The organism is Pseudomonas oryzihabitans, assembly GCF_007665395.1.
In the GTDB taxonomy this organism is placed as follows: Bacteria; Pseudomonadota; Gammaproteobacteria; order Pseudomonadales; family Pseudomonadaceae; genus Chryseomonas; species Chryseomonas psychrotolerans_C.
This window is the reverse complement of the sequence record NZ_VDND01000003.1, coordinates 430,822-486,189: the sequence shown is the minus strand read 5'-3', so window position 1 is coordinate 486,189 and position 55,368 is coordinate 430,822. Positions and strand designations below refer to the sequence as shown.

Here is a 55,368-nt window from a genome sequence, read left to right as displayed (position 1 = left end):
GTTGCGGCGCCAGGGCACCGATATCGCCCGCGCCCTGGCAGAGCAGGATGTCGCCGGGACGCAGCAGCGGCTTGACCAGCGGGGCGATGTTGGCGCCGCGCTCCACGTAGATGGGATCGAGCTGGCCACGCTGACGGATGCTGTGGCAGAGCTGGCGGCTGTCGGCACCGGGGATCGGCTCTTCGCCGGCCGGATAGACTTCCATCAGCAGCAGGACGTTGGCGTCGGCCAATACCTGGACGAAATCCTCGTAGAGATCGCGGGTACGGCTGAAGCGGTGTGGCTGATAGACCATCACCAGCCGGCGCTCGGGCCAGCCGCCACGCACGGCCTTGATCACCGCGGCGACTTCGCGCGGGTGGTGGCCGTAGTCGTCCACCAGCATGACGCTGCCGCCCGCGACGGGCAGTTCGCCATAGACCTGGAAGCGCCGCCCTACCCCCTGGAAGCCGGACAGGCCATTGAGGATGGCCTCGTCGCTGACACCCTCGTCGGTGGCGATGGCGATGGTGGCCAGGGCGTTAAGCACATTGTGCACACCCGGCATGTTGACCGAGACCGCCAGCGGCGCACGGCCGTCGCGCAGGACGGTGAAGTAGGTGCGCATGCCTTCCTGGCGGATGTCGACGGCGCGCACGTCGGCGTCCTCGACGGTGCCGTAGGTGACGGTGGGCCGGGCGACCTGGGGAATGATCTCGCGCACCACCGGATCGTCGACGCAGAGTACCGCCAGGCCGTAGAACGGCAGGTTGTGCAGGAAGTCGACAAAGGTACGCTTGAGCCGGTTGAAGTCACCTTCGTAGGTGCTCATGTGGTCGGCGTCGATGTTGGTGACCACGGCGACCATCGGCTGCAGGTGCAGGAAGCTGGCATCGCTCTCGTCGGCTTCGGCGACCAGGTAGCGGCTGGTGCCGAGCTGGGCGTTGGTGCCGGCGGCATTGAGGCGGCCACCGATGACGAAGGTGGGATCGAGGCCTTCGGCCGCGAACACGGAGGCGATCAGGCTGGTGGTGGTGGTCTTGCCGTGGGTACCGGCGACGGCAATGCCATGGCGATAGCGCATCAGCTCGGCGAGCATCTCGGCGCGGGGGACCACCGGGATGCGCTGCTCGAGGGCGGCGGAGACCTCGGGATTGGATCTGTTGATGGCGCTGGACACCACCAGCACATCGACCTGGTCCAGGTTCTCGGCGCGATGGCCGATGTAGATGCGTGCGCCGAACTGCTGCAGCCGCGCGGTCACCGCGGATTCCTTGAGGTCCGAGCCCGAGACTTCGTAGCCCAGGTTGAGCAGTACCTCGGCGATGCCGCACATGCCGACCCCGCCGATGCCGACGAAATGGATGCGCCGGATGCTGCGCATGCGCCGAACTTCGGCCTGGATGGCGCTTTGCGACTTAACCACGGGCAACCTCCAGGCAGGCATCGACGACCGCACCGGTAGCGTCGGGTTTGGCCAGGGCACGGCTGCGGGTGGCCATGTCGACGAGACGTTCGGGATGCATCAGGACCTCGGTAAGCTGCGCGGCGAGCTCCGCCGGGCGGGTGGAATGTTGCGGCAGTACCACCCCGGCACCGGCACGCTCCAGGAAGCGGGCATTGCTGGTCTGGTGGTCGTCGATGGCATGGGGCAAGGGAATCAGCAGCGCCGGCAGGCCAGTGGCGGTCAGCTCGGCCACGGTCAGGGCACCGGCCCGGCAGATCACCAGGTCGGCCCAGGCGTAGGCCGCGGCCATGTCGGCGATGAACGGCTGGACGTCGGCCTCCACGGCGACCTTGGCGTAGCGCTCGGCAGTCACCTCGGCATGCTGGCGACCGGCCTGGTGGCGTACCTGGGGCCGTAGCCCGGCCGGCAACTGGGCCAGGGCTTCGGGCAGCAGCTTGTTGAGCGGCTCGGCGCCCAGGCTGCCGCCCAGTACCAGCAGGTTGGCGGCGCGCTCGTCCAGGGGCGCGCGGGTCACCGGCGCGAAGAGTTCGGCGCGTACCGGATTGCCAGTGGACAGGCGCTTGGCCGAGGCCGGGAAGGTATCGGCGAAGCCTTCGCAGACGCGCGCGGCCAGGGGCACCAGCAGGCGGTTGGCGGTGCCGGCATAGGCATTCTGCTCGTGGATCACCAGCGGGATGTTGCACAGCTTGGCCGCCAGGCCGCCGGGACCGGTGACGAAGCCGCCCAGGCCCAGCACGCAGACGGGCTTGAGGCGACGCATCAGGCCCACCGCCTGCAACAGCGCCCCACTGAGTTGCAGCGGCGCCTTCACCAGCGAGCGCACGCCCTTGCCGCGCAGGCCGGAGACCTGGATGTGATGCAGGGTGATACCGGCCTTGGGTACCACGTCGTTCTCGATGCCGCGCGGAGTGCCGAGCCAATGGACGGTATAGCCGCGCGCCGCGAATTCGCGAGCGCAGGCCAGGGCCGGGAAGACATGTCCCCCGGTGCCGCCAGCCATGATGAGGACGTTAGCGGACATCGGCGAAGTCCTCCTCGGTGAATTCCATATCCTCGGTATCGACCAGGGTGCGTCGCTCCCACTCGATACGCAGCAGCAGCCCCATGCTCACGCAGCAGATCACCAGGGAGCTGCCGCCATAGCTGAGGAAGGGCAGCGTCAGGCCCTTGGTGGGCAGCAGGCCGACGTTCACCCCGATGTTGATCAGGAACTGGCCGATCCACAGCATCGACAGGCCGTAGGCCACGTAGGCCGAGAAGAACTGCTTGGACTGCTCGGCCCAGCGACCGATGAACAGGCCGCGGACGCAGACGAAGAAGAACAGGCCGACGGTGGCCATGGCGCCGATCAGCCCCAGCTCCTCGGCCAGCACGGCGAACAGGAAGTCGGTATGGGCTTCGGGCAGGTAGAACTGCTTCTGGATACTGTTGCCCAGGCCCAGGCCGGTCCAGCCGCCGCGGCCGAAGGCGATCAGCGCCTGGGTCAGCTGGTAGCCGGAGCCGAACTGGTCGGCCCAGGGATCGGTGAAGGTGATCAGCCGCTGCATCCGGTAGGACTGGGTCTGCACCAGGACGAAGACCGCCAGCACCGCCAGGGCGACCATCAGCAGGAAGCGGAACAGGCCGACGCCGCCGAGGAACAGCATGGCGCCGGCGGCGCCCATCATCACCACGGTGGCGCCGAAGTCGGGCTCGCGCAGCAGCAGCATGGCCATGGGCAGCAGGACGATGAAGGGCTTGAAGAAGCCCGCCCAGGTGTGGCGCACCTCGTGCTGGCGACGTACCAGGTAGCCGGACAGATAGAGCACCACGAAGACCTTGGCGACCTCCGAGGGCTGCACGTTGAAGAAGCCGAAGCCGATCCAGCGCAGGGAGCCGTTCACCTCGCGGCCGATGCCGGGCACCAGCACCGCCACCAGCAGCAGGAAGGCGATGATCAGCAGCGGAAAGCCGAAGCGCTGCCAGGTGGCCATGGGGATCAGCATCACCACGCCACAGGAGACGAAGCCGATGGCGAGGTAAATGAGGTGGCGGTACATGAAGTACAGCGGATTGCCGGACTGGGCGGCGGCCACTTCGGACGACGCCGAGGTCACCATTACCAGGCCGAGACCCAGCAGCAGCAGGCAACCGGCCAGCAGCGGGAAGTCCAGGTCGATGCCGTGGCGACTGGCCAGCGGCGACGGATAGGGACGCAGCAGGCTGAGGATCATGACAATGCTCCCACGGCCTGGGCGAACAACCGCCCGCGCTCTTCGAAATTGCGGAACATGTCCAGGCTGGCGCAGGCCGGCGACAGCAGCACGGCATCGCCCGGCTGCGCCAGGGCACGGCTCTCGCGCACGGCGTCTTCCAGGGTGGCGACGCGCAGCTGTTGCACGCTCGGCGGCAGGATGGCGGCGAGGCGCTCGGCATCGCGCCCCAGCAGCACCACGGCGCGACAGTGCCGCGCGATGGGCTCGCGCAGAGCGCTGAAGTCGGCGCCCTTGCCGTCGCCACCGGCGATCAGTACCAGTTGGCCGGCGATGTCGTCGCCGAGGCCCTCGACCGCGGCCAGCGCCGCGCCGACGTTGGTCGCCTTGGAATCGTTGTAGTAGCTGACGCCCGCGACCTCGCCGACCCACTGGCAGCGGTGCTCGAGCCCGGGAAAAGCACGCAGGGCCTCCAGCATGGGCTCCAGCGGCAAGCCGGCGGCCAGGCCCAGGGCCAGCGCGGCCAGGGCATTGCTGTGGTTGTGGGTGCCGCGGATCTTCAGTTCCTCGACATCCAGCAGGTTGTCGAAGGCCAGCGCCAAGTAGCGGCGGCCCTCTTCCTCGCGAATGCCGAAGGCGCGGAAATCCGGACGGCCCAGGCCGAAGGTCAGGCAGGGCACGCCCTCGCCGATCAGCGGCCGCGACAGTGCATCGTCGCGATTGACCACCACCTGGCGGGCGCCGCGGAAGATGCGGTGCTTGGCCTGGTGATAGGCCGGCATGCCGGTGTAGCGATCCATGTGGTCTTCGCTGAGGTTGAGCACCGTGGCCACCTCGGCGTTCAGCCGCTCGCAGGTTTCCAGCTGGAAGCTCGACAGTTCCAGCACATAGAGCTCGACGTCGTCGGCCAGCAGGTCCAGCGCCGGGGTACCGAGGTTGCCGCCCACGGCAACGCGCTTGCCGGCGCGCCGGGCCATGTCGCCGACCAGGGTGGTGACGGTGCTCTTGGCGTTGGAACCGGTGATGGCCACGAGCGGCGCCTTGGCATGGCGCACGAACAGGTCGATGTCGCCCGACAGCCGCACGCCGCGGGCAGCGGCCTCCCGCAGCGCCGGGGTTTCCAGCGCCAGACCGGGACTCACGTAGACTTCCGCCGCGCGGGCGAGGAAGTCGACATCCAGCTCGCCGCAGCGCACCTCGACCTCGGGATACTGGGTTCTCAGGGTCTCCAGTTCCGGCGGCTGTTCCCGCGTGTCGGCCACGGCAAAGGGCACGCCCCGGCGCGCGAGAAAGCGCACCAGCGACATGCCACTCTTGCCGAGGCCGACGACGATACGGAACTGGTCGGAAGCGATGAGCACGGCGATTACCTCAGTTTCAGGGTGGCGAGACCGAACAGCACCAGGATCACGGTGATGATCCAGAAGCGCACGATGACCCGCGGTTCGGGCCAGCCCTTCAATTCGAAATGGTGGTGGATCGGCGCCATGCGGAAGACGCGCTTGCCGGTCAGCTTGAAGGAGGCGACCTGGATGACCACCGAGAGGGTCTCCATGACGAAGACGCCACCCATGATGAACAGCACCACTTCCTGGCGGACGATCACGGCGATGGTGCCCAGGGCGGCGCCCAGCGCCAGGGCGCCGACGTCACCCATGAAGACCATGGCCGGATAGGTGTTGAACCAGAGGAAGCCCAGGCCCGCCCCGATCAGGGCGCCGCAGAAGACGATCAGCTCGCCGGACCCTTCCACATAGGGGATCAGCAGGTAGTCGGCGAATTTCACGTTGCCCGACAGGTAGCAGAAGATGCCCAGGGCGCCGCCGACCATCACGGTGGGCATGATCGCCAGGCCGTCGAGACCGTCGGTGAGGTTGACCGCGTTGCTCGAGCCGACGATGACGAAGTAGGTCAGCACAACGAAGAAAATCCCCAGCGGGATTTCGATGTTTTTCAGCAGCGGCAGGATCAGCGTGGTTTCGATCGGCGCCTTGGCCGTGACATAGAGGAAGATCGCCGCCCCCAGGCCGAATACCGATTGCCAGAAGTACTTCCAGCGACTGGGCAGGCCGCGGGAATTCTTCTCGATCACCTTGCGATAGTCGTCGACCCAGCCGATGGCGCCGAACAGGAAGGTCACCGCCAGCACGGTCCAGACGTAACGGTTGTGCAGATCGGCCCACAGCAGGGTGCTGATGCCGATGGTGGTCAGGATCAGGGCGCCGCCCATGGTGGGGGTGCCGGACTTGGACAGGTGCGACTGGGGGCCATCGTTGCGCACGGCCTGGCCGATCTGGCGGATCTGCAGGGTGCGGATCATCCAGGGGCCGAGCCACAACGACAGCAACAGGGCGGTCAGGACGCCCAGAATGCCGCGCAGGCTGAGGTATTGGAAGACGGCGAAGCCCTTGTAGAACTGTTGCAGGAACTCCGCCAACAGCAGCAGCATCAGTGTTTCTCCTCGGTGTTGATAGCGCAGAGCGCGGCGACGACCTTGTCCATCGCGGCGCTGCGGGATCCCTTGATCAGCAGGGTGGTTCCGACCCGGTCCTCGTCCGCCAGGGCCGCGATCAGGTGTTCACGATCGGCGAAATGCCGGGCCTCGGCGCCATAGGCGCGGGCCGCGTAGGCCATCGAAGGCCCGACGCTGTAGAAGGCGTCCACCTTGCCGCGGGCATGCTCGCCCACGTCGCGATGGCCCTCTTCGGTCCACTCGCCCAGCTCGGCGATGTCGCCCAGGACCACCACCCGACGGCCCGGCAGGGCGGCCAGCAGGTCGATCCCGGCCTTCACCGAGGCAGGGTTGGCGTTGTAGCTGTCGTCGATGACCTGGGCACCGCGCCGACTGGTGCGGGTCAGGGTGCGGCCCTGGACCGGTGCCGCGGCAGCGAGGCCGCGGGCGACGGTGGCCAGGTCCAGGCCCAGGCTGAGGGCTGCCGCAGCAGCGGCCAGGGCGTTGCCGACATTATGGGCACCCAGCAATTGCAGGGTGACCGGCGTCTCGCCCTGGGCGGTGTGCAGCAGGAAGCTCGGGCGGCCCTGGGCGTCCAGGGTCACCCCGCTGGCGCGGACATCGGCGCGGGCATCCAGGCCGAAGGCGACGACCCGGCGGCCTGCGGCGCGGCGCTGCCAGGTCGCGAAGGCCGCGTCGTCGCGGTTGAGCACCACGGTGCCGCCCTCGCCCACGCCTTCGATGATCTCGCCCTTGGCCTCGACGATGCGATCGACGCCGCCGAATTCGCCCACGTGGGCCTGGCCGGCGTTGGTAATGATAACGACATCCGGGCGTGTCAGGCTCACGGTATAGGCGATGTCCCCGACGTGCGAAGCGCCCAGCTCGATGACGCCATAGGCGTGCTCGGCGGCCAGTTGCAGCAGGGTCAGGGGGGCACCCAGGTCGTTGTTCAGATTGCCCTGGGTGGCCAGAGTCGTGCCGCGCTGACGCAGGATGGCGGCGAGCAATTCCTTGACCGTGGTCTTGCCGCTGGAACCGGTGACGGCGGCGACCTGGCCGTGGAAGAGGTCACGGTTGAAGGCGCCCAGGCGACCCAGCGCCAGGCGGGTATCGGCCACCACCAGCTGGGGCAGGTGCACCTCGGGGACGGCGCGCTCGACCAGGGCCGCCGCGGCGCCCTGGGCCGCGACATCGGCCAGGTAGGCATGACCATCGAAGCGCGGCCCGGTCAGGGCGACGAACAGCTGGCCGGCCACCGCCTTGCGGCTGTCGGTACCGACGCCATCGAACAGGGCGTCGGCGCCCAGCAGGTTGCCGGTCAGGGCCTCGGCCACTTCGGTGAGGGTAAAGGATCTAAGCATCGTGTCGCTCCCAGGCGGTCAGGGCCCGCTCGGCCTGGTCGAGATCGGAAAAGGCATGACGGACACCGGCGATTTCCTGGTAGGGCTCATGGCCTTTGCCGGCCAGCACGACGATGTCCTGCGGCTTGGCCTCGGCCACGGCCAGGGCGATGGCGGCTTCGCGTCGTCTGGCGAAGCGAACCCGCTCGGGATGCCGGAAGCCGGCGCGAATGTCGGCGACGATGGCGGCCGGATCCTCCGTACGGGGATTGTCGTCGGTCACCACCACTCGATCGGCCAGGCGCTCGGCGACCGCGGCCATTTCCGGACGCTTGCCCCGATCGCGATCGCCGCCGCAGCCGAACACGCAGACCATGCGTCCCTGGGCACCGACATGGGGCCGCAGAGCGGTGAGCACCTTGTCCAGGGCATCGGGGGTATGGGCGTAGTCCACCACCACCAGCGGCCGCCCGGCGCCACCTAGGCGCTGCATACGTCCGGCCGGCCCCTGCAACTGCGGCAGGATGGCGAGGATGTCGTCGAGGCGATGACCCAGACCCAGCAAGGCGCCGATGGCGGCCAACAGGTTGCTCAGGTTGAAGCGGCCAATCAGTGGGCTGCGCAGTTCGCCGGTGCCCTGGGCGGTGACCAGCCGGGCACGCACGCCGTGGTCGTCGAACTGCACGGCCTGGCAATGGAGGCTGGCCGCCGGATCGCCGAGGCTGTAGGTCAGGGTCGTGGCCGGGCTGGGGCGAGCCGCCAGCTCGCGGCCAAAGGCGTCATCCAGATTGAGGACGCGGGTGCCGAGCCCGGGCCAGGCGAACAGTTGGGCCTTGGCTTCGCCATAGGCGGCCATGGTGCCGTGAAAATCGAGGTGGTCGCGGGTCAGATTGGTGAAGACCGCGACCTTGAAGGCCAGGGCCGCCACGCGCCCCTGGGCCAGGCCATGGGAAGACACTTCCATGGCCACGCTGGCGGCGCCGCCCTCGGCCAGTTCGGCCAGGGTCGCCTGCAGCTTGAGGGCATCCGGGGTGGTGTGGCGGCCTTCGGCGAGGGCGCCATGGAAGCCGTTACCCAGGGTACCGACGATGCCGCAACGCTGGCCGAGCAGGTCGCAGCCCTGGGCGATCAGTTGGCTGACGCTGGTCTTGCCATTGGTGCCGGTCACCCCGACCAGACTCAGGCGCTGGCTGGGTTCGCCATGGAAGCGCCCGGCGATGGCGGACAACTGCCCGGCGAGGCCGCGAACGGCCACCAGGGGAATGTCCAGCGCGGGTAAGGCCGGGGCGTTGTCGGCCTCGTAGGCGATGGCCGCGGCGCCACGCTCGGCGGCGCCGGCGATATGGGCACGACCGTCGCTGTGCAGACCGGGAATGGCCAGGAACAGGAAACCGGGCTGGACCTCACGACTGTCCACGGCCAGGCCGACGATCTCGACGGCCGCCGTGGTGGTCGGCAGCAGCTCCGGCAGCAGGCGGCTCATCGATCACGCTCCCCGACCAGCAGCGGCTTGGTGGCGGCCTGGACCTGCTGCTGCACCGGCAGCGGCTGGATGTTGTCCGGCTGGATGTTCATCAGGCGCAGGGCGCCGGACATCACCCGGCTGAACACCGGTGCCGACACCACGCCACCGTAGTAGCCGCCCTTGCTCGGCCGGTCGATCACCACCACCGCGGCCAGGCGCGGGTTGCTGGTGGGGCCGAAGCCGGCGAACAGCGAGCGATAGGAATTCTCCGCGTAGCCGCGGGTACCGGTGCTGGTCTTGCGCGCGGTGCCGCTCTTGCCGGCGACGTGGTAGCCCGGCACCTGGGCACGGAAGGCCCCACCGGGGGCTTCCACGACCTGTTGCAGCATGCCTTGCAGGGTCTTGGCGACCCGCTCCTCGACCGCCTGGTCGCTGGCCGGGGCCTTGTCCAGGCGCACCATGGACAGGGGCACCGAGCGACCGTCGTTGGCCAGTACCGAGTAAGCATGGGCCAATTGCACGGCGGTCACCGCCAGGCCGTAGCCGTAGGACAGGGTCGCCGTCTCGGCCGGGCGCCAGTTGCGATGGTTGGGCAGGTTGCCGACCCGCTCGCCGGGGAAGCCCAGGCCGGTATCCTGGCCCAGCCCGACGGCGCGCATGGCGTTGTAGATGTTCTCGCCGCCGACGTCGAAGGCGATCTTGCTCATGCCGACATTGCTGGACTTGATGAGGATGCCGGTCAGGTCCAGGGCGCCATCGCTGTGGGAGACGTCCTTGATGGTATAGCGCCCGATCTGCAGCGAGCCGGGATAGACGTTGACCTTGTCGGTGGGCTTCCAGCGACCGCTGGCGAGGGCGGCGGTCATGGAGATCGGCTTCATCACCGAGCCGGGTTCCATGACGTCGATCATCGCCCGGTTGCGCATGGCGGCCGGTTCGAGGCTGCGCCTGTTGTTGGGGTTGTAGGTGGGCATGTTGACCATCGCCAGGACCTCGCCGGTCTTGACGTCGACGATGGTCAGGCTGCCCGCCTCGGCTTCGAACTGGGTCAGGGCATTGCGCAGCTCGCGGGCAGCGAGATACTGCAGGCGCAGGTCGATGGACAGCGCCAGGGTATTGCCCGGCTTGGCGTTCTTGGCGACCTGCACGTCCCGGATCAGGCGACCACGGCGATCCTTGACCACCTGGCGCCGGCCCGGCACGCCGGCCAGCCATTCGTTGAAGGCCAGCTCGATGCCTTCGCGCCCGTGATCGTCGATGTCGGTGAAGCCGACCACGTGGGCCGCCACGTCGCCTGCCGGATAGAAACGGCGAAACTCCTCGATGTCGTAGACACCGGGAATCTTGTGCGCCTTGACCTGGGTCATCACCGCCTCGCCCTGCTCGGGGGTGAGGCCACGTGCCAAGTAGAGGAATTCCTTGCCGGCATTCTGCTCGAGGCGCTTGCTCAGCTCCGCGCGCGGCTGGCCCACGGCGTCGGCCAGCAACGGCCAGCGATCCTCGGCTCCGGCCAGTTCCTTGGGGTTGACCCACAGGGTGGTGACCGGGGTGCTGACCGCCAGCGGCTCGCCGTTGCGATCGGTGATCAGGCCGCGGTGGGCCGGAATCGGAATGGTGCGCACGCTGCGGGCATCGCCCTGCCCCTTGAGGAAGGCACGGTCGATCACGTGCAGGTCGACGATGCGCCAGACGATGGTGCCGACCATGACCAGCAACAGCCCAAGGATCAGGCTGAAGCGCCAGGGCAGGCGCGCGAGGAGGCCTATCACGGATTGACCATCCGGATTTCGGCCGGATCGGGAATGCGCATCTGCAACTGGCCGCTGGCCAGGGCTTCGACGCGGCTGTGGGCGGTCCAAGTGCTCTGTTCCAGCAGCAGGCGGCCGTACTCGGCCTGGGCCTTGTCGCGGATGGCCATCTCGCCATAGAGGGTGTTGAGCAACTGGCGATTCCAGTGGGCGCTGTAGGCCACCGCCACCGCCGAGAGCAGGACGCCGGCGAAGAGCACCAGCATGACACTGCTGCCCAGGGGCAGTTTCTTGACGAACAGCCGGCTCATTTCAATTTCTCGGCAACGCGCATGACGGCGCTGCGGGCACGGGGGTTGGCGGCCAGCTCGCCTTCGCTGGCATAGACAGGTTTGCCGAGCAGGCGCAGCGAGGGTTCGAACACCGTGGCGCGGATGGGCAGGTCGCGCGGCAACTGGTCGGCCTCGCCCTTGGCCAGCCGGCGCATGAATTGCTTGACGATGCGATCTTCGAGGGAGTGGAAGCTGATCACCACCAGCCGGCCACCGACCGCCAGCTGCTCGTAGGCCGCCTGCAGGCCCTGTTCCAGGTCGCTCAGTTCGCGATTGATGTAGATGCGCAGGCCCTGGAACGCACGGGTCGCGGGATGCTTGCCCTTTTCCCAGGCCGGATTGGCCTCGGTGAGCACCTTCGCCAGGTCGGCGGTGCGCTCGAAGGGCTGGACGTCACGGCGCTGCACCACGGCACGCGCCATGCGCTTGGCGAAGCGTTCTTCGCCGAACTCCTTGAACACATGGGCGATGTCGGCCTCGGCGGCGGTGGCGATCCAGGCGGCCGCGCTCTGGCCCCGGCTCGGGTCCATGCGCATGTCCAGCGGGCCGTCCTGCATGAAGCTGAAACCGCGCTCGGGATCGTCGAGCTGGGGCGAGGACACGCCCAGGTCCAGCAGCACGCCATCGACCTGACCGGACCAGCCACGGCCGACCAGTTCATCGCCGAGCTCGGCGAAGCTGCGCTGGACGATCTCGAAGCGCGGGTCTTCCGCGGCCAGCGCCTGGCCGGCGGCGATCGCCTGGGGATCCTTGTCGAACCCCAGCAGCCGCCCTTCCCCACCCAGCAGGCGCAGCACGGCCCGGCTGTGTCCGCCGCGGCCGAAGGTGCCGTCCAGGTAACGGCCGGCAGGCTGGATCGCCAATGCCTGTACGGCCTCGTCCAGGAGAACGGAGACGTGGTGGAAGACTGGGTTCATGGTCACAGGATCAAATCGCGCATTTCATCCGGCATACCGCCGGGTTCTTTAATTGCCAGGAGATCCGCGTCGCACACGGCGCTCCAGGCGTCCTCATCCCATAACTGGAATTTGTTGAGCTGCCCGACCAGCATCACTCGGCGGTCCAGCTTGGCGTATTCACGCAGGCGCGGTGGAACCAGGAAGCGGCCACTGCCGTCGAGTTCCAGGTCCACCGCGTTACCGATCAGCAAGCGCTGCAAGCGGCGAGTTTCCTCGCGTAGCGAGGGCAACTGCCGCAGCTTGCTTTCGATGATTTCCCACTCGGGCAGGGGGTAGACGCAGAGGCAGGGATCGACCGCATCGATCGTCACGATGAGCTGGCCGGCACAACGCTCCAGCAGCTCGTCACGATACCGGCTCGGCATCGCGGCGCGCCCCTTGGCGTCGAGACTGATGGCGTTCGCTCCCCGAAACAATGTCGCGTCCTCTAATAGGCTCTTCCTGCCATTTAATCCCACTTCGTCCCACTTCGTACCACCAGGCGCCACTATATTGAGGAGGGCCACTTTCAGTCAAGGTAAGCGAAGGGGTTCCCAGGCCGCGTGGGACGGGGATTTCGAGCAAATTGCACGAGTTCACGGACAGGACGAACGACATCAATTTCCGACAAACGGAAATCAAGTCAATTGATTGGCTCAATTGATTAAAGTGATCTATGAAGAGATGCTGGGAGCCCCGAGGCAGAGCGCCTGGGAGGGAGGGGATGCGAGAGCCGACCTGTAAGCCGGGTTCTGTCGAGGACAGTCATTCCTCTGGGACAACCATCGCTGGTTGCCTCTAGCGACCTACCCGAATCCAGCGCGGGCCACGCCTATGGATTCCTATTTGGTCTTGCTCCAGGTGGGGTTTACCTAGCCACGAACTGTTGCCAGCCGTGCGGTGCGCTCTTACCGCACCTTTTCACCCTTACCGGCGCTTGCGCGCTTAGGCGGTTATTTTCTGTGGCACTTTCCGTAGGCTCACGCCTCCCAGGCGTTACCTGGCACCTCGCCCTATGGAGCCCGGACTTTCCTCCCTCGCAACCCTTGCGGATCACGACAGCGACTGCCCGGTCGGCTCTCGCGGCGCAAGGGTATAGAGACTGGGGGCGGATAACAAGGAAAGATGCCCACTAATTCGCCCTACTCGCCTTTGCGCTCCAGCGCCAGCTGATAGAGCAGATTCTTGCGCGCACCGGTGATCTGCGCCGCCAGGGCGGCGGCGCGCTTGACCGGCAGTTCCTCCAGCAGCAGATCCAGGATGCGCAGGGTCTCGCTGTCCACCTCGGCGTCCTCGGGCGCTGCCCAGCCGGCCACCAGCAGCACGCACTCGCCGCGCTGCTGATCCAGGTCCGCACGGATCCAGGCCTGCAACTCGGCGGCGGGCAGGCCGCGCAGGGTCTCGAAGGTCTTGGTCAGTTCGCGGCCCAGCACGATGTGCCGGTCGGGACCGAAGGTGGCCACCATGTCAGCGACGCACTCGTCGAGGCGATGGGGCGCCTCGTAGAAAATCAGCGTCCGTGGATCCTCGCGCAATGCGGCCAGGCGCCCCTGGCGGCCCACCGCCTTGGCTGGCAGGAAGCCTTCGAAGCTGAAGCGATCCGACGGCAGGCCGGCCGCCGACAGCGCCGCGACCAGGGCACAGGCCCCGGGCACCGGCGAAACCCTGATGCCCTGGGCGCGCGCCGCCCGGACCAGGTGGAAGCCCGGATCGGAAATCAGCGGCGTGCCCGCATCGGAGATCAGGGCGACGTCGTCGCCCGCCTGCAAGCGGGCGATGAAGCGGCCACCGGCATCCCGCTCGTTGTGATCATGGCAAGCCGCCAGGGGCGTCTCGATCCCGAAATGCCGCAGCAGGCGCGATGAGTGACGGGTGTCTTCGGCAGCGATCAGGGCCACTTCGCGCAGGACTTTCAGGGCGCGGGCGGTGATGTCGTCCAGGTTGCCGATGGGGGTGGCAACCACATAAAGAGTACCGGGCGAAATCATGATGAAACCTGACGGACTGGAAATAGCCCAACAGTGTACGCCGCTCTCGCCCTCGGCGTTCGCAGCGCCGGGGTGCTGTGAGACAATCGGGCCCTATCCAGACCTTAGCTCAGGAACCACCGCATGAAGTTCCGCCTGCGTCCGCTGCTCTGCGCCACCGCCTTCGCCCTGCTCGCCGCCTGTAGCAGCACGCCTACCACGAGCACGCTCGGGGAACTGCCCCAGCCCAGCCAGGCCAGCATCGAGCAACTGCTGAACCAGGCCGGCTCCAGCCAGTCCGAGCAGGCCAACCTGCTGCGCCTGACCGCCGCCGACAAGGCCTATGCCCAGCAGAATTCCCGTGAGGCGCGGCAGATCCTGGGCTCCATCAACCTGGAAGGTCTCAAGCCCGCGCAGCAGATGTTCGCCCAGACCCTGCTGGCCCAGCTCGACCTGCTCGACAAGCAACCGGCGCAGGCGCTCAAGCGCTTCGATCATCCGAGCTTCGCCCAGCTCGGCGAACTGCCGGCGCAGCAGCAGATCCGCAGCGGCCTGACCAAGGCCGATGCCCAGGCGGCCAATGGCCAGCCGCTCGCCGCCGCCCAGGAACGCATCTTCATCGGCCCGCTGCTCGACGGCGACTCCGCCCATGACAACCGCGAGCAGATCTGGCAACTGGTAACTAGCCTGCCGGATGCGCAGCTGCGGCAGAGCGTGAAGGACGCCGACCTCAACGGCTGGCTGGCCCTGGCGGCCATCACCCGCGGCAACCTGGCGCTGGATCAGCAGCTGGCCGCCATCGAGGACTGGCAGAAGCAGCATCCTGGCCATCCGGCGGCGCGGCAGTTGCCCGATGATCTGGAGCGCCTGAAGACCCTGGCGCGCGAACCGCTCAACCGCGTCGCCCTGCTGCTGCCCCTGCAGGGCCAACTCGCCGGCGTCTCCCGCGCGCTGCAGGACGGCTTCATGGCCGCCCGCTACGAAGCCCTGGCCGCCAACCAGCCCGCCCCGACCGTGACGGTCTACGACAGTACCCAGATGGGTTCGCTGGACGCCTTCTACCGCCAGGCCCAGGCTGCCGGCATCCAGCTGGTGGTCGGCCCGCTGGAAAAGAACCTGGTCAAGCAACTGGGCGATCGCCCGCAGCTGCCGATCAATACCCTGGCGCTGAACTACGGGGACAGCCAGGGCGCCCAGCCGCCGCAACTCTTCCAGTTCGGCCTGGCCGCCGAGGACGAAGCCCGCGAAGCCGCTCGCCGGGCCTGGGCCGACGGCAAGCGCAGCGCCGGCGCCATGGTGCCCCAGGGCGACTGGGGTAGCCGAGTACTGGCGGCCTTCCAGAGCGAATGGCAGCAACTCGGCGGGCGGATCGTCGCGGCCGAGCGGATCGGCCAACCGGTGGAGATCGCCAATCGCATCACTAGCCTGCTGCAGATGCGCCAGGGCATGGACTTCATCTTCCTCGCCGCGACGCCGGCCCAGGCGCGCCAGATCAAGCCGATCCTGGTCTACCAGAACGCCCGCGACCTGCCGGTATATGCCACCTCCAACCTCAACAGCGGGGTCAACGAGCCGGGCGTCAACCAGGACCTGAACGGCATCCTGTTCTGCGAAACCCCCTGGCTGCTCGACCCCAGCAATCCGCTGCGCGCCAAGATCACCGGCCAGTGGCCCCAGGCGGGCACCAGCATCGGCCGCCTCTACGCCATGGGCGCCGACGCCTACCTGCTGGCGCTGCACCTGCAGCAGCTGAAGGCACTGCCCAACTCCGAGCTGCCCGGCCTGTCCGGCAATCTGAGCGTGGCGCCGGACCAGCGCGTGGTGCGCCACCTGCCCTGGGCGGAATTCCGTAACGGCGTGGCCCAGCCGCTGCCGGCCAACAATGCACCGCTGCCCGCCACCAGCGTGCCAGCTTCGCTCAGCACGCCGTGAAGCAGCCCCCGCACCTGCAACGTGGCCAGCAAGCCGAGGATCGTGCCCTGCAGTACCTGCAGACGCGCGGTCTGCGGCTGATCGCGCGCAACTGGCGCTGGCGGGGTGGCGAGCTCGATCTGGTCATGCTCGACGGCGATACAGTAGTATTCGTCGAGGTGCGCGCCCGCCGGCATACCGCCTGGGGCGGCGCCGCGGAAAGCATAGATGCCCGCAAGCGGCAGCGGCTGGTCAACAGCGCCGCCCTCTTTCTGCAATCCGAAGCGCGCTGGGCCAAGCGGCCCTGTCGTTTCGACGTGATCGCGATCGGCCCCGGGGCCGACGCGTCCCCTCAGGCACTCGAATGGATCCCCCAAGCCTTCGAGGCCTGAGGCCCTCCACTGCACAGGTCAAAGATATCGCGATGGACACCCACGCCCGCATCCAGAAACTCTTCCGGGACAGCATCGAAACCAAGCGTCAGGCGATGGAAGTCCTGATTCCCCATATCGATCTGGCCAGCCAGGTCATGGTTGCGGCCCTGCTCAACGAAGGCAAGATCCTCACCTGCGGCAATGGCGGCTCCGCCGGCGATGCCCAGCATTTCTCCTCGGAGCTGCTGAACCGCTTCGAGCGCGAACGCCCCAGCCTGCCGGCGCTGGCGCTGACCACCGACACCTCGACGCTGACCTCCATCGCCAACGACTACAGCTACAACGAGGTGTTCTCCAAGCAGATCCGCGCCCTGGGTCAGCCGGGCGACATCCTCCTGGCCATCTCCACCAGCGGCAACTCGGCCAACGTGATCCAGGCGATCCAGGCCGCCCATGACCGCGAGATGACCGTGGTCGCCCTCACCGGTCGCGACGGCGGCGGCATGGCCTCGCTGCTGCTGCCCGAAGACGTCGAGATCCGCGTGCCGGCCAAGGTCACCGCCCGCATCCAGGAAGTGCACCTGCTGGTGATCCACTGCCTGTGCGACCAGATCGATCAGCAACTGTTTGGAAGCGAAGAATGAAGAAGGCTCCCCTCCTCGCCATCCTGGCACTGTCCTTCGCCGTGGCTGGCTGCAGCAACGTGGTCACCGCCAGCCGCGACAAGCCCATCGACGACAACCGCGGCACCCGCACCCTGGGCAGCACCGTGGACGATGCCTTGATCGAGACCAAGGCCGCGGTGAACATCTCCAAGGCCAATACCGATCTCGCCAGCTCGCACATCGTGGTGGTGAGCTACAACGGCGTGGTGCTGATCGCCGGCCAGACCCCAAGGGCCGACCTCAAGGCCCAGGCCGAACAGGCCGTGCGCAGCGTGCAGCGGGTCAAGACGGTGCATAACGAATTGCAGGTAACCGGCAACTCCTCGTTGCTGGCGCGGAGCAACGACTCCTGGCTGACCACCCGCATTAAGACCCAGATGTTCGCCGACCAGGACATCCCCGGCTCGCGCATCAAGGTGGTCACCGAAAACGGCATCGTCTACCTCCTGGGCCTGGTGACCCAGCAGGAAGCCGCCCATGCCGTGCAGCTGATCCAGAGCGTCTCGGGCGTCCAGCGCATCGTCAAGTTGTTCGAATACATCAACTGATCCCGCTCGACGCCCAACAAAAAGCCCCGCATTAGCGGGGCTTTTTGTTGACCGAATGCTTGATCAGGCGGCTTGCCACTCGCGCTCGGCTTCGTCGCGGGTCTTCACCAGGCGGACCTGGGTGCCTTCCACCGATTTCACCCAGCTCAGCGGAATATAGTGATGCTGGCCCTGGGCGTCTTGATCGCGCTTGGTCAGCTTGATGCGATCGGCGCCTTCCAGGTGATCGACGGTGCCCACGTGCTGGCCGTCCGAACCTACGACTTCCGCATGCTCTTTGATCTGGGTTGCATCTACCATGGTCGTTTCTCCGGCAGTTTGAAGGGAAAGGCCTCTTGCAGAGCGCCTGAAGATAGGAGAGGCGGAGCGCGGTCAGGGTTCGCCTCGCGCCGACGAAAGGCCAGCGACATGGTCATAAGCTCAGAACATCACGAGGATCCTGCCATGAGCGACGAGCCGAGCAAGTTGACTCTTTCCAAGGAACGCTGGGCCCAGGAGGGACGCTTCCTGACCGGTGAGCGGGCGCGTCCGGAGAGCGAACGGCTACCACCCGGCCAGCATCGCGTCAGCAACTGGCCGGTCCTGGACCTGGGCGTACGGCCCGAGGTCAGCCTGGCACGCTGGCAACTGGCGGTGACCGGGGCGGTGCGGCAGACCCTGCGCTGGAACTGGGACACCTTCGCCGCGCGGGCGACCACCCACGCGGTCAACGACATGCACTGCGTCACCACCTGGTCACGCTACGACAATCACTGGATAGGCCTGCCGGTGAGCGAACTGCTGGAGGAGGTGCAACCGCGCGAAGAGGCGACCCATGTGCTGCTGCACAGCTACGACGGCTACATCACCAACCTACCCCTGGCCGACTTCGCCGCCCCCGGGGCCATGCTGGTGCACAGCTGGGAAGGTCAACCCCTGACGGCCGAGCACGGCGGGCCGGTGCGGGCGCTGATCCCGCACCTCTACCTGTGGAAAAGCGCCAAGTGGCTGAGGCGCATCGATTTCCGGGTAGGCGATACGCCAGGCTTCTGGGAGATGCGCGGCTATCACGACCGCGGTGATCCCTGGCAGGAACAGCGCTATTCCGATGATGACGCCTGATGGCGCCCTAGGGCGCCGCCGGAGCCAGCTGCAGCTCGACCGGATCGCCGGGATTCAGGCTGCGGATGCGGAATTCGTCGCGCTTGAGGCTGAGGATTTCCGTGGGATAGGTGATGCCTTCCTCGATCAGGTTCAGACCCTTCTCGGTTCGCGTCCAGCGCCCCAGCGAGGGCTGGCTGCTGGGCGAGGCCATCACCAGGGTGCCGTCGCTGAGGAAGACGTACAGCATGCCGGGCTCGATGCTGTTGCTGGTATGGATCTGCCAGACCTTGTTGACGAAGCTTTCCTGGGTAGCGCTCGCCTTGCTGCCGCCGCCCTGGCCATAGCCGATCAGGCCGGCCACGACGCACAGGGCGCCTAACGCCAGTACCACCACGCGCCAGTAACGACGCGCCTTGTCTTGCACACTCATGTCACTCCTTGGGTGTTCTTCAGGCTGGCCAGGTAGGTGCCGAGCGGCGGCCGCTCCTGGAAGTAGCCATGCAGCCCGGCGAAGATCGAATCGGCCAGTTGCTTCTGGTGACGACTGTCGAGCAGGCGCCGGCAGTCGCGATCATTGGAAATGAAGCCGGTCTCGACCAGGATCGAGGGGATGTCCGGTGATTTGAGCACAGCGAAGCCGGCCTGCTCCACCCGTTTCTGGTGCAGGTTGGTGATGCTCGACAATTGCCCCAGCACCTTGTGGCCCAGGTCCAGGCTCGAGGAGATGGTGGCGTTCATCGACATGTCCAGCAGCACGCCGGCCAGCATGGGGTCGCGCCCCTTGAGGATCTCGTTGGCGCCGATCAGGTCGACGTTGTTCTCGCTGTCGGCGAGGAAGCGCGCCGTGGTGGAGGTGGCCCCGCCCTCGGACAGCGCATAGACCGAGGCGCCATAGGCGGTGCGGCGCGGGGCGGCATCGGCGTGCACCGAGACGAACATGTCGGCGTTGTAGCTGCGCGCGACCTCGACCCGCTTGCGCAGCGGCACGAAGAAGTCGTCGTTGCGCACCAGCTTGGCCTTGAAGCCCTTTTGCAGGTTGATGCGGCGCGCCAGGTTCTGCGCCACGATCAGGGCGATGTCCTTTTCCCGATCACCGCGTGCGCTCAGGGCGCCGGGATCCTTGCCACCGTGGCCGGCGTCGACCACCACCATGATGTCGCGTCCCGCGGCCAGGCCCTTGCCGCGCTTGACCTCCAGCGGCGGCTCGGCCTCGGCCGGCGGGCGCGCCGCGACCACCGGCGCACCGGCGCGCTTGAGGTCGAGGACCAGGCGATTGGCGGCGCCCTCACCGGGACCGAGGATGAAGCTTTCCATTTCCACCGGATGCGCCAGCTCCAGCACCACGCGGGTGTCCTGGGCGCCGTAGTGGGCGCTGCGCACGGCGCGGACCGGCGATCCCTGCAGCGCCAGGTGGTTGAGCACCGCAGGCGCCTGGGTATCGGCCAGGTCGAGGATGATGCGATCCGGCGCCACCAGGGTGAAGGTCTTGTAGCGCACCGGGCCGGTGAGATCGAACACCAGGCGCAGCTTGTCGGCATCCTGCCAGGCCCGCGCGCCCTTGAGTTGCTGGCGAGCGGCAAAGGCGGGCAACCCGACGGGCAAGGTCATGCCGGCCAGGATCAGATTGAGCAGACGACGGCGATTCATGAAGTCCTCGCAAGAAACGAGAAACGGCTGGGAAGTTACAACATAACGCCAAAGATCGCCTGCCGCCTGGCCGCTGTCAACTGCCGTTCGAGTAAAATATTCCTTAAAAAACGGGGATATAGCGTTCGTTTGAAGAATCAGCTTTAGATACAGTCACTTGCCGTCGCCGGGGCGCGGGCCGTCAGAAAGGCGAACGGCGAGAAGTGCGACGGAGAGCGAATTTATCGGCGCCGCCATCGTCGAAGTGTCAGGCACTTCCGCCTTTGAAGGGATCACACCATGAACAAGAAGATTGCCGTCGCGACCGCCCTGTTGGCTGGCACCGTCCTGGCGGGCTGCGCCTCGGTCAAGAACACCGCCGACTACACCGTGGGCCGCGTCGAGTTTCGCGAGCAGCCGCTGGTGAAGCAGGTGGACAAGGGCATGAGCAAGGCTGACGTCCTGCGTATCGGCGGCACCCCGTCGAGCACCTACACCCGCAAGTATCGCCCGGGCACCTGCAACAACTATGTGCTCAACAAGGATGGCAAGGAGCAGGTCTACTCGATCGGCTTCGACAGCATGAACCGCGTGGACAGCAAGGACTTCGAGACCTGCGAGAGCGCTGACCGCGCCTGAAGCGGGACGCGAACCGGCCGGTCCGGCCGGGTGTCCTGAAGGACGCTGGCGGCGTCTGATGGACAGGATGGGCGAGCGGCTGCACCATGGACGCTCGCCATCCCCGACCGCTACGCCGATGTCCTGTCCTGCGGATCGACGCGGGTTCGGCCGGCACCGCCACGCTCTACCATCGTTCCAAGGAATTCAGGCATGTCCAGACGTCACCTCATACTCACAGCTGCGGTGCTTTCCCTGACTGGCTGCGGTGGCTATGACTACAGCTGCGATGCGGCCAAGACCGCCGAACTGGTCCGCCAGCAATACGCCCAGACCATCAACGAGATCTACGCCGAGGACATCGCCGCCGGCCAGCCCGCGCTGGAAGCCGGCCAGGTCTCGCTGGTCGACATCAAGACCCAGGAAGAGCCGTCGGACAGTGGCGATGCAGGCTTCTATACCTGCAACGCGACCGTCGAGGCGACCTGGCCAAAGGCCGCCCTGGAGCGCCTGGCCCCCGCGGCCGCCCAGTTGGCCAGCGTCGGCGCCATCCTCGAGAACGGCCACCTGCGCCATGCGCTGAGCTACGAGTCCTCGCTGGAAGGGGGCGACAAGCAGCGCGTCGACATCACCCTGCCCGAAGCCGTGGACCTGAGCCTCAAGACCCTGGCCGGCCAGGAGCCCATGGACGAATACCTGGAAGATGCCCCCGACGGCGAACAGGAAGCGCCCTGATCCACCGGGCGCCGGCGCTGCTGTGCAGCCCTGGTGCCCGCGTGTATGATCCTCCTTCCCCTCGCCAGCATCCTCCGGCGGGTTCGTGAGCCCTGGTGCCCCTGCGGTGATCCCGCATGACGTCGCCACCCTCCGGCCCGGCATTCGTCACTCCGCGTTTGCACCGTGCCTCGCCTGCGCTCACGATGAGCAGAACCGTGACCTAGAAAGCCGCCTCGGAGAGCCGCTTCATGCCTGACTATCGCTCGAAAACCTCCACCCAGGGTCGCAACATGGCTGGCGCCCGGGCGCTCTGGCGCGCCACCGGGATGAAGGACGAAGACTTCAAGAAGCCAATCATCGCCATCGCCAACTCCTTCACCCAGTTCGTACCGGGCCACGTCCACCTGAAGGACCTCGGTCAACTGGTCGCCCGCGAGATCGAGCGGGTCGGCGGCGTGGCCAAGGAATTCAACACCATCGCCGTGGACGACGGCATCGCCATGGGCCACGACGGCATGCTCTATTCGCTGCCGAGTCGCGAGATCATCGCCGACGCCGTGGAGTACATGGTCAACGCCCACTGCGCCGATGCCCTGGTGTGCATCTCCAACTGCGACAAGATCACCCCCGGCATGCTGATGGCCGCGCTGCGCCTGAACATCCCGGTGGTCTTCGTCTCCGGCGGCCCCATGGAAGCCGGCAAGACCAAACTGGCCAGCCATGGCCTGGACCTGGTGGACGCCATGGTCATCGCCGCCGACAGTTCGGCGAGCGACGAGAAGGTCGCCGAATACGAGCGCAGTGCCTGCCCCACCTGTGGCAGCTGCTCGGGCATGTTCACCGCCAACTCGATGAACTGCCTGACCGAAGCCCTGGGCCTGGCCCTGCCGGGCAACGGCTCGACCCTGGCCACCCACGCCGACCGCAAGGAACTCTTCCTCCAGGCCGGCCGCACCATCGTCGACCTGTGCCGCCGCTACTACCAGGAGAACGACGAGTCGGCGCTGCCGCGCAACATCGCCTGCTATGCCGCGTTCGAGAACGCCATGACCCTGGACATCGCCATGGGCGGCTCGACCAACACCATCCTGCACCTGCTGGCCGCGGCCCAGGAGGCCGAGGTGGACTTCGACCTGCGCAACATCGATGCCCTGTCGCGCAAGGTGCCGCAGCTGTGCAAGGTGGCGCCGAACATCCAGAAGTACCACATGGAAGACGTGCACCGTGCCGGTGGCATCTTCAGCATCCTCGGCGAGCTGGCCCGTGGTGGCCTGCTCCACACCGACCTGCCCACCGTGCACAGCCGCACCCTGGGCGATGCCATCGAGCAGTGGGACATCACCCTGACCCAGGACGAGGCGGTGAAGACCTTCTTCCGCGCCGGGCCGGCCGGCATCCCGACCCAGGAAGCCTTCAGCCAGGCCACCCGCTATGACAGCCTGGACGACAACCGCGCCGAGGGCTGCATCCGCAGCGTCCAGCACGCCTACTCCCAGGAAGGCGGTCTGGCGGTGCTCTATGGCAACATCGCCGCGGACGGCTGCGTGGTGAAGACCGCCGGCGTGGATGAGTCCATCCATGTGTTCGAGGGCAATGCCAAGGTCTTCGAGAGCCAGGACGCTGCCGTGCGCGGCATCCTCGCCGACGAGGTGCAGGCCGGTGACATCGTCATCATCCGCTACGAAGGCCCCAAGGGCGGCCCGGGGATGCAGGAGATGCTCTATCCCACCAGCTACCTGAAGTCCAAGGGCCTGGGCAAGCAATGCGCCCTGCTCACCGACGGCCGCTTTTCCGGGGGTACCTCGGGGCTGTCCATTGGCCACGCTTCGCCGGAAGCGGCTGCGGGTGGCGCCATCGGCCTGGTGCGCGACGGCGACAAGGTGCTCATCGACATTCCCCAGCGCAGCATCAACCTGCTGGTGAGCGATGAGGAGCTGTCCCATCGCCGCATCGAGCAGGACAAGCTGGGCTGGAAACCGGCCCAGCCCCGCGCGCGCCGGGTGACCACCGCACTCAAGGCCTATGCCCTGCTGGCCACCAGTGCCGACAAGGGCGGCGTGCGCGACAAGGCGCTGCTGGGCTGACCGCTCCCGCCGGGCGATGGCATCTGCCGTCGCCCGGCTGCTCCACTTTATCTTCCCTCCCCCATAGGCGCCTGCCGGTCTATCTCGGGCCTTTCGCCTCGCCCCCTCTTTGCCGCTTCCCGTGCCCTTCGCCAAGCTTCAGCGCTCCTGCCACGACCCCCATTCCAGAGCGGTTCCATCATTGCTTGGCTTGCTATTTTTGTAGAAGCGCGAACTGTGATTCAGCTCACAATCGACTCGAAACGAGACGCTAGGCCGTTGAGTGATCAAAGGCTACCCTCCGTCTGCCGCTGAATTGATTCAGCGATAAGTTTGTAGTCAGGTAAGGCCGCAATGGTCACACCTAAGTTGATCTTTCGCTGGAGCACGGCGGATCAGGTGTGAACCAGGCACCGCGTTGCACAACAACAATAATTAGGGAACATAAATGAAGAAGAAAAAGGCTATCCCCCTGGCCAGGGTTTCGGTCGCGTCCTTGGTGAGCACTCTCCTCCTGATCCCCGCTGCACAAGCCTTCGAAACCACCGGCTACTTCCGCGCCGGCCTCGGTGACTCCACCGGTTCCGGTTCCATGCGCTGCTTCAAGCTCCAGGGTGCCCAGTCCAAGTACCGCCTGGGCAACGAGTGCGAGCAGTACGGCGAATTCGCGGCCAAGCAGGATGTCTTCTCGCTGGACGATGGCTCGGCCGTGGGCGTCTACGGCATGGCCAGCCTCTATAACCAGTACGACCGCACCCCGACCTTCCATGGCGACAACGGCCAGATCCGTGCGGTCCAGGCCTATGCCTACTGGAACAACATCGCCGCCCTGAACGGCGGTAACCTCTGGGCCGGTCGGCGTTACTACAAGCGTAACGACATCCATATCTCCGACTTCTTCTACTGGAACCAGAGCGCCACCGGCGGCGGTATCGAGGACGTCAACATCGGCGGCCTCAAGTACAGCCTGGCCTTCTCGCGCAAGGACAACCAGAACCAGAAGGACTTCCAGAACCGCATCGACTTCAACGTCGCCGGCTTCAACACCAACCCCAATGGCTCGCTGGAGATCGGCGTCAGCTACCTGGACAAGCCCAGCAACCAGCCCAACGCCAACAGCGGCGTGGCGGTGACGCTGCAGCACAAGCAGGCCAACTTCATGGGCTGGGGTGGCGTGAACACCTTCGCCGTGCAGCGCGGCCAGGGCCCGGGCACTGCCCTGGGCAGCACCGGCGACCCCACCCTGAGCAGCGCCGACGTGTCCTATCGCGTGGTCGACTACTTCGACTGGCAGATCAGCCGCTACTGGGGTGGCCAGCTCGCCGCGGTGTACCAGAAGGACGAGCGTCCCAATGGCAACGACCTGCGCTGGACCTCGCTGGGTGGCCGGCTGGTGTACGGCATCACCGACCAGTTCAAGTTCTCCACCGAACTGGGCCATGACCAGGTGGAAGCCCCGGGCGGCACCCGCAAGCTGACCAAGCTGACCCTGGCGCCGACCTGGTCGCCCAAGGGACCGGAATTCAAGACCCGACCGGAATTCCGCCTGTTCTACACCTATGCTGTCTGGAACCGCGCCGCGCAGAACGCCGCTGACGAGTTCGATCCGGGTTCGTCCCTGTCGAGCACCGGTAACTTCGGTAGCGACCTGCACGGCTCCAACATCGGCTTCCAAGTCGAGCAGTGGTGGTAACGGCTCCACCGCGACCGGTGTGCTGCCGGTCGCGTTCCCGTCTCTGAATCCGAGCGCACAACAATGAAAAGAACCGTCTCCCTCGCCGCCTTCGCCGGTTGCCTGTTGGCCGCCGCCCTGGCCAGCGGCACCGCCCAGGCCGCCCCCGTCTCCGCCTGCCTGATCACCAAGACCGACACCAATCCGTTCTTCGTCAAGATGAAGGAAGGGGCCAGCGCCAAGGCCAAGGAGCTGGGGGTGACGCTCAAGGCCTATGCCGGCAAGATCGACGGCGACAGCGAAAGCCAGGTGGCCGCCATCGAGACCTGCATCGCCGATGGCGCCAAGGGCATCCTCATCACCGCCTCCGACACCAAGGGCATCGTGCCGAACCTGCAGAAGGCTCGCGAGGCCGGCCTGCTGGTGATCGCCCTGGATACCCCGCTGGACCCGGTGAGCGCCGCCGACATGACCTTCGCCACCGACAACCTGCTGGCCGGCAAGCTGATCGGCCAGTGGGCGAAGGAAACCCTGGGTGACAAGGCCAAGGACGCCCGGGTGGCCTTCCTCGACCTGAACGCCTCCCAGCCGTCGGTGGACGTGCTGCGCGACCAGGGCTTCATGCTCGGCTTCGGCATCGACCCCAAGGACCAGAGCCGCATCGGTGACGAGACCGATTCGCGCATCGTCGGCCACGACGTCACCAACGGCAACGAGGAAGGCGGTCGCGCGGCGATGGAGAATCTGCTGCAGAAGGACCCGACCATCAACGTGGTACACACCATCAACGAACCGGCCGCCGCCGGTGCCTACGAGGCACTCAAGGCCGTCGGCCGCGAGAAGGACGTGCTGATCGTGTCCATCGACGGCGGTTGCCCGGGCGTGCACAACGTCGCCGACGGCGTCATCGGCGCCACCTCCCAGCAGTACCCGCTGCAGATGGCGGCGCTGGGCATCGAGGCGATCAAGACCTTCGCCGACACCGGCAAGAAGCCAGTCCCGACCGAAGGCAAGAACTTCGTCGACACCGGGGTGAAGCTGGTGACCGACAAGCCGGTGCCGGGCATCCAGTCCCTCGACAGCAAGACCGCCCTGCAGAAATGCTGGGGCTGATGGTCCGTCGTCCAGGCTGAAGCGCCGCGGTCGACTGCGCTTGCACGTCAGCGCAGTCGACCGACTCCCAGCCGCTTTCCCGCTATCAGGAGATTGCCATGAGCGATCCGACCTCGCCCTCCCCATCCGGCCAGCCGTTCGAGCAGGTGCTCAAGCACAGCGCCACGGAGGTGGCCTCCTTCACCCGTGACGAGCGCAGTGCGCTGCTCAGATTCCGTCACTTCCTGCATTCGCGGCCCTCGGCGGTCTCGCTGCTGGTGCTGCTGCTGTCGCTGGGCATCTTCGGCGTGCTGCTGGGCGGCAAGTTCTTTTCCGCCTTCACCCTGACGCTGATCCTGCAGCAGGTCGCCATCACCGGCATCGTCGGCGCCGCCCAGACGCTGGTGATCATCACCGCCGGCATCGACCTCTCGGTGGGCGCCATCATGGTGCTGTCCTCGGTGGTCATGGGCCAGTTCACCTTCCGCTACGGCCTGCCGGTGGAGTTGTCGATCCTCTGTGGCCTGGCGGTGGGCACCCTGTGCGGGATGGTCAACGGCTGGCTGATCGCCCGCATCAAGTTGCCGCCCTTCATCGTCACCCTGGGCATGTGGCAGATCGTGCTGGCAGCCAACTTCCTCTATTCGCGCAACGAGACCCTCCGCGCCCAGGAAATCGGCGCGACGGCGCCGCTGTTGCAGGTCTTCGGCGAGAATTTCCGCCTGGGTGGCGCCGTCTTCACCTATGGGGTGATCGCCCTGGCGGTGCTGGTCGCCCTGCTCTGGTACGTGCTCAACCACACCGCCTGGGGCCGGCACCTCTATGCGGTGGGCGACGATCCCGAGGCCGCGGCGCTGGCCGGGGTCAACGTCCGCCGCATGCTGATCACGGTGTACGGGCTGTCCGGACTCATCTGCGCCTTCGCCGGCTGGGTACTGATCGGCCGGATCGGCTCGGTCTCGCCCACCGCCGGCCAGTTCGCCAACATCGAGTCCATCACCGCCGTGGTGATCGGCGGCATCTCGCTGTTCGGCGGCCGCGGCTCCATCCTCGGCATGCTGTTCGGCGCCCTGATCGTCGGCGTCTTCGCCCTCGGCCTACGCCTGCTGGGCACCGACGTGCAATGGACCTATCTGCTGATCGGCACGCTCATCATCGCGGCCGTGGCTATCGACCAATGGATCAGAAAGGCGGCCAGCTGATGACTACCGAACCCCTGCTGATGGCGCGCGGCCTGGTGAAGCGCTATGGCCGCGTCACCGCCCTCGACCATGCCGACTTCGACCTCCTGCCGGGCGAGATCCTTGCCGTGATCGGCGACAACGGCGCCGGCAAGTCCTCCTTGATCAAGGCCATCTCCGGCGCCCTGCGCCCGGACGAGGGCGAGATCCGTTTTGAAGGTCAGCCGATCCAGTTCGCCTCGCCCATCGCTGCGCGGCGGGCCGGTATCGAGACGGTCTACCAGAACCTGGCGCTGTCGCCAGCGCTGTCCATCGCCGACAACCTCTTCCTCGGCCGCGAGTTGCGCAAGCCGGGGCTGCTGGGCAGCCTGTGCCGGACCCTGGACCGCAAGGCCATGGAGCGCATCGCCCGGGAGAAGCTGTCCGAGCTGGGGCTGATGACCATCCAGAACATCAACCAGGCGGTGGAGACCCTGTCCGGCGGTCAGCGCCAGGGCGTGGCGGTGGCGCGGGCGGCGGCCTTCGGCTCCAAGGTGATCATCCTCGACGAACCCACCGCGGCCCTCGGCGTGAAGGAGTCGCGCAAGGTCCTGGAGCTGATCCTCGACGTGCGCGCCCGCGGTATCGCCATCGTGCTGATCTCCCACAACATGCCCCATGTGTTCGAGATCGCCGATCGCATCCACATCCATCGCCTGGGTCGCCGCCTGACGGTGATCGATCCGCGTCAGCACTCCATGGCCGACGCCGTGGCGCTGATGACCGGAGCGCAGAGCGTGGCGGCCTAGTCGAAAGGCTGCGACTGGACGTTCAGCCGAGCGCTTCCCATTGGCACCTCCTGTGCCCTGACAAAGCCAGGTCGACACCAGCCCCCTGCGCGCCGCGCGGGGATGTCGCCCTATCGAGATCCGATCGCCTGCCTCGCGAATTGCTGGAGCACGAGAGGCCCCGTCGTCAGGCCGACGGCTGCGCTTAAGTTACTCCGCGCCTCTGTCGATACAGGGGGATAACAAACATCCAGGTGGACCTCAGTTCATGCCTACTGCCCTGTCGTTGAAACAGAAACTCTCGCTGTCCGCCACCGCTGCCGTCCTGGTCGTGGGTATCGGCCTGACCACCATCAACTTTCTCAACACCCGCGCGGCCCTCGAGGCTTCCACGGTCGAGCAGCTGAAGACGGTCAGCTTCGTCTTCAATGGCGGCGTCCGCCAGTGGCTCGACGGCAAGGCCGCGGCGCTGGGCGCCCTGGCGCCGGAGACCCAGGAGGCGAATCTTCCCGCCAGCCTCAACCAGGTCAAGCTTTCGGGTGGCTTCGACAATGTCTTCTATGCCCGCGGCGATGGCAGCCAGGTCAACGCCAATGGCGTCCAGCTGCCGCCAGACAACAACGATCCGCGGAAATGGCTGTGGTACCAGCAGGCGCTGCAGAACCCCGGCCAGGTCTTCTTCTCCATCCCCACGGTGGCGGCGGCCACCAAGCAGAACGTGCTGTCGCTCGGCTGGGCCTTGCAGTCGGGAGGCAAGACGACCGCCATCCTCGGCGCCGACGTGAGCATCCGCGACATCCTCGAGCAGCTCAAGCGCGTGCAACTGCCGGGTGCCGGCAGCGCCGTGCTGGTCAACGGCCAGAACATCGTGCTGGGGCATGAAGACGCCGCCCTGCTGGCCAAGCCGATCACCGAACTCTACCCGCTGCTGGGCGCGGACACCCTCAAGGGCCTGGCCCAGGCGCCGGGCGAGCGCTTCGTGACGACCGCAACCGGCCAGCGCCTGTACGCCGCGCCCATGAACCACAATGGCGAAACCCTGATCATGATCGTCGACGAAGGGGTGCTCATGGCGCCGCTGCAGCGGCAGCTGTGGATCAGTGTCGCCATCCTGGCGGCGGTACTGGGCGTGTCGCTGCTGCTCATCAATCTCTTCTGCAGCTACCTGCTCCGGCCGCTGGGCGTGGTCTCCGCGGGCCTGCAGGTCATCGCCGATGGCCAGGGCGACCTGACCCGGCGGATCGCCGTGCAGAGCCACGACGAAGTCGGCGGACTGGCGGGTCACTTCAACCAGTTCGTCGCCAGCCTGCATGGCCTGATCGGCGGCGTGCGCCAGCATGCCGAGAACGTGGACGCCGAATCGCACAAGGTCCTGCAGCGCAGCGCCGCGGCCACCCAGGAACTGGGCCGCCTGCAACAGGAAATCACCCTGGTCGCCACGGCCGTCACGGAGATGTCCTCCGCCACCCAGGAGATCGCCCGCAACGCCGAGCAGACCGCCGCGGCCATCCGCCAATCCTCCGACAGCACCACCCAGGGCCTGAGCCTGGTGCAGACCAGCAAGGCGTCCATCAACAGCCTGGCCCGGGAGGTGGATGACGCCACCCAGGTGATCGGCGAACTGGACCAGCACTCGCAGTCCATCGCCCAGGTGCTGGACAGCATCCAGAGCATCGCCGAGCAGACCAACCTGCTGGCGCTGAACGCGGCCATCGAGGCCGCCCGCGCCGGCGAGCACGGCCGGGGCTTCGCGGTGGTCGCCGACGAGGTGCGGACGCTGTCGCAGCGTACCCAGGCCTCGACCCGGGAAATCAACGAGACCATCGGCACGCTCCAGCAGATGACCCGCCAGGCGGTGCAGCGGATGGGCAGCAGCATGGCCATCGCCGAACGCAGCGTGGCCGATGTGGAGCGCGCCTCCAGCGCCCTCGAAGCCATCGCCGAGAGCGCCGGGGTCATCTCCGAGATGTCGCTGCAGATTGCCACGGCGGCCGAGGAGCAGACCTCGGTGACCGAAGAGATCACCCGCAACGTCATCACCATCAAGGCGCTCGGCGACACCCTGGCCAGCGGCGCCGAGGATTCGGAACGGCAATCGCGCTCGCTGCAGCATCACGCCGCCGATCTGAACCGGGACGTGGCCCGCTTCATCCTGTAAGGCGTGCGCCGTCGCACCCGGGCTACCCGCCGGCCACCAGGTCGCCGGGCAGCCCGGGGCGAAGTCCTGCGCCCCGTGACGGGCATCCGGTAAGATCGGCGCTTTGCCGCGACGATCCGCCCATGTCCCAGACTCCCCGCTCCGAACTGCTCTACGGCCCCGCCGACCGCCCGCGTCCGCTGATCGCCCTGCTGGCCGCCATCCAGCACCTGCTGGCGATCATCGTGCCCATCGTCACCCCCGGCCTGCTGATCTGCCAGGCACTGGGCGTCGCCCCGCGCGATACCAACCTGATCGTCTCCCTGTCGCTGTTGATCTCCGGCATCGCCACCTTCGTCCAGTGCCGGCGCTTCGGCCCCTTCGGCGCCGGGCTGCTGATCGTCCAGGGCACCAGTTTCAACTTCGTCGGCCCGCTGATCGCCGGTGGCGCCCTGATGGTGAAGAACGGCACCCCGGTGGAAGCCGTGATGGCCGCCATCTTCGGCGTGGTCATGGCCGGCTCCTTCGTCGAGATGGGGGTGTCGCGGGTGCTGCCCTTCGTCAAGCGCCTCATCACCCCGCTGGTGACCGGCATCGTGGTACTGATGATCGGCCTGACGCTGATCAAGGTCGGCCTGATCAGCATGGGTGGCGGCTTCACCGCCCTGGGCAACGGCACCTTCGCCAACGGCGAGAACCTGCTGCTCTCGGGCACGGTGCTGGCGACCATCGTGGTGGTCAATCGCCTGCCCGTACGCGGCCTGCGCAGCAGCGCCATCGTCGTCGCTCTGCTGCTGGGCTACGCCCTGGCCGCCTGGCTGGGCCGGCTGGACTTCACCGGCCTGCACACGGCCGCCTGGGTGCAGATCCCCCTGCCGCTGCACTTCGGCCTGGGCTTTTCCTGGTCGCTGTTCGTGCCCCTGCTGGTGATCTACCTGGTGACCTCGCTGGAGGCCATCGGCGACATCACCGCCACCAGCAAGGTCTCCCGGGAGCCGGTGGAAGGCCCGCTGTGGATGCAGCGGATCAAGGGCGGGGTGCTGGTCAATGGCGCCAACTCGCTGCTGGCCGGCCTGTTCAATACCTTTCCCAGCTCGGTGTTCGCGCAGAACAACGGCGTGATCCAGCTGACCGGCATCGCCAGTCGCCACGTCGGCCTGTGGATCGCCGCCCTCCTGGTGCTGCTGGGGCTGTTCCCGACGGTGGCGGGGGTCATCCAGGCGGTGCCCGAGCCGGTGCTCGGCGGCGCGGCCATGGTGATGTTCGGTGCGGTGGCGGCCTCGGGGATCAACATCCTCGCCGGCGTCGACCTGGATCGCCGGGCACTGCTGATCATCGCCGTGTCCCTGGCGCTCGGCCTGGGCATTTCCCAGGTCCCGGAATTCCTCGCGCACCTGCCGGCCGGCCTGCGCGCGGTGCTGGAGTCGGGCGTCGCCACCGGCGGCCTCTGCGCCCTGCTGCTGAACTGGTTCCTCCCGGAAACGCCGCGCGCCGCGGACTAGCCGCGCTCATTTCATCGCGGGGCTGAAGTTCCGCGAGGGGGTGCCGATAAGCCTGGCAAGTCACCTGTGGACTCGCCGCGCGCGTCGTTGCGCGCGTGGGCGATCCACCCAGCAGAGCGCCCATGATCAGCCCGGATGTTCCTGTCGTTAAGGTCCCCCTGCGCGAATATGCCGCCCTGGCGCGCGCCATGGGCGCCACCGTCTTCGCCCAGAACCTCGAGAAGCGGCCTGGCGAACTGGTGGGCTGGCGGTTTCCCAAGGGCTGTTTCGTGCAGAAGGCGCACTTCCACAGCCTGCTGGGCCGCTACCCGGAAACCCTCTAGGCGTTGCCTTCCAGCGCCGCGAGCCAGTGCTGCGCAGCGGCCAGTTCGGTCTCGTTGAACACGGCGACGCCCGCGCGCTTCAGCGCCGCCGCCGTGACCCCCTCGCCCGCGACCCGGGTGCCGCTGAAGCTGCCATCGTAGTTTTCCCGGTTGCCGCAGGACGGACTGCGCGCCTTGAGCACCGCCAGGCGGATGCCATGCCGCGCGATCAGTTCGAGGGCGGCTTCGGCACCGGTGACGAAGGCGGCGGTCACGTCCGCGCCGCTGTCGGTCACCACCGGCAGGCGGCCGTCGAGCACGGCGCCGCCCTGGCCCCCGGGGATTTCCGCCGGTGGCCGCGGGGTCGGCAGACCGCCCGCCACTTCCGGGCAGAGGGGCACGATGCGCCCCTCCCCCTGCCAGACGCCCAGCAGATCGAAGGGACCATGGGCGCCGCCGTCGTAGCGCACCCGGTGCCCCAGCAGGCAGCGACTCACCAGTATCTTTTCCATGGCGCCTCCGATAGTCCCACCAGCCTAGCGCTAACCCTGCAGCGGATTGTCACCCCGGCGACGGAACCAGCCGGTCAGCGACAGCCGCTCGCGGGTGGCGGGCAGTACCTCGTGGGGCAGTTGGCCGGAGAGAAAGCAGACCAGGCTGCCCCCCAGCGGCAGGACGTCCTGGTGCCGCTGCTCGTCGAGGTAGAGCCGCAATTCGCCGCCCTGCTCCGGTAGCCAGGCGTCGTTGAGATAGAGGACCAGGGAGACCATGCGCCGGTCGTCGTCGCGGAAGCGATCCAGATGCCGGGCATAGAAGGCGCCAGGCGGATAGAGGGCGAAGTGGCTCTCGTAGTCCTCTAAGCCCAGGAACAGGGTGCGGTTGAAGGCCTCGCGCAGGGTATCCATGAGCTGCAGGTAGCGTTGCACGCCCGGGTGGGCGTCGTCCGCCTCCAGCCAGGCGATGTGATCGCCACGCACTCCCTCGCGGATCAGCGGACTGTCGCCACGGCCGATGCCGGCGCGCTCGAGTTCGCCCCGGGCATGGCGCAACCGGCACTCGGCGGCCAGGTCGGCGGTGAGGTCCAGCGGCAGGAAGATGCTCTGCCGCGACCAGCCATGCTCGGCGAGATCCTCGACGATACGTTGCAGCAGGGGATGCTCGGGGTGCAGAGCCATCGCGAAAACCGTGAAAGACCGGGCGTGGCCGGCGGGATGCCGAGTGTAAGAGAAGTCGGCCACGGCTGCGCGCCTGGCTGGACCAGGCGACGAATGCCCGGGATGAGCGCCTCGACAGCCAGCCTGGGGTTGCCGACAATGGCGGACTTTCCGGCTCCGTGCCGCTGCCCGAGGTGTCCATGCGCGTTCTGTTCGCTTCCCTGCTCTTCGCCATCAGCCTGCCCGCCCTGGCCGACGACACGGTCAGTCTCTATCAGGCCGCCGGTTGGCCGGAGCAGCGGGGACATTTCCGCGACGCCCTGCAGGCGGCCCAGCAGCGCTACCAGAACAGCCTGCCGCCGGCGCTCTACCAGAGCCTGGTGGACAACAGCAACAAGCGCTACACGGCGGCCGCCATCGACCAGCGCGCCCTGGCCGCCTTGCGCCAGAGCCTCCCCGCCGACGGTCCGGCGCTGCAATTCTTCCAGTCGCCGGTGGGCCGCAAGGTGGTCGCCGCCGAGATCGCCGCCACCCGTAGCGACCAGTTGGCCAAGAACGCCAACGGCGTACCCCAGCAGCAGGCCAGCGCCGCGCGCCGGGCCCAGGCCAAGCGCCTGGCCGCGGCCCTGCCGGTCCGGGAAGCCGGGGCCGAGGTCAGCGTGGCCCTGGCGGGCCTCGCCGCCGACAGCCTCAGCTCGATGCTGCCGGGCCTGCTGGGCCAGCAGCAATCCGGCGGCATGATCGAGCAGCAGCGGCAGAGGTTCATCCAGCAGATGAACGCGGGTGACCTGGAAAATACCCTGCTTTACGTCTACCGCAGCCTCAACGACAGCGAACTCGGCCAGTTCGCCGACTTCGCCAGCTCGGCCAATGGCAATGCCTATTACCAGGCAGCCGTGGTCGCGCTGCGCGCCGCCCTGGGTGGCGGTGGTCAGTAGGCCGTCCTAGGTAAGGCGCTCGTCGAGCCAGCGGAAATAGCGCTGGCGCAGGGCCTCGGTCTCGTTGACCAGGTGGTGCCGCGCCTCCGGCAGGCGCAGCACCTCGGGCCGGGCGAACTTGGCGTCCAGAATCCCCAGGTTGTGTCGCCAGTCCACGGTGAAATCCTGCTCCCCCTGGATCACCAGCGGGCTGCGCGTGCTGACCGGCGCGGCTTCCAGTTGCGGAATCCAGCGCGCCAGGGCACCCACCCACTGGGCGGGTAGCTGCCGCGGCTGCAGCCCGTCGCGCTGCAGGAAGTCGAGAAAGGCCGGATCGCCGGAATTCACCGAGAAGCGCCGCGGCAAGGCGCGGACGAAGGGCTTCACCAGTCGATAGGTCCACAGGCCCTGGCGCCAGGCATGGGGCCGCACCAGGGGGGCCAGCAACACCGTCTCGCCCAGCTCGGGCGCGGGCTCCCCCCTGAGCAGATAGTCCAGCAAAATGGCGCCGCCGGTACTCTGGCCGAGCAGGTGCCAGGGCCGGGGCAGGTCCAGGCGCCGCGCCTCGCCGATCAGGGCCGTCAGGACGGTCTGGTATTCGGCGAAGTCCCTAATGCTGGCGCGGGCGCCGCTCGACAACCCGTGCCCGGGCAGGTCGCAGGCCAGCACCGCCAGCCGGCGTGACAGCGCCCAGTCCACCACATGACCGTAGAGCCCCATGTGATCGTAGTAGCCGTGCAACAGCAGCACGCTGCCGCGTGGCGCCGGTGGCCACCAGGCCTGCACCGCGAGCTGATAGTCGCCCGCCGCCAGCGCTCCCAGGGCGACCGTCACCTCCAGGCGGGCGCGACGGTCCGCGAGGCGGTAGAAGCTGCGATAGGCCTGGTGCTCGTCCGCGGGCGCGAGGTCGCGGTGCAGGGGCACCAGGGCGCCGCGCAGTCGGTCTGGATCGAAGGAAGCGTTCATGAAGGGTTCGACTGGATAGAGCGGTCCATGATCGACGTGGAGACCGGTACGGGACAAGAGCGGCCAGCCTACTTTTCCAATTGTTTCAGAATGTGCAACTCAGCCCTGCGCAATGTTGTCTGAATATTTCACTGCCTAGGCAGTATTCTGGAACCGCTTGATTGCCTGGGCAGATACTGCAATGTCACATTTCGACCGTAGCAACTTTCCCCTGCGCTACTCCGTGGGCCATTTGATCCATCTCGCGAACCAGTACAAGGATCGCCTGCTGGACAGCCACCTGGTGCCCTACGACATCACCGCTGCCCAGTTCAAGGTGCTGCTGCTGCTCGCCCGCGACCTGACCGATACCCCGGCCGAACTCAGCCGCTGCCTGTCCCTCGACAGTGGTGCCATGACCCGCATGCTCGACCGCCTGGAAGCCAAGGGCCTCCTGCGCCGCGTGCGCAGCCTGAGCGACCGCCGCCAGGTGCGCCTGGAGCTGACCGAAACGGGCAAGGCGCTGAGCAGCGAACTCATGCAGATCGGTGTGGATGCCCTCAATGACCTTACCCAGTGCCTGGACCGCCAGGAGCTGGATGACCTCGAACGCCTGCTACGCCGGCTGCTCGGCCCCTCCGGCCTGATGCCGGAGCCCTCTGGAGACCTCTGACCCATGACCTTCCGCCTGCCGTTGACCGCCCTCTGCGCCGCCCTGCTGCTGGCCGGCTGCGTGTCGTCCGAGGGGCTGCACACCCAGGGGCACGCCGTGGACCCGGCGACGCTCAAGGGTGAGGCGACCTTTGCCAACGACCGCCTCTCGCCTGCCCAGTGGCCGAGCGCCGACTGGTGGACCCGCCTCGGCGACGCGCAACTCGACACCCTGATCCGCGAGGCCCTGCGCGACAGCCCCTCGCTGCAGGAAGCCGACGCGCGCAGCCGCCAGGCCGATGCCGCGGTGCTCGCCGCCGACGCCGACCGCTATCCGCAGATCGACGCCAACGGTGGCGTCACCCGCTCCCGCCTGGCGCGGCCGGACGATCCCCTGGGCCAGGGCGACCGCTACAGCACCCTGCGCCAATTCGATGTCAGCGGCAGCTACAGCTTCGACCTCTGGGGTGGCCAGCGCGCCGCCTGGGAAGCCGCCCTCGGTCGCGCCCGCGCCGGCGAGGTGGATCGCCAGGCCGCGCGCCTGACCCTGGCCGCCAACGTCAGCCGCGCCTACAACCAGCTCGGCCTGGCCTACGCCAACCTGGACGTGGCCCAGCAGGATCTGGAGCGGACCCGCGGCATGCTCGACCTGGCCCAGCGCCGGGTGGACGCCGGGCTGGACAGCGACTACCAGCTGCAGCAGACCCAGAGCCTGGAAGCCAGTGCAGCAGCCTCCCATACCGCCGCCGAGCAACAGGTGCGCAGTGCCCAGATCCGGCTCGCCGTGCTGCTGGGCAAGGGCCCGGACCGCGGCGCCGAGATCCCGCGACCGAAGCTGATCGCCCCGGCAGCGGTGAATCTGCCGGCCCAGCTGCCGGCCGAACTGGCGGGCCGCCGTCCGGACCTGATCGCCGCCCGCTGGCGGGTGGAAGCCGCGAGCAAGGACATCGTCGCGAGCAAGACCAACTTCTATCCCAACCTGAACCTGACGGTGGCCGCCGGCAGCAAGGCGATCCTCGGCGACGCCCTGTTCGGCAGCCCGGCACGCTTCTTCAACGTCGGTCCGGCGCTGTCGCTACCGATCTTCGACGGCGGTCGCCGCCGCGCCGATCTCGCCAGCCGGGACGCCGACTATGACCTGGCGGTGGCCCAGTACAACCAGACCCTGGTGCAGGCGCTGGGCGACATCGCCGACGCCATCACCCGCCAGCGCTCGCTGGACCAGCAGATCGTCGAACAGCAACGGGCCCGCGACATCGCCAAGAGCTCCTTCGACATCGCCATGCAGCGCTATGGCGCCGGCATCGGCAACTACCTCGACGCCCTCACCGTCGAGCAGCAACTGCTGCAAGCCGAACGCCAGCTCGCCAGCCTCCAGGCCGACCGCGTCGACAGCGGCGTGCTGCTGATGCAAGCCCTGGGTGGCGGTTTCCAACCGTCCAAACTGCCGCCGGCGCCCGCCGCCGCGGCCACACACTGATACCGAGAGCCCGACCATGGCCGATTCCGCCGCAACCTCCAACGACAATGCCCAGGAGCAGAAGCCGCAGCGCTCCGGCAAACGCAAACTCTTCCTGCTGCTCCTGCTGCTGGTGGTGATCCTGGCCGGCGTGGGGGTCTACTGCTACCACCTGTTCTATGGCCGCTTCCATGCCAGTACCGATGACGCCTACGTCAACGGCAACCTGGTGCAGATCACGCCCCAGGTCACCGGCACCGTGACCCGCATCGCCGTGGACGATGGCGACTTCGTCCGCCAGGGCCAGCCGCTGGTGGAGTTCGATCCCAGCGACACCGCCGTCGCCCAGCAGAGCGCCGAGGCCAACCTGGCCAAGACCGTGCGTCAGGTACGCGGCCTGTACAGCAACGTCGACAGCTACAAGGCCCAGGTCGCCGCCCGCCGCGTCGAAGTCGAGCGCGCCCGTGCCGACTACGCCCGCCGCCAGCAACTGGCCAAGGGCGGCGCCATCTCCAAGGAAGAGCTGGCCCACGCCCGCGACACCCTGGTCGCCGCGCAGAGCTCCATGACCTCCGCCCAGCAGCAACTGGATACCAACCAGGCGCTGGTGGACGACACCGAGATCGCCTCCCACCCGGACGTCAAGGCCGCCGCGGCCCAGCTGCGCCAGGCCTACCTCAACCATGCCCGCAGCACCCTGGTGGCGCCGGTCAGCGGCTACGTCGCCAAGCGCTCGGTGCAGGTCGGCAGCCGCGTCCAGCCCGGCGCCGCGCTGATGGCCGTGGTGCCCCTGGACCAGATCTGGATCGACGCCAACTTCAAGGAAACCCAGCTCGCCGAGATGCGCATCGGCCAGCCGGTGGAGATCCATTCCGACCTCTATGGCGACGACGTGCGCTATCGCGGCACCGTGGAAAGCCTCGGCGTGGGCACCGGCAGCGCCTTCTCGCTGCTGCCGGCGCAGAACGCCACCGGCAACTGGATCAAGATCGTCCAGCGCCTGCCGGTCCGTATTCGCCTGGAAGGCGACAACCTGGACAAGCATCCGCTGCGCATCGGCCTGTCGACCATCGTCGACGTCGACCTGCACGACCAGGATGGTGCGCGCCTGCCCACCACCACCCCGCAGCAGCCGCGTTACAGCACCGACGTCTACGATCACCAGCTGGCCGACGCCGATCAGCTGATTCAGCAGATCGTCCACAGCAACGGTCCGGCGGCGCGCGCCGCGGGCGTCGCCAAGCGCTGACAGCCAAGGAGGCTCGCTCGGGAGCCTCCCCGCCCACCCCTTCTGGTAATCCGTCATGAGCGATAACGCCTTTCGCCCGGCGAGCCTGGTGCTCGCCACGGTGGGCCTGTCCCTGGCCACCTTCATGCAGGTGCTCGACACCACCATCGCCAACGTCGCCCTGACCACCATTTCCGGCAACCTCGGGGTGAGCTCGGAACAGGGCACCTGGGTCATCACCGCCTTCGCCGTGAGCAACGCCATCGCCCTGCCGCTCACCGGCTGGATGGCCAGGCGCTTCGGCGAGGTCAAGCTGTTCATGGCCGCCGTGGTGCTCTTCGTCATCACCTCCTTCCTCTGCGGCATCGCCACCTCCATGCCCGAGCTGGTGATCTTCCGCGCCATGCAGGGCTTCGTCGCCGGCCCGCTCTATCCCATGGCCCAGACCCTGCTGCTGGCGATCTTCCCGGCGGCCAAGCGCGGCATGGCCCTGGCGCTGCTGGCGATGGTGACGGTGGTGGCGCCCATCATCGGCCCCATCGCCGGCGGCTGGATCACCGACAACTACAGTTGGCCGTGGATCTTCTTCATCAACATTCCCATCGGCATCTTCGCCACCCTGGTGGTCTGGACCCAGCTGGGCAAGAAGCCGGAAAAACTGGTCAGCCAGCCCATCGACTACGTCGGGCTGATCCTGCTGGTGATCGGCGTGGGCGTGCTGCAGGTGGTGCTGGACAAGGGCAACGACCTGGACTGGTTCGAATCCAACCTGATCTGCCTGGGCGCGGCCATCTCCGCCGTGGCCCTGACCGCCCTGGTGATCTGGGAGCTGACCGACAAGCATCCCATCGTCAACCTGCGGCTGTTCCGCTATCGCAACTTCAGCTTCGGCACCCTGGCGCTGGTCCTGGGCTACTCGGGCTTCTTCGGCATCAACCTGCTGCTGCCCCAGTGGCTGCAGACCCAGCTCGGCTACACCCCGGTGTGGGCGGGCCTGGCGGCGGCGCCCATCGGCATCCTGCCGGTGATCCTCTCGCCGCTGGTGGGCAAGTTCGCGCACAAGACCGACCTGCGCCTGCTGGCCGGCGGCTCCTTCCTGGTGATCGGCGCCTCCTGCTTCATGAGGGCGACCTTCAACAACGAGGTGGACTATCGCCACATCGCCGAGGTGCAGACCTTCATGGGCCTCGGCGTGGCGCTGTTCTTCATGCCCACCACCAGCATCCTGCTGTCCAGCCTCAAACCCTCGGAGCTGGCGGACGGCGGCGGCCTGGCCACCTTCCTGCGGGTCCTGGGCGGCAGCTTCGCCTCCTCCCTGACCACCTGGCTGTGGCAGCGCCGCGCCATCCATCACCATGCCCAGCTGACCGAGGACGTGACCGTCTACAGCCCGGCCACCCAGCACTACCTGGACGCCATCGGCGGCCCGTCACAGCAGGCCTATGCCCAGCTGGACAAGGTGGTGGAAGGCCAGGCCTACATGCTGTCCACGGTGGACTACTTCACCCTGCTCGGCTGGATCTTCATGGGGCTGTTCCTGATCATCTGGCTGGCCAAGCCACCCTTCGCGGCCAAGCCGGGCGCCGGTGGCGGCGACCACTAAAACGGATCAGGGGGCGTGGTGCTGGGTCTGCAGGTAGTCGGCGATGTCGCCCAGATCCTCGGCATCGCCGATGCCCCAGAATCTCATCTTGGTGCCCGGCACCTGCTGCTCGGGATCGCGCAGGAAGGCTGCCAGGGATTCACGATCCCAGGCGAAGCCGGCGTTGCGCATGGCGTCGGAGTAGTTGTAACCGGCCAGGCTGCCGGCCTGGCGGCCGAAGAGGTCGTTGAGCTGGGGCCCGAAACCGGACTGGGCGCCCGGCCCCACCGAGTGGCAGTTGTGGCAGCGGCGCAGGAAGAGATTGCGGCCGTTGTCGGCATCGGCCCAGGCCAGCTGCTGGCCCAGCAGCGTCAGCAGCACCAGCCCGGCCAGGGCCTTCATCGCTGGCACTTGCGGCAATAGACGCTGGCGCGCTGACCGAGGCGGATCTCCTGCAAGCCGGTGCCGCACACCTTGCAGAACTCGCCCTTGCGGCCGTAGACGAACAACTCCTGCTTGAAATAGCCGGGCGCGCCATCGCCACCGATGAAGTCACGCAGGGTGGTGCCACCACTCTCGATGGAGCGCGCCAGCACCTTCTTGATCTCCTCGGCCAGACGGTCGTAGCGCGCCCGGGAGATGCTGCCGGCGGCGCGGCGCGGATCGATGCCGGCGGCGAACAGCGCCTCGGCGGCGTAGATGTTGCCCACCCCCACCACCACGGCGTTATCCATGATGAAGGGCTTGACCGCCATGCTGCGCCCACGCGACAGCTCGTACAGCCGACCACCATCGAAGGCAGCGGTCAGCGGCTCGGGCCCCAGCTTGCTGAGCAACACGTGGGCGAGAGGATCCTGGGTCCAGAGCAAGGCGCCAAAGCGTCGCGGATCGGTGTAGCGCAGCGACAGCCCGGACTCCAGCTCGATGTCGACATGCTCGTGCTTGGCCGGCGGCTGGTCCGCCGGCACCAGGCGCAGGCTGCCGGACATGCCCAGGTGGCCGATCAGGGTACCGCTTTCGGCCTTGATCAGCAGGTACTTGGCGCGGCGCTCCACGGCCTCGATGCGCTGGCCGGAGAGGCGCACATCCAGGTCCTCGGGCACCGGCCAGCGCAGCCGGGCATCGCGGACGATGACCCGGCGCACGCGCTGACCGACGACATGAGGCTCGATGCCCCGGCGGGTGGTTTCGACTTCAGGTAATTCGGGCATGGAGATCCAGGAGGCTTATTCCAGAGATTTGGCTTAAAAGGCGCCGAGCGAAGGTCAGGCAAGGCGCAACGACCAACGGGAGTAACAGCCGAAGGCTGGCCCGAAGGGTGAGCGCCAGCGAATCAAAACAGCGAGGAAGCGGAGTTTACAAAGGGTAAATGAGCATTCCGAGCTGGTTTTCAACGCCGCATGGCCGAGCGCAGGCCCTTTTAACCAAATCTAGTAATTGATCCGACCGCTGCCCATCTCAAGGATGGTCTCCTTGAGCGACTCGAAGTCGTATTCGGACAGGCCGACGTGATCCAGCACCCGCGGGGCGATGGCCCGCCACTCGTGATCCTCGTCCTGGCCACCCAGGGCGCGATAGCAGCCGCAGATGTGTTCGGCCATCTTCAGCAGGGCCAGCAGGTTCTTGATCTGGATGTCGGTGGTCGACTCCTCGTCGAACACCGACTGGGCGTTGTGGTGGTTGGCGATGGCCTGGCCGACGTGCTCCGGCAGGCGCCAGGAACGAGAAATGAAATAGCCCACTACCGCGTGGTTGGTGCTGAAGATGCGGTTCTCCACGTCCACCACCCGCACCTGCTCGTTGACACTGGCATAGGCCTCTTCCAGCACCGCCATGTAGTTGGGGAAGCGCTTGAGCATCAGCGGGATGCCGCAGTTGTGGAACAGGCCGAGGGCATAGGCTTCGTCCGGCGTCGGGTAGCCGGTCTTCTTGGCCAGGCTCAGGCAGGTCTCGGCCACGTCCTGGGCGGTGTCCCAGAAGCGGTTGAGGATGACGATGGTCTCGTCGGTGAGCTCGCCCTTGATCGACTGGGCATTGATCAGGTTGATGACCGACTGGCTGCCCAGCAGGTTGACCGCCCGCTGGATCGAGGTGATGCGATTGCTCAGACCGAAATACGGCGAATTGACCAGCTTGAGCAGGGCGCCCGACAGCCCGGGATCCTGGCCGATCAGGCGGGAGATGACCTTGAGATCGGGATTGGGCATGAGCTGTTCGAGTTGCAGATCCACCATGATCTGCGGCTGCGGGGGAATGCTGATGCCTTGCAGGGCCTGACGGATCTGCTCCTCGGTCAGCTGAGGGGACGCTTGGGACATGAAGACTACTCTGCGAGGGATGTCACAAATTTACTCCGCGCCGCCGTGGGATGCCATCGGGCGCGACGAAGGAACTTCGTATGGCCCGAATGAGCCCGATCTATGAGCGCTGGCAAAAGGCTAGCCCACCCCGAATTCCTACCGAGGTATCCGCACCATGGCTACATCCCTGAACGGCAAGAAGATCGCCATCCTGGTCACCGACGGCTTCGAACAGGCCGAGCTCACCGGACCCAAGGAAGCGCTGGAGCAGGCAGGTGCCCAGACCCACATCATCTCCGCCGAAAGCGGCGAAGTCCGGGGCTGGGACGGTACCGAGCCGGCCGACAGCTTTCCGGTGGACCTGACCTTCGCCGCCGCCAACGCCGGTGACTATGACGCCGTGCTGCTGCCCGGGGGCGTGGTCAATGCCGATACCATCCGCATCGATGCCCAGGCCCAGCAACTGACCAAGCAGATCGCCGATGCCGGCAAGCCCGTCGCCGTCATCTGCCACGGCGCCTGGCTGCTGATCTCCGCCGGCCTGGTGCAGGGCAAGACCCTGACCAGCTGGCCGTCGCTGACCGACGACCTCAAGAATGCCGGCGCCACCTGGCAGGACCAGGAGGTCATCGTCGATGGCCAACTGGTGAGCAGCCGCAAGCCGGACGACATTCCGGCCTTCAACCGCGAATTCCTCAAGCTGCTGGCCGGCTGAGCATCCTTCGAAGGCCCCTGGCGATCTGCCGCCAGGGGCTTCGCTGTCGCTCTCCCGATCCGCTGGGCACAGCGGCGCCCAGGCGGCGTCCCCGCCAAACCCCTGCCAGGCCCAGCGCACGCCCGCTCAGTAGACGCCCCACCGCTCGCCAGGCCCCCCGCGTTCAGGACTGCGCCCCGTCCAGTCGCTGACGCAAGGCTGCCTGCATATGGGCGACCATTCGCGCCAACGCGGCGGGATTGGTGAGTTCGCCGTCCGTGGTCGTCCAGCCAAGTGGTGGCCGGCCCCCGGACCTCAGGTGCAGGACGATGCGTATCAGGCCCGAGGTGGAACGCTCGGCCTGGCAGACGTGACGGGGAAAGGCACCGGCCAGGGCGCCCAGCGCCCTTTGTAAGGCGGGACTGTACATCGTGCTTTCATAAAACCTTATCGCAATAGGTAAGACTATTGCCAGGGAGGTGGCTGGTAAAGCCGCTTCGCCTGAACGGTAGCTATCGCGATAGCGAACGGAACTCATGCCAGGATTCCGGTCTGATCTCGCATCGCCACCATGCAAGGATGCATGAGATGCCCTACCGCAGTCCCGATCTAGCCGAGCTTGAGCAGAAGTCAGTATCCGAACTGGAGCGTGAGGTCGCCCGGCGTCGCCGCAACGTCGAGTCGAGCCAACGCTGGCTGAAGCACCAGTTCGACCGCTTCGCCAAGCAGCAGGAGGACCTGGCCGTCATCGAGGCCCTGCTGGAGCAAAAGCGGCTACCCTGCCCTGAACAGTCGGGCCCGCCCGCCGCCGAATGATCCCTCGCAGGGCCTCCCGTCGCCCCGGTATCGCCCTGCAAGCCAAGGGGTTGGCGGAGCGGTGCCCCTGGGCAGGAGCTCTTGTCGACGGCCACCGCTGAGGCCTGCGCAAGAATGGCACTTTGATCTCATAAGACTGAACTTATGGCAAAGTGCCAGAGTCTTATCCAGTGCCCCCAAAGCACTTTTAGCCCGCCCTGCCCGGCGGGCTTTCTTTTGCCTGGCGTTCGGGCTCGGCACCTGTTTACCCTGCGCCAGGCAAGACTGTTGGCCCGGTGAACACGCTGTGGAAGGCAGCGAACGCTGCTCGACCAGGCAGGTAGCAGTAGGGCTATGATGGATTCAATGGGCGGGCTGACGATCCAGGCTGCCCGGGACAAGGGCTGGCTGAAGCTTCACGGGGAATGACCAGGCTTTGTCAGGCCTGGAAATCGCCCTGCAGGTCCACCAGGTGGCGCTCGATGTCGGCCAGGCGCTGACCCTGATCGTCCATGCCCAGCCACGCCAGTTTCAAATGCGCCTCGAAGGGCAGCAGATAGGCCAGTTGGCAGCCGAGCGCCTGGCGGTCGGCGACTTCGCCCCCCATGTCCAGACTGGCCACCATGGGATGCTGGGCAAGTGCCACCAGCAGCGCCAGCAGGTCCGCGTCGGCATCGCGCAACGGCTGGGGAGGGAGCTCCGGCAGCCACTCCACCTCGCCGACCACCAGGTGATCGGCCTGCTCTTCCTGGCTCAGCAGGCGAAACCGCCTGCCCCCTTCGATACGGATGCCCAACAGTCCGTTGCTCTGTTGCTGCCAATCGCGGATCAACGCCTCGCAGCCATGGCTGCCCAGACGATTCGGCGCGGCACCGGTTTCCCGGCCTTCGAGGATGGTTACCACACCGAAGCTGCTGCCTTGCTTGAGGCAACGGCCGAGCATGTCCAGGTAGCGCGCCTCGAACAGCTGCAAGTCGAGGCGGCAGCCGGGAAACAGGGTGGTGTTCAGCGGAAACAGGGGCAGCGTCATGGAGCCTCCGAGGCCTGGTGGTCCTGCTGGATAGAGCGTCGGGCACCGCCGACAGCTCCCGCGCGGCGACGCACGGGCGCCTGCCGGATCAGAAGCGGTAGACCTCGGCGCCGGTGCGAATGGGCACCACGGCTGGCAGCGTCGGCCGTGCCTGGGCCTCTTCCACGAGTTGCTTGGGCTCCTTGCGGGCCACGTCGCTGGAACGGCGACCGCGCTGGGCGACCTTGGTCAGATCGGTGGCGAGCCGCGCGGCGAATTGCTGCAGCAGCTCGCCCTGGGCCCGTACCTGGGCGGCGCGATCACCCGCGTGGCGCGCCTGCAGGTGCACCACCTGGGTGTCCAGCAGCCGATCCTGGCTATCGCGCAGCTGCCAGCTGGCATCCAGGGTGGCCGGCGCCCGGTCACCGGCGTCGAGACGGGTCACCACCAGCTCCACGCGGTATTGCGGCGCGAAGCCCTCAGGCGGCTCGCCCACCACGACCCGCCCGCTGTTCAGCCGGCTGGCGAGTTGGCGTTGCAGCAACTGGCGCACGTTGGCGTCCAGTGGACCGGCCCAGTGGTCACGGGTGGTCGCCAGGCTGCCATCGGCCTGGCGCTCCAGCAGGACATCGCGCTGCAGGTAGTCGGCCAGTTGCAGGCTCTCGATCCACACCGCGAGCCCTCGGTCACCGCTGGCCGGCGCACGCACGCTGCCGCCATCGAGCTGATAGTAGTGGGTAGGACCGACGCTGGCACAGCCACCCAGACCGGCCAGCAGGCCGACGAGCGCCAGCCTGGCGAGACACATCCGTTTCATCGAGGCTCTCTCTCGACGGGCGCCACGGCCCGGCGAGTCCTGGTCGAAAAAATCGGGTCTATGCTAGCGGCTGACCGCAGGCGGCTCAAGTTTCCACCTGCAGCGAATCCACCCGCTGGAAGCCACGCGGCAGTTTATTGCCCCGCCGGCCGCGCTCGGCACGGTAGTGCTCGAGGTCACTGCCCTTGAGGGTATAGGGCCGCTTGCCTGCCTGCAGGGTCAGGGACGCCCCGGACGGGACCACGGCCAGGTCCACCACGTATTCCTCGCGCTTGGCGACCCGCTCGCCGGGAATGGAAATCAGCTTGTTGCCCTTGCCCTTGGCCAGTTGCGGCAGCTCGGTGATGGCGAACACCAGCAGGCGCCCTTCGTTGGTGACCACGGCGATGGAGGTGTCTTCCAGGGCGGCCACCGGCTTGGGCGGCAGCACCTTGGCGCCGTTGGGCAGGCTGATCAGCGCCTTGCCGGCCTTGTTCTTGGCCTGCAGGTCCTCGCCCTTGACCACGAAGCCGTAGCCGGCATCCGAGGCCAGCACATAGAGGCCAGCGTCGTCCGGCAGGAGCAGGCATTCGAAGCTGGCACCCGGTGGCGGCGTGAGGCGGCCGGTCAGGGGTTCGCCCTGGCCACGGGCCGACGGCAGCGAATGGGCCGCCACCGAATAGCTGCGGCCGGTGGAGTCGATGAACACGGCGAACTGGTTGGAACGGCCCAGGGCCGCCGCCTTGAAGCCGTCGCCGGCCTTGTAGGACAGCCCGGTCGCGTCGACGTCGTGGCCCTTGGCCTGGCGCACCCAGCCCTTCTCAGAGAGCACCACGGTCACCGGCTCGGTGGGCATCAGCTCGGTTTCGGACAGGGCCTTGGCCTCGGCGCGCTCGACGATGGGCGAGCGACGCGCGTCGCCATAGGTCTCGGCATCCTTGATCAGCTCGTCGCGGACCAAGTTGCGCAGCTTCTTGTCGCTGCCCAGCAGAGTCTGCAGGCGCTTCTGCTCCTTGAGCAGCTCCGCCTGTTCGCCACGGATCTTCATCTCTTCCAGCCGCGCCAGCTGGCGCAGGCGGGTTTCCAGGATGTAGTCGGCCTGCTCCTCGGAGAGTTCGAAGCGGGCCATCAGCGCCTGCTTGGGATGCTCCTCGGTACGGATGATGTGGATCACCTCGTCGAGGTTGAGGAAGGCGACCAGCAGGCCGTCCAGCAGGTGCAGGCGGCGCTCGACCTTGTCCAGGCGGAACTGCAGCCGGCGGCGCACGGTGCCGATGCGATAGATCAGCCATTCCTGGAGGATCTGCCGGAGATCCTTGACCTGAGGCTTGCCGTCCAGACCGATGACGTTGAGGTTGACCCGGTAGCTGGATTCGAGATCGGTGGTGGCGAACAGGTGCTGCATCAGTTCGTCGGCATCGATGCGGTTGGAGCGCGGCACGATGACGATGCGGGTGGGATTCTCGTGGTCCGACTCGTCGCGCAGGTCGGCCACCATGGGCAGCTTCTTGGCCTGCATCTGGGCGGCGATCTGCTCCAGCACCTTGGAGCCGGAGACCTGGTGCGGCAGCGCGGTGATGACCACGTCGCCATCCTCGCGGCGGTAGACGGCGCGCATGCGCACCGAGCCGCGGCCGGTCTCGTAGATCTTGCGCAGGTCGGCACGCGGCGTGACGATCTCGGCCTCGGTGGGGAAGTCCGGACCAGGCACGTGTTCGAGCAGTTCGGGAATGCCGGCGATGGGATCGTCCAGCAGGCGCACGCAGGCGGCCGCCACCTCGCGCAGGTTGTGCGGCGGGATGTCGGTGGCCATGCCCACGGCGATGCCGGTGGTGCCGTTGAGCAGCAGGTTGGGCAGCCGCGCCGGCAGCACCGCCGGCTCGTTCAGGGTGCCGTCGAAGTTGGGCACCCAGTCCACGGTGCCCTGCCCCAGTTCGTTGAGCAGCACCTCGGAATAGCGTGACAGGCGCGCCTCGGTGTAGCGCATGGCGGCGAAGGACTTGGGATCGTCCGGCGCCCCCCAGTTGCCCTGGCCATCCACCAGCGGATAGCGATAGGAGAACGGCTGCGCCATGAGCACCATGGCTTCGTAGCAGGCCGAGTCGCCGTGGGGGTGGTACTTACCGAGGACGTCACCGACGGTACGGGCGGACTTCTTGTGCTTGGCGTCGGCGTCCAGGCCCAGTTCGCTCATGGCGTAGACGATGCGACGCTGCACCGGCTTGAGGCCGTCGCCGATATGCGGCAGGGCGCGGTCCATGATCACGTACATGGAGTAGTTCAGGTACGCCTGCTCGGTGAAGTCGGCCAGCGAGCGGCGTTCGACGCCGTCCAGGCTCAGGTCGAGGGGTGCACTCATGGGAATCCTTTGGTGTTACGTCAGTAATCGGAGTGTGGTGTCCATCGCGGCCATGGCGGTCCGCCGAAGCGGCCGCTCCTACAGGCGCTCGATACACCTGTAGGAGCGGCCCATGGCCGCGATAAGCGCAGCCAACATATTTAGATTTAGAGCAGCACTTCGGCGCGGTCGCCCTTGGATTCCAGCCAGCTCTTGCGATCGCCGGATCTCTTCTTGGCCAGCAGCATGTCCATCATCTCGAGGGTGCCGGGCACGTCTTCCAGGGTCAGTTGCACCAGGCGCCGGGTGTTGGGGTCCATAGTGGTCTCGCGCAGTTGCAGCGGATTCATCTCGCCGAGGCCCTTGAAGCGGGTGACCTGGGGCTTGCCGCGCTTCTTCTCCGCCGCCAAGCGATCAAGGATGCCATCGCGCTCGGCTTCGTCGAGGGCGTAGTGGACTTCCTTGCCGAGGTCGATGCGGTACAGCGGCGGCATGGCCACATAGACATGACCGGCATCCACCAGCGGGCGGAAGTGCTGCACGAACAGGGCGCACAGCAGGGTGGCGATGTGCAGGCCGTCGGAGTCGGCATCGGCGAGGATGCAGATCTTGCCGTATCTCAGGCCGCTCAGGTCGGCGCTGCCCGGATCGATGCCGATGGCCACGGCGATGTCGTGCACCTCCTGGCTGCCCAGTACCTCGCTGCCGTCTACTTCCCAGGTGTTCAGGATCTTGCCGCGCAGCGGCATGATGGCCTGGAATTCCTTGCTGCGCGCCTGCTTGGCGCTGCCGCCGGCGGAGTCACCCTCCACCAGGAACAGCTCGGATCGCAGCGGATCCTGGCCAGCGCAGTCGGCCAGCTTGCCGGGCAGCGCCGGGCCCTGGGTGATCTTCTTGCGCTCGACCTTCTTGCCCGCCTTGAGGCGGCGGCCGGCGTTGTTGATGGCCAGTTCGGCGATCTGCTGGCCCAGCTCCGGATGGGTGTTGAGCCAGAGGCTGAAGGCGTCCTTGACCACCCCGGCGACGAAGGCCGCGGCCTCGCGGGAAGACAGCCGCTCCTTGGTCTGGCCAGAGAATTGCGGCTCCTGCATCTTCATCGATAGGACGAAGGCGATGCGCTCCCAGACATCTTCCGGGGCCAGCTTGAGGCCGCGCGGCAAGAGGTTGCGGAATTCGCAGAATTCGCGGATGGCATCCAGCAGGCCCTGGCGCAGGCCGTTGACATGGGTGCCGCCCTGGGCGGTGGGAATCAGGTTGACGTAGCTCTCCTGCACCGACTCGCCGCCCTCGGGCAGCCAGAACAACGCCCAGTCCACGGCCTCGCGGGCCGATGCCAGGCTGCCGTGGAAGGGCGCTTCCGGCAGCCGCAGGGCGTCGCCCACGGTGTCCACCAGGTAGGATCTCAGGCCGTCCTCGTAATGCCACTCGACGCGCTCACCGCTGGCTTCGTCGTGGAAGCTCACGGCGAGACCCGGGCAGAGCACGGCCTTGGCCTTGAGCACGTGCTTCAGGCGGCTGACGGAAAACTTGGGCGAATCGAAGTACTTGGGGTCCGGCCAGAAGTGCACGCTGGTACCGGTATTGCGCTTGCCGACGCTGCCGACCACCGCCAGTTCGCTGGCCTTGAAGCCGTCGGCGAAGGCCATGCCGTATTCATTGCCCTCGCGCTTGACACGCACCTCGACGCGGGTCGACAGGGCGTTCACCACCGAGATACCCACGCCGTGCAGGCCACCGGAGAACTGGTAGTTCTTGTTGGAGAACTTGCCGCCGGCGTGCAGCTTGGTGAGGATCAGCTCGACGCCGGAAACGCCCTCTTCCGGATGGATGTCCACCGGCATGCCGCGGCCATCGTCGATCACCTCGAGGGAGTTGTCGGCATGCAGGATTACCTGCACCGCGCGGGCATGGCCGGCCAGGGCCTCGTCCACGCTGTTGTCGATGACTTCCTGGGCCAGGTGGTTGGGCCGGGAGGTGTCGGTGTACATGCCAGGGCGCTTGCGCACCGGATCGAGTCCGGAAAGGACTTCGATGGCATCGGCGTTGTAGGCGTTCTGCGTGGCCATGGGGTCTCTATTCGAAGGTGTTGAAATCCAGCTCGCGCCAGAGCGCCGGGTCGAAGCCGGCCAGTTCCAGCAGCAGCGGCAGCTGGCGGTGGAAGCCCTGGAAGCCGTGGTCGCCGCCCTGCTCGATGCGCAGGGTGCAGGCACCGTAGTAGCGTTCGGCGTCGCGGTAGTCGAGGGTCTCGTCGCCGGTCTGCAGCCAGACGTGGAAGCGCTCGGGATCCGCCGGTGCCGCGACCTCCAGCGCGCTCAGGGCGGCGACATGGGCCTCGGTGAGGGTCCAGGTCTCGCCGGTGTGGTGATTGCGCTGGGGCCCCAGGTAATGCTCCATGAAGCGCCAGGGCCGTACCGCCGGGTTGATCAGCACGGCCTTGAGCCCGTGGCGCTCCGCCAGGACGGTCGCATAGTAGCCGCCCAGGGAGCTGCCGACCAGCAAGGGGGCGTCCAGCTCGGCCAGTTCGCGCTCCAGCAAGGCGAAGGCAGCGCCGGCATCGTTGGGCAGCGCAGGCGCCCGCAGCTGGTCCGCCAGGCCCAGCTGCGTCATGCAGGCGGTCAGCTGCCGCGCCTTCAACGAGGCGGGTGAGCTGTTGAAACCATGGATATAAAGGATCGACGGCATCGGGCCGCTCCTACTGGATAAAAAAACAGGTACAGGGTAACCCGTTTCGATCCTTGCCACCATGACCGCCGACCGGCGTCAGTAGCCCGCGGCGCTGTGGTCCACGGTGAAGCCATGCTGCTCCAGGCGCGAGACACCGGTCTCCAGGCCGCCATCGGGCAACAGCCGCAACCAGCGATACCCGGGCGCCTGGTCGCCGGCCTTGAAGTCCTGGCTGCCCGGCTCGAATTGCAGCCCGGTGGAGGGCGAGGCCAGCAGCCGCACGCCGTTGCGCAGCTGATCGAATTCCTGGTGGATATGCCCCCAGAGCACCACCCTGACCTGGGGATGGCGATCCAGCACGGCGAACAGCTCGTCCGCCCGGTGCAGCCCCAGGGGCTCCATCCAGCCACAGCCGACCGGTACCGGATGGTGGTGCAGGCAGATCAGTGCCGGGCGCTCGGGCGCGGCGGTCAAGGCCTCGTCCAGAGCCGCCAGTTGCGCCTGCTCCAGCTCGCCGAAGACGCAGCCACGCACGGTGCTGTCGAGCAGGATCAGCCGCCAGGCGCCCACGTCGGTGACCGTTTTGAGGAAATCCCGATCACCACAGGCCTTGGCCATGGGCGCGTTCTCATCGTGATTGCCGGCCAGCCAGCGCATGGGCGCGGCGAGGGGCTCGGTCAGTTCGCAGAATCTCTGGTAGGACGCCACCGACCCGTCCTGGGAAAGGTCGCCGCTGGCCAGCAGCAGATCGATGCGGGGCTGCTCGCGCTGCACCTGAGCGACCACCTGTTGCAGGCTGGCCGCCGTGTCGATGCCCAGCAACCGGCCACTGGCGCGCGCGAACAGATGGCTATCGGTCAGTTGAACAACCAGGGGAGCGTCGACACTATCCGGCAAACTCACCAAAGCCTCCTAGGCATAAGGGGACAACGAGCGCAGGCAGGGTGCAGAAAAGTTCCCGGGAACTTGCGTGCATGGTTCACATTTTCGCAGCTTGGCCGACATCAGGGAAGACGCGGCTGTCAGCGTTGCGCTCTGGTGCTCATCGCTGCAGGATGGGCTCGGCCTCGTGGCCACAGGCCAGGCAGTGACTCAGCCACTCGCCGAGGAACAGATTGAGCTGGCTCTTCTCGTCGGGCTGGTGCATCGCCCGGTTGGGATAGGGATAGCGACCGAGCAGGTGCCGCGAGGCTCCCGCCGACACCACCTCCGCCATCCGCGCATCGTGATACACCCGCACTTCCAGCTCGGGCACCGGCAGCCAGGGCAGCCCCAGCTCCTGGCGCACCCGGAGCGCCGTCGTGTAGGGACAGGCTTCGGTGACTTCCAGGGCGAGCACCCCCAGCGGGCGCTCACCCTGCGACAACATGACGCGGCGCGACACCACGGCTTCCCGCATCTTGGGCAGAAGCCGCATCAGCCGCACGTAGTTGGCCTCGCACGTGGCCTGCAGGCCCGGCAGGTCAACTCGATAGCGATCTCGCAGTTTCAGCCCCATAACCCCCGTACCTCGGCGCGATTGAGCGCCAACCATTGCAGGGCGATGATGGCCGCTGCGTTATTGATTCGACCGTCGCGAACCCCGGCCAGTGCCTCGTTCAACGACCAGACGTGGACGCGAATGTCCTCGCCCTCTTCTTCCAGGCCGTGGACGCCGCCGGCGTCCGCGGTGCTGCAACGCCCCAGGTAGAGATAGACCTGTTCGTCGCTGCCGCCAGGCGAGGGGAAGTAGGTGGAGATGGGCCAGAGCGATTGCAAGGTCAGGCCAGCCTCTTCCTCGGCTTCCCGATGAGCGACCGCCTCGACGGCCTCGTCCTGCTTGTCCACCAAGCCCGCGACCGGCTCAAGCAGCCAGGGATGAGCGGTCTTTTCCATGACGCCGACGCGAAACTGCTCGATCAGCACCACCTCGTCGCGCACGGCATCGTAGGGCAGCACGCAGACGGCATCGGGGCGCACGAAGACCTCGCGCTCCAGTTCCGGGCCGAGGCCACCGGAGAACTGCCGATGGCGCAGCCGGAAACGGGCCATCCGGTAGAAGCCCTGGAAGCAGATCTCGCGACTGAGGATCTCGACGGCAGGCGCCTGGGATTCGTTGGCTTCGTTCATGGGCGCTCCAGCGCTGGTGAAAGGTAATCAGATCATCCTAGCGCGCCGCTTGCGCGCGTGCAGCCCCCGGGGGGCAAGTCGCGAAACGGACGACAAGCCGGGAAACCTCCGCGCGGCCCTGGCAAACTTATGCGGCCAGACGGGTTCGAAAGCCGTCGCACTCCGTTCCAACGAAGGTTTCAACGACAAGGAATCCCATGCGTATCCGCCCGCTCCTCCTGCTCGCCGGCCTGCTGCTCGGTGGTTGCCAAAGCGTCTTCGGCCCCAACCTCGACAAACCCCTCACGCCCCGCCACCAGGCCTGGGAACACCGGCCCGCCGGTTGCCAGGGCGAAGACTGCCCGCTGATCAACATCGACTACGTGGAATTCGGTGAGCCGGCGCTGGACGCCCTGGTGCAGCGCCACCTCCTGGGCCTGGCCCGGGCCGAGCCGGGCGCCCCCATCCCCGCTTCCCTGGCCGGCTACGAGCGCGACTTCCTTGGCCAGGCCCAGCCGCGCTGGAGCAGCTACCTGCAGGCCAAGGTGCGTGAGCAGCATGATGGTCTGGTGATCATCGAATTCTCCAGCTACCTGGCCAACGGCGGCGCCCACGGCCTGGCCGGCCGCGACTTCGTCACCTGGGATCGCCACCTCGATCGCGAGATCACCCTCGGCGACATGCTGCTTCCTGGCCAGGAAGGCGAATTCTGGCGCCTGGCGCAGCTCTCGCGGGAAGCCTGGATGGTCAGCAACGGCGTCGGCGACGCCGAATTCCACCAGCAGTGGCCCTTCCTCAAGACCAACAACGTGGCCCTGGACTTCGGCGCCCTGACGCTCAAGTACGACATCGGCAGCATCGCCCCCTACGCCATGGGCCACCCGGAGCTGAAGATCCCCTATCCCAAGCTCAATGGCATCCTCAAGCCGGAATACTTCCCCGGTCGTGGGAAGAGTCGCCAGCCGTAGGACCTGGCGCGTGGAAAACGCTAGGCGGTTTTCCACCCTACCCGCCTAACCCCCCACCCTCCCCCGCACGCGGGAGAGGGGGCCATTCGGCGTCAGGGGTAGCCTTACCGCGGGGTCGTAGGGTGGATGACGGCGCAGCCTCATCCACGCGTGCCGACCTACCTGCCCCCACCCCAGCCCTCCCCCGCACGCGGGAGCGGGGGCCGTTCGGCGTCAGGGATCACCTTCCTGCGCAGGATCAGAGCTCGCGTAGGTTGGGCTGAGCGCAGCGAAGCCCAACAGCTCGGCTTATACCCGCTTCAATCCCAATACCGCCTGCGCCGTACCGGCCACCAGGATGGCCGGCAGGGTTGCGCCCCAGGCAGGGAGCGCCAGCGGCAACAGGTGGTAGACGGCGACGCCCAGGGCCCAGGCGACCAGGGACTCCAGGCGCAGCGCCCTCACCCGCTCGGGCGCCCGGCGGCGGCGCAGCAGGAAGTGATCCACCAGCACCACGCCGAACAGCGGGGCGAATACCGAGCCGATCAGCAACAGGAAGTGCTCGTACTGGGCCAGGGGCACCAGCAGCGCCAGCAGGGTGCAAAGAATGCCGATGGCCAGGGTCAGCTGCCAGATCTTCACCTGGGCGAGGAAACCCGTCGCCACCGCCGCCGAGTGATAGGCGGCGAAGGCGTTTTCCGATTCGTCCAGCAGGATCAGCAGCAGCGGCAGACCCAGGCCGGCCACGGCCAGGGCACGCAGCAGGGCGTCGGCCTCACCGCCGCTGGCGAAGGCCAGGGTGTAGGCGAAGCCCAGGCCCATCAGCCAGAGATTGCCGCAGAAATAGCCCAGCATCACCCCGCGCCCGGCGCTGCGCCCGGTGCGGGCGAAGCGGGTGTAGTCGGCGATCACCGGCAGCCAGGACAGCGGCATGGCCACCACCAGGTCGAAGCCCAGGGCCTGGGTCAGGGAGCCGTCGCCCGGGCGCTGCCAGAGCGCGGCCAGATCGGCGCGCAGGAAGAGATCCAGGGTCAGCCAGGTGCAGGCACCGAGCAGCAGCCAGATGCCCCAGCGGCTGAGGAAGCGGCGGACGAAGGTCAGCGGACCGGCCACCGCCAGGGCCGTGGCCAGGGCGCCGAACACCAGGGTCCAGAGCACCGGCGAGGCCCAGGCCTGCAGGCCCCAGCTGCCCAGCAGCACGCTCGCCGCCTCGCGCATCACCACCAGTTCGAAGGCACCCCAGCCGATCAGCTGGGTGATGTTGAGCACCGCTGGCAACAGGGCGCCGCGCTGGCCGAGACTCTGGCCCAGCGCGGTCATCCCGGCCAGACCGGTGTCGCTGCCCACCAGGCCGGCGGCCGCCAGCAGCAACACCCCGACCAGGGTACCCAGCACCAGCACCAGCAGGCCGTCGGCCAGCCCCAGCCCAGGCGCCAGCAAGGCGCCGGCCTGGGCCACCATGAGGCCGATGCCGAGGGAGAACCAGAGGGTGAAGAGGTCGCGCCCGCCAAGGACGCGACGGTCCGCCGGAACGGGAATGGTGGGGGTATAGAGGCCGGGAGCCTGGGCCATGATGGGTCTCGTGAACAAGGGGTTGGGAAAGACGTAGGTTGGGTTGAGACAGCTTTACCATCGAAGCCCAACAGGGCGGGATCGACC

53 protein-coding genes, 1 other RNA gene and 2 pseudogenes (1 of these 56 only partly in view) are annotated in these 55,368 nt (G+C 67.1%); 24 read left to right on the top strand and 32 right to left on the bottom strand.

The genetic code is table 11. From position 1 onward, the window contains the following. From murC to rsmI, 13 genes and pseudogenes are all read right to left on the bottom strand, one after another. A protein-coding gene (gene murC, locus FSV73_RS09790; protein ID WP_222119447.1) for a UDP-N-acetylmuramate--L-alanine ligase crosses the window boundary here: on the bottom strand, window positions 1-1,363 show its 5' portion. The gene continues 53 nt to the left of window position 1, outside the view; the window shows 1,363 of its 1,416 coding nt (coding positions 1-1,363); it begins with the start codon at window positions 1,361-1,363; the stop codon falls past the left edge of the window. Between the two features lie 34 nt (window positions 1,364-1,397). Then, window positions 1,398-2,468, bottom strand: coding sequence for an undecaprenyldiphospho-muramoylpentapeptide beta-N-acetylglucosaminyltransferase (gene murG / locus FSV73_RS09785; RefSeq protein WP_145007203.1), 1,071 nt, complete (start codon window positions 2,466-2,468; stop codon window positions 1,398-1,400). Continuing rightward, window positions 2,458-3,657, bottom strand: coding sequence for a putative lipid II flippase FtsW (ftsW, locus tag FSV73_RS09780; RefSeq protein WP_145007318.1), 1,200 nt, complete (start codon window positions 3,655-3,657; stop codon window positions 2,458-2,460). Before ftsW ends, murG begins: the two co-directional genes overlap by 11 nt. Then, window positions 3,657-5,000: a UDP-N-acetylmuramoyl-L-alanine--D-glutamate ligase gene (murD, locus tag FSV73_RS09775; RefSeq protein ID WP_145007201.1), complete on the bottom strand. Its 1,344-nt coding sequence runs from the start codon at window positions 4,998-5,000 to the stop codon at window positions 3,657-3,659. The genes ftsW and murD overlap by 1 nt, the downstream gene beginning before the upstream one ends. 5 nt (window positions 5,001-5,005) lie before the next feature. Further along, window positions 5,006-6,088, bottom strand: a complete 1,083-nt coding sequence (gene mraY, locus FSV73_RS09770) for a phospho-N-acetylmuramoyl-pentapeptide-transferase (protein WP_007162057.1) — start codon at window positions 6,086-6,088, stop codon at window positions 5,006-5,008. Then, window positions 6,088-7,455, bottom strand: a complete 1,368-nt coding sequence (locus FSV73_RS09765; RefSeq protein ID WP_145007199.1) for a UDP-N-acetylmuramoyl-tripeptide--D-alanyl-D-alanine ligase — start codon at window positions 7,453-7,455, stop codon at window positions 6,088-6,090. Before FSV73_RS09765 ends, mraY begins: the two co-directional genes overlap by 1 nt. Continuing rightward, on the bottom strand, window positions 7,448-8,917 hold the full coding sequence (locus FSV73_RS09760) for a UDP-N-acetylmuramoyl-L-alanyl-D-glutamate--2,6-diaminopimelate ligase (protein WP_145007197.1): 1,470 nt from the start codon (window positions 8,915-8,917) through the stop codon (window positions 7,448-7,450). The genes FSV73_RS09765 and FSV73_RS09760 overlap by 8 nt, the downstream gene beginning before the upstream one ends. 3 nt (window positions 8,918-8,920) lie before the next feature. After that, window positions 8,921-10,605, bottom strand: a pseudogene (locus FSV73_RS09755) (peptidoglycan D,D-transpeptidase FtsI family protein). 59 nt (window positions 10,606-10,664) lie between these two features. Beyond that, entirely contained in the window at window positions 10,665-10,958 is a 294-nt protein-coding gene (gene ftsL, locus FSV73_RS09750; RefSeq protein ID WP_007162061.1) for a cell division protein FtsL, read from the bottom strand. Then, the gene (rsmH, locus tag FSV73_RS09745) at window positions 10,955-11,896 is read right to left on the bottom strand and encodes a 16S rRNA (cytosine(1402)-N(4))-methyltransferase RsmH (protein WP_145007193.1); all 942 of its coding nucleotides are present in this window, start codon (window positions 11,894-11,896) and stop codon (window positions 10,955-10,957) included. Before rsmH ends, ftsL begins: the two co-directional genes overlap by 4 nt. 2 nt (window positions 11,897-11,898) lie before the next feature. Further along, window positions 11,899-12,354, bottom strand: a complete 456-nt coding sequence (gene mraZ / locus FSV73_RS09740) for a division/cell wall cluster transcriptional repressor MraZ (protein ID WP_007162063.1) — start codon at window positions 12,352-12,354, stop codon at window positions 11,899-11,901. A 288-nt stretch (window positions 12,355-12,642) separates the two neighbouring features. Continuing rightward, window positions 12,643-12,998: RNase P RNA component class A (rnpB, locus tag FSV73_RS09735), an RNA gene on the bottom strand. A gap of 61 nt (window positions 12,999-13,059) precedes the next feature. Further along, complete coding sequence (rsmI, locus tag FSV73_RS09730; protein WP_437179276.1) at window positions 13,060-13,902, bottom strand: 16S rRNA (cytidine(1402)-2'-O)-methyltransferase; 843 nt, start codon at window positions 13,900-13,902, stop codon at window positions 13,060-13,062. A 126-nt stretch (window positions 13,903-14,028) separates the two neighbouring features. On the opposite strand from rsmI, the gene FSV73_RS09725 reads away from it, so the two are divergent. The 4 genes from FSV73_RS09725 to FSV73_RS09710 are packed head-to-tail and all read left to right on the top strand — an operon-like array spanning window position 14,029 to window position 17,382. Next, window positions 14,029-15,816, top strand: coding sequence for a penicillin-binding protein activator (locus FSV73_RS09725; protein ID WP_145007189.1), 1,788 nt, complete (start codon window positions 14,029-14,031; stop codon window positions 15,814-15,816). Then, the gene (locus FSV73_RS09720) at window positions 15,813-16,187 is read left to right on the top strand and encodes a YraN family protein (protein WP_145007186.1); all 375 of its coding nucleotides are present in this window, start codon (window positions 15,813-15,815) and stop codon (window positions 16,185-16,187) included. The genes FSV73_RS09725 and FSV73_RS09720 overlap by 4 nt, the downstream gene beginning before the upstream one ends. A 32-nt stretch (window positions 16,188-16,219) precedes the next feature. Further along, window positions 16,220-16,813: a phosphoheptose isomerase gene (locus tag FSV73_RS09715; protein ID WP_007162067.1), complete on the top strand. Its 594-nt coding sequence runs from the start codon at window positions 16,220-16,222 to the stop codon at window positions 16,811-16,813. After that, complete coding sequence (locus FSV73_RS09710) at window positions 16,810-17,382, top strand: BON domain-containing protein (protein WP_145007184.1); 573 nt, start codon at window positions 16,810-16,812, stop codon at window positions 17,380-17,382. Before FSV73_RS09715 ends, FSV73_RS09710 begins: the two co-directional genes overlap by 4 nt. Before the next feature lie 63 nt (window positions 17,383-17,445). Here FSV73_RS09710 and FSV73_RS09705 read toward each other — a convergent pair whose 3' ends face one another. Further along, window positions 17,446-17,682 carry a DUF2171 domain-containing protein gene (locus tag FSV73_RS09705; protein ID WP_145007182.1) on the bottom strand — a complete coding sequence of 79 codons (237 nt, stop codon included), beginning with the start codon at window positions 17,680-17,682 and terminating at the stop codon, window positions 17,446-17,448. Window positions 17,683-17,826: 144 nt separating this feature from the next. On the opposite strand from FSV73_RS09705, the gene FSV73_RS09700 reads away from it, so the two are divergent. Further along, window positions 17,827-18,483, top strand: coding sequence for a sulfite oxidase-like oxidoreductase (locus tag FSV73_RS09700; protein WP_145007181.1), 657 nt, complete (start codon window positions 17,827-17,829; stop codon window positions 18,481-18,483). Window positions 18,484-18,490: 7 nt separating this feature from the next. Here FSV73_RS09700 and FSV73_RS09695 read toward each other — a convergent pair whose 3' ends face one another. After that, window positions 18,491-18,895, bottom strand: coding sequence for a hypothetical protein (locus tag FSV73_RS09695; RefSeq protein ID WP_145007179.1), 405 nt, complete (start codon window positions 18,893-18,895; stop codon window positions 18,491-18,493). Then, window positions 18,892-20,112 (bottom strand): N-acetylmuramoyl-L-alanine amidase, encoded by a 1,221-nt coding sequence (locus tag FSV73_RS09690; protein WP_145007177.1) that lies wholly within the window; start codon window positions 20,110-20,112, stop codon window positions 18,892-18,894. The genes FSV73_RS09695 and FSV73_RS09690 overlap by 4 nt, the downstream gene beginning before the upstream one ends. Window positions 20,113-20,391: 279 nt before the next feature. Here FSV73_RS09690 and osmE point away from each other — a divergent pair, with 279 nt between their 5' ends. The 11 genes and pseudogenes from osmE (at window position 20,392) to FSV73_RS09640 (ending at window position 32,163) form a co-directional block, all read left to right on the top strand. Beyond that, window positions 20,392-20,730, top strand: coding sequence for an osmotically-inducible lipoprotein OsmE (gene osmE, locus FSV73_RS09685; RefSeq protein ID WP_007162073.1), 339 nt, complete (start codon window positions 20,392-20,394; stop codon window positions 20,728-20,730). A 192-nt stretch (window positions 20,731-20,922) separates the two neighbouring features. After that, window positions 20,923-21,444: a hypothetical protein gene (locus FSV73_RS09680; protein ID WP_145007176.1), complete on the top strand. Its 522-nt coding sequence runs from the start codon at window positions 20,923-20,925 to the stop codon at window positions 21,442-21,444. Between the two features lie 230 nt (window positions 21,445-21,674). After that, a complete protein-coding gene (ilvD, locus tag FSV73_RS09675) occupies window positions 21,675-23,510 on the top strand; it encodes a dihydroxy-acid dehydratase (RefSeq protein ID WP_145007174.1) in 1,836 nt (611 codons plus the stop codon). 427 nt (window positions 23,511-23,937) lie between these two features. After that, window positions 23,938-25,182: a maltoporin gene (locus FSV73_RS09670; RefSeq protein ID WP_260856053.1), complete on the top strand. Its 1,245-nt coding sequence runs from the start codon at window positions 23,938-23,940 to the stop codon at window positions 25,180-25,182. Window positions 25,183-25,245: 63 nt separating this feature from the next. Continuing rightward, complete coding sequence (locus FSV73_RS09665; RefSeq protein WP_145007172.1) at window positions 25,246-26,274, top strand: sugar ABC transporter substrate-binding protein; 1,029 nt, start codon at window positions 25,246-25,248, stop codon at window positions 26,272-26,274. A gap of 98 nt (window positions 26,275-26,372) precedes the next feature. Then, the gene (locus FSV73_RS09660) at window positions 26,373-27,455 is read left to right on the top strand and encodes an ABC transporter permease (protein ID WP_145007170.1); all 1,083 of its coding nucleotides are present in this window, start codon (window positions 26,373-26,375) and stop codon (window positions 27,453-27,455) included. After that, window positions 27,455-28,222, top strand: coding sequence for an ATP-binding cassette domain-containing protein (locus FSV73_RS09655; protein ID WP_145007168.1), 768 nt, complete (start codon window positions 27,455-27,457; stop codon window positions 28,220-28,222). Before FSV73_RS09660 ends, FSV73_RS09655 begins: the two co-directional genes overlap by 1 nt. A gap of 247 nt (window positions 28,223-28,469) precedes the next feature. Beyond that, window positions 28,470-29,501, top strand: a pseudogene (locus tag FSV73_RS26095) (HAMP domain-containing protein); the annotation flags it as partial. A gap of 153 nt (window positions 29,502-29,654) precedes the next feature. Continuing rightward, the gene (locus FSV73_RS26090; RefSeq protein ID WP_437179275.1) at window positions 29,655-30,359 is read left to right on the top strand and encodes a methyl-accepting chemotaxis protein; all 705 of its coding nucleotides are present in this window, start codon (window positions 29,655-29,657) and stop codon (window positions 30,357-30,359) included. A 122-nt stretch (window positions 30,360-30,481) separates the two neighbouring features. Further along, a complete protein-coding gene (locus FSV73_RS09645; RefSeq protein WP_145007166.1) occupies window positions 30,482-31,840 on the top strand; it encodes a uracil-xanthine permease family protein in 1,359 nt (452 codons plus the stop codon). A 122-nt stretch (window positions 31,841-31,962) separates the two neighbouring features. After that, entirely contained in the window at window positions 31,963-32,163 is a 201-nt protein-coding gene (locus FSV73_RS09640; protein WP_145007164.1) for a hypothetical protein, read from the top strand. On the opposite strand, the gene FSV73_RS09635 is transcribed toward FSV73_RS09640, so the two are convergent. Both FSV73_RS09635 and FSV73_RS09630 read right to left on the bottom strand, forming a co-directional pair. Then, entirely contained in the window at window positions 32,160-32,654 is a 495-nt protein-coding gene (locus tag FSV73_RS09635; protein WP_145007162.1) for a DUF523 domain-containing protein, read from the bottom strand. The two genes, FSV73_RS09640 and FSV73_RS09635, sit on opposite strands and share 4 nt — an antisense overlap. A gap of 30 nt (window positions 32,655-32,684) precedes the next feature. Next, window positions 32,685-33,317 carry a 2OG-Fe(II) oxygenase gene (locus tag FSV73_RS09630; protein ID WP_145007160.1) on the bottom strand — a complete coding sequence of 211 codons (633 nt, stop codon included), beginning with the start codon at window positions 33,315-33,317 and terminating at the stop codon, window positions 32,685-32,687. Between the two features lie 179 nt (window positions 33,318-33,496). Here FSV73_RS09630 and FSV73_RS09625 point away from each other — a divergent pair, with 179 nt between their 5' ends. Further along, window positions 33,497-34,234 (top strand): DUF2059 domain-containing protein, encoded by a 738-nt coding sequence (locus FSV73_RS09625; protein ID WP_145007158.1) that lies wholly within the window; start codon window positions 33,497-33,499, stop codon window positions 34,232-34,234. Between the two features lie 6 nt (window positions 34,235-34,240). Here the strand turns inward: FSV73_RS09625 and FSV73_RS09620 are convergent, their stop codons facing one another. Further along, complete coding sequence (locus FSV73_RS09620; RefSeq protein ID WP_145007156.1) at window positions 34,241-35,179, bottom strand: alpha/beta hydrolase; 939 nt, start codon at window positions 35,177-35,179, stop codon at window positions 34,241-34,243. Window positions 35,180-35,360: 181 nt separating this feature from the next. On the opposite strand from FSV73_RS09620, the gene FSV73_RS09615 reads away from it, so the two are divergent. Genes FSV73_RS09615 through FSV73_RS09600 form a run of 4 tightly spaced genes read left to right on the top strand, consistent with a single transcriptional unit; the run spans window position 35,361 to window position 40,099 of the window. Continuing rightward, window positions 35,361-35,831 carry a MarR family transcriptional regulator gene (locus tag FSV73_RS09615; protein WP_145007154.1) on the top strand — a complete coding sequence of 157 codons (471 nt, stop codon included), beginning with the start codon at window positions 35,361-35,363 and terminating at the stop codon, window positions 35,829-35,831. Between the two features lie 3 nt (window positions 35,832-35,834). Continuing rightward, window positions 35,835-37,289, top strand: a complete 1,455-nt coding sequence (locus FSV73_RS09610) for an efflux transporter outer membrane subunit (RefSeq protein WP_145007152.1) — start codon at window positions 35,835-35,837, stop codon at window positions 37,287-37,289. 16 nt (window positions 37,290-37,305) lie between these two features. After that, window positions 37,306-38,517, top strand: coding sequence for an efflux RND transporter periplasmic adaptor subunit (locus FSV73_RS09605; protein WP_145007150.1), 1,212 nt, complete (start codon window positions 37,306-37,308; stop codon window positions 38,515-38,517). A 55-nt stretch (window positions 38,518-38,572) separates the two neighbouring features. Then, entirely contained in the window at window positions 38,573-40,099 is a 1,527-nt protein-coding gene (locus FSV73_RS09600; protein ID WP_145007148.1) for a DHA2 family efflux MFS transporter permease subunit, read from the top strand. Between the two features lie 6 nt (window positions 40,100-40,105). On the opposite strand, the gene FSV73_RS09595 is transcribed toward FSV73_RS09600, so the two are convergent. The 3 genes from FSV73_RS09595 to FSV73_RS09585 form a co-directional block, all read right to left on the bottom strand. Next, window positions 40,106-40,480 (bottom strand): c-type cytochrome, encoded by a 375-nt coding sequence (locus FSV73_RS09595; protein ID WP_145007146.1) that lies wholly within the window; start codon window positions 40,478-40,480, stop codon window positions 40,106-40,108. Then, entirely contained in the window at window positions 40,477-41,289 is an 813-nt protein-coding gene (mutM, locus tag FSV73_RS09590; RefSeq protein WP_145007144.1) for a bifunctional DNA-formamidopyrimidine glycosylase/DNA-(apurinic or apyrimidinic site) lyase, read from the bottom strand. The genes FSV73_RS09595 and mutM overlap by 4 nt, the downstream gene beginning before the upstream one ends. 219 nt (window positions 41,290-41,508) lie before the next feature. Further along, a complete protein-coding gene (locus FSV73_RS09585; RefSeq protein ID WP_186309208.1) occupies window positions 41,509-42,333 on the bottom strand; it encodes an HDOD domain-containing protein in 825 nt (274 codons plus the stop codon). A gap of 220 nt (window positions 42,334-42,553) precedes the next feature. Here FSV73_RS09585 and FSV73_RS09580 point away from each other — a divergent pair, with 220 nt between their 5' ends. Beyond that, window positions 42,554-43,093 carry a type 1 glutamine amidotransferase domain-containing protein gene (locus tag FSV73_RS09580; protein WP_145007140.1) on the top strand — a complete coding sequence of 180 codons (540 nt, stop codon included), beginning with the start codon at window positions 42,554-42,556 and terminating at the stop codon, window positions 43,091-43,093. A gap of 163 nt (window positions 43,094-43,256) precedes the next feature. Here the strand turns inward: FSV73_RS09580 and FSV73_RS09575 are convergent, their stop codons facing one another. Further along, window positions 43,257-43,502 carry a hypothetical protein gene (locus FSV73_RS09575; RefSeq protein WP_145007138.1) on the bottom strand — a complete coding sequence of 82 codons (246 nt, stop codon included), beginning with the start codon at window positions 43,500-43,502 and terminating at the stop codon, window positions 43,257-43,259. Between the two features lie 158 nt (window positions 43,503-43,660). Here FSV73_RS09575 and FSV73_RS09570 point away from each other — a divergent pair, with 158 nt between their 5' ends. Beyond that, entirely contained in the window at window positions 43,661-43,888 is a 228-nt protein-coding gene (locus tag FSV73_RS09570) for a hypothetical protein (protein WP_145007136.1), read from the top strand. 418 nt (window positions 43,889-44,306) lie between these two features. Here FSV73_RS09570 and FSV73_RS09565 read toward each other — a convergent pair whose 3' ends face one another. The 8 genes from FSV73_RS09565 to FSV73_RS09530 all read right to left on the bottom strand — a co-directional run bounded on the left by FSV73_RS09565 (window position 44,307) and on the right by FSV73_RS09530 (window position 52,783). Then, a complete protein-coding gene (locus FSV73_RS09565; protein WP_145007134.1) occupies window positions 44,307-44,897 on the bottom strand; it encodes an LON peptidase substrate-binding domain-containing protein in 591 nt (196 codons plus the stop codon). 88 nt (window positions 44,898-44,985) lie between these two features. After that, window positions 44,986-45,693 (bottom strand): PqiC family protein, encoded by a 708-nt coding sequence (locus tag FSV73_RS09560; protein WP_145007132.1) that lies wholly within the window; start codon window positions 45,691-45,693, stop codon window positions 44,986-44,988. An 85-nt stretch (window positions 45,694-45,778) separates the two neighbouring features. Further along, on the bottom strand, window positions 45,779-48,031 hold the full coding sequence (gene parC / locus FSV73_RS09555; protein WP_145007130.1) for a DNA topoisomerase IV subunit A: 2,253 nt from the start codon (window positions 48,029-48,031) through the stop codon (window positions 45,779-45,781). Between the two features lie 146 nt (window positions 48,032-48,177). Next, window positions 48,178-50,076 carry a DNA topoisomerase IV subunit B gene (gene parE / locus FSV73_RS09550; protein ID WP_145007128.1) on the bottom strand — a complete coding sequence of 633 codons (1,899 nt, stop codon included), beginning with the start codon at window positions 50,074-50,076 and terminating at the stop codon, window positions 48,178-48,180. A gap of 7 nt (window positions 50,077-50,083) precedes the next feature. Beyond that, window positions 50,084-50,692, bottom strand: coding sequence for a YqiA/YcfP family alpha/beta fold hydrolase (locus FSV73_RS09545; protein WP_145007126.1), 609 nt, complete (start codon window positions 50,690-50,692; stop codon window positions 50,084-50,086). Window positions 50,693-50,770: 78 nt separating this feature from the next. After that, entirely contained in the window at window positions 50,771-51,577 is an 807-nt protein-coding gene (gene cpdA / locus FSV73_RS09540; RefSeq protein ID WP_145007124.1) for a 3',5'-cyclic-AMP phosphodiesterase, read from the bottom strand. Window positions 51,578-51,716: 139 nt separating this feature from the next. Further along, the gene (locus FSV73_RS09535) at window positions 51,717-52,172 is read right to left on the bottom strand and encodes a DUF1249 domain-containing protein (protein ID WP_145007122.1); all 456 of its coding nucleotides are present in this window, start codon (window positions 52,170-52,172) and stop codon (window positions 51,717-51,719) included. Next, window positions 52,163-52,783 carry an NUDIX domain-containing protein gene (locus tag FSV73_RS09530; protein ID WP_145007120.1) on the bottom strand — a complete coding sequence of 207 codons (621 nt, stop codon included), beginning with the start codon at window positions 52,781-52,783 and terminating at the stop codon, window positions 52,163-52,165. The genes FSV73_RS09535 and FSV73_RS09530 overlap by 10 nt, the downstream gene beginning before the upstream one ends. A 197-nt stretch (window positions 52,784-52,980) precedes the next feature. Between FSV73_RS09530 and FSV73_RS09525 the strand changes: the two genes are divergently transcribed. Further along, window positions 52,981-53,730 (top strand): RsiV family protein, encoded by a 750-nt coding sequence (locus FSV73_RS09525; protein WP_145007117.1) that lies wholly within the window; start codon window positions 52,981-52,983, stop codon window positions 53,728-53,730. A 288-nt stretch (window positions 53,731-54,018) separates the two neighbouring features. Here FSV73_RS09525 and cytX read toward each other — a convergent pair whose 3' ends face one another. After that, the gene (gene cytX, locus FSV73_RS09520; protein ID WP_145007115.1) at window positions 54,019-55,281 is read right to left on the bottom strand and encodes a putative hydroxymethylpyrimidine transporter CytX; all 1,263 of its coding nucleotides are present in this window, start codon (window positions 55,279-55,281) and stop codon (window positions 54,019-54,021) included. Window positions 55,282-55,368: the final 87 nt, after the last annotated feature.

Excerpts from the sequence above, each read along its gene's own strand:
- murG (WP_145007203.1), bottom strand. The coding sequence starts at position 2,468 with ATGTCCGCTAACGTCCTCATCATGGCTGGCGGCACCGGGGGACATGTC.
- mraY (WP_007162057.1), bottom strand. The coding sequence starts at position 6,088 with ATGCTGCTGCTGTTGGCGGAGTTCCTGCAACAGTTCTACAAGGGCTTC.
- FSV73_RS09765 (WP_145007199.1), bottom strand. The coding sequence starts at position 7,455 with ATGCTTAGATCCTTTACCCTCACCGAAGTGGCCGAGGCCCTGACCGGC.
- FSV73_RS09760 (WP_145007197.1), bottom strand. The coding sequence starts at position 8,917 with ATGAGCCGCCTGCTGCCGGAGCTGCTGCCGACCACCACGGCGGCCGTC.
- ftsL (WP_007162061.1), bottom strand. The coding sequence starts at position 10,958 with ATGAGCCGGCTGTTCGTCAAGAAACTGCCCCTGGGCAGCAGTGTCATG.
- rsmH (WP_145007193.1), bottom strand. The coding sequence starts at position 11,896 with ATGAACCCAGTCTTCCACCACGTCTCCGTTCTCCTGGACGAGGCCGTA.
- FSV73_RS09725 (WP_145007189.1), top strand. The coding sequence starts at position 14,029 with ATGAAGTTCCGCCTGCGTCCGCTGCTCTGCGCCACCGCCTTCGCCCTG.
- FSV73_RS09715 (WP_007162067.1), top strand. The coding sequence starts at position 16,220 with ATGGACACCCACGCCCGCATCCAGAAACTCTTCCGGGACAGCATCGAA.
- FSV73_RS09710 (WP_145007184.1), top strand. The coding sequence starts at position 16,810 with ATGAAGAAGGCTCCCCTCCTCGCCATCCTGGCACTGTCCTTCGCCGTG.
- FSV73_RS09705 (WP_145007182.1), bottom strand. The coding sequence starts at position 17,682 with ATGGTAGATGCAACCCAGATCAAAGAGCATGCGGAAGTCGTAGGTTCG.
- FSV73_RS09700 (WP_145007181.1), top strand. The coding sequence starts at position 17,827 with ATGAGCGACGAGCCGAGCAAGTTGACTCTTTCCAAGGAACGCTGGGCC.
- FSV73_RS09695 (WP_145007179.1), bottom strand. The coding sequence starts at position 18,895 with ATGAGTGTGCAAGACAAGGCGCGTCGTTACTGGCGCGTGGTGGTACTG.
- FSV73_RS09690 (WP_145007177.1), bottom strand. The coding sequence starts at position 20,112 with ATGAATCGCCGTCGTCTGCTCAATCTGATCCTGGCCGGCATGACCTTG.
- osmE (WP_007162073.1), top strand. The coding sequence starts at position 20,392 with ATGAACAAGAAGATTGCCGTCGCGACCGCCCTGTTGGCTGGCACCGTC.
- FSV73_RS09680 (WP_145007176.1), top strand. The coding sequence starts at position 20,923 with ATGTCCAGACGTCACCTCATACTCACAGCTGCGGTGCTTTCCCTGACT.
- ilvD (WP_145007174.1), top strand. The coding sequence starts at position 21,675 with ATGCCTGACTATCGCTCGAAAACCTCCACCCAGGGTCGCAACATGGCT.
- FSV73_RS09670 (WP_260856053.1), top strand. The coding sequence starts at position 23,938 with ATGAAGAAGAAAAAGGCTATCCCCCTGGCCAGGGTTTCGGTCGCGTCC.
- FSV73_RS09665 (WP_145007172.1), top strand. The coding sequence starts at position 25,246 with ATGAAAAGAACCGTCTCCCTCGCCGCCTTCGCCGGTTGCCTGTTGGCC.
- FSV73_RS09660 (WP_145007170.1), top strand. The coding sequence starts at position 26,373 with ATGAGCGATCCGACCTCGCCCTCCCCATCCGGCCAGCCGTTCGAGCAG.
- FSV73_RS09655 (WP_145007168.1), top strand. The coding sequence starts at position 27,455 with ATGACTACCGAACCCCTGCTGATGGCGCGCGGCCTGGTGAAGCGCTAT.
- FSV73_RS26090 (WP_437179275.1), top strand. The coding sequence starts at position 29,655 with ATGTCCTCCGCCACCCAGGAGATCGCCCGCAACGCCGAGCAGACCGCC.
- FSV73_RS09645 (WP_145007166.1), top strand. The coding sequence starts at position 30,482 with ATGTCCCAGACTCCCCGCTCCGAACTGCTCTACGGCCCCGCCGACCGC.
- FSV73_RS09640 (WP_145007164.1), top strand. The coding sequence starts at position 31,963 with ATGATCAGCCCGGATGTTCCTGTCGTTAAGGTCCCCCTGCGCGAATAT.
- FSV73_RS09635 (WP_145007162.1), bottom strand. The coding sequence starts at position 32,654 with ATGGAAAAGATACTGGTGAGTCGCTGCCTGCTGGGGCACCGGGTGCGC.
- FSV73_RS09630 (WP_145007160.1), bottom strand. The coding sequence starts at position 33,317 with ATGGCTCTGCACCCCGAGCATCCCCTGCTGCAACGTATCGTCGAGGAT.
- FSV73_RS09625 (WP_145007158.1), top strand. The coding sequence starts at position 33,497 with ATGCGCGTTCTGTTCGCTTCCCTGCTCTTCGCCATCAGCCTGCCCGCC.
- FSV73_RS09620 (WP_145007156.1), bottom strand. The coding sequence starts at position 35,179 with ATGAACGCTTCCTTCGATCCAGACCGACTGCGCGGCGCCCTGGTGCCC.
- FSV73_RS09615 (WP_145007154.1), top strand. The coding sequence starts at position 35,361 with ATGTCACATTTCGACCGTAGCAACTTTCCCCTGCGCTACTCCGTGGGC.
- FSV73_RS09610 (WP_145007152.1), top strand. The coding sequence starts at position 35,835 with ATGACCTTCCGCCTGCCGTTGACCGCCCTCTGCGCCGCCCTGCTGCTG.
- FSV73_RS09605 (WP_145007150.1), top strand. The coding sequence starts at position 37,306 with ATGGCCGATTCCGCCGCAACCTCCAACGACAATGCCCAGGAGCAGAAG.
- FSV73_RS09600 (WP_145007148.1), top strand. The coding sequence starts at position 38,573 with ATGAGCGATAACGCCTTTCGCCCGGCGAGCCTGGTGCTCGCCACGGTG.
- FSV73_RS09595 (WP_145007146.1), bottom strand. The coding sequence starts at position 40,480 with ATGAAGGCCCTGGCCGGGCTGGTGCTGCTGACGCTGCTGGGCCAGCAG.
- mutM (WP_145007144.1), bottom strand. The coding sequence starts at position 41,289 with ATGCCCGAATTACCTGAAGTCGAAACCACCCGCCGGGGCATCGAGCCT.
- FSV73_RS09580 (WP_145007140.1), top strand. The coding sequence starts at position 42,554 with ATGGCTACATCCCTGAACGGCAAGAAGATCGCCATCCTGGTCACCGAC.
- FSV73_RS09575 (WP_145007138.1), bottom strand. The coding sequence starts at position 43,502 with ATGTACAGTCCCGCCTTACAAAGGGCGCTGGGCGCCCTGGCCGGTGCC.
- FSV73_RS09570 (WP_145007136.1), top strand. The coding sequence starts at position 43,661 with ATGCCCTACCGCAGTCCCGATCTAGCCGAGCTTGAGCAGAAGTCAGTA.
- FSV73_RS09565 (WP_145007134.1), bottom strand. The coding sequence starts at position 44,897 with ATGACGCTGCCCCTGTTTCCGCTGAACACCACCCTGTTTCCCGGCTGC.
- FSV73_RS09560 (WP_145007132.1), bottom strand. The coding sequence starts at position 45,693 with ATGAAACGGATGTGTCTCGCCAGGCTGGCGCTCGTCGGCCTGCTGGCC.
- parC (WP_145007130.1), bottom strand. The coding sequence starts at position 48,031 with ATGAGTGCACCCCTCGACCTGAGCCTGGACGGCGTCGAACGCCGCTCG.
- parE (WP_145007128.1), bottom strand. The coding sequence starts at position 50,076 with ATGGCCACGCAGAACGCCTACAACGCCGATGCCATCGAAGTCCTTTCC.
- FSV73_RS09545 (WP_145007126.1), bottom strand. The coding sequence starts at position 50,692 with ATGCCGTCGATCCTTTATATCCATGGTTTCAACAGCTCACCCGCCTCG.
- FSV73_RS09535 (WP_145007122.1), bottom strand. The coding sequence starts at position 52,172 with ATGGGGCTGAAACTGCGAGATCGCTATCGAGTTGACCTGCCGGGCCTG.
- FSV73_RS09530 (WP_145007120.1), bottom strand. The coding sequence starts at position 52,783 with ATGAACGAAGCCAACGAATCCCAGGCGCCTGCCGTCGAGATCCTCAGT.
- FSV73_RS09525 (WP_145007117.1), top strand. The coding sequence starts at position 52,981 with ATGCGTATCCGCCCGCTCCTCCTGCTCGCCGGCCTGCTGCTCGGTGGT.
- cytX (WP_145007115.1), bottom strand. The coding sequence starts at position 55,281 with ATGGCCCAGGCTCCCGGCCTCTATACCCCCACCATTCCCGTTCCGGCG.